31 protein-coding genes are annotated in these 40,817 nt (G+C 66.2%); 9 read left to right on the top strand and 22 right to left on the bottom strand.

The window, feature by feature from the left end:
- Window positions 1–306: 306 nt before the first annotated feature.
- The gene (aceE, locus tag VM621_RS06735) at window positions 307–3,000 is read right to left on the bottom strand and encodes a pyruvate dehydrogenase (acetyl-transferring), homodimeric type (RefSeq protein ID WP_325468202.1); all 2,694 of its coding nucleotides are present in this window, start codon (window positions 2,998–3,000) and stop codon (window positions 307–309) included.
- Between the two features lie 267 nt (window positions 3,001–3,267).
- Window positions 3,268–5,568: an NADP-dependent malic enzyme gene (locus VM621_RS06730; protein ID WP_325468201.1), complete on the bottom strand. Its 2,301-nt coding sequence runs from the start codon at window positions 5,566–5,568 to the stop codon at window positions 3,268–3,270.
- Between the two features lie 223 nt (window positions 5,569–5,791).
- Here VM621_RS06730 and VM621_RS06725 point away from each other — a divergent pair, with 223 nt between their 5' ends.
- Window positions 5,792–7,642 carry a reprolysin-like metallopeptidase gene (locus VM621_RS06725; RefSeq protein ID WP_325468200.1) on the top strand — a complete coding sequence of 617 codons (1,851 nt, stop codon included), beginning with the start codon at window positions 5,792–5,794 and terminating at the stop codon, window positions 7,640–7,642.
- A gap of 11 nt (window positions 7,643–7,653) precedes the next feature.
- Here VM621_RS06725 and VM621_RS06720 read toward each other — a convergent pair whose 3' ends face one another.
- Window positions 7,654–8,934, bottom strand: a complete 1,281-nt coding sequence (locus VM621_RS06720; RefSeq protein ID WP_325468199.1) for a flavohemoglobin expression-modulating QEGLA motif protein — start codon at window positions 8,932–8,934, stop codon at window positions 7,654–7,656.
- Between the two features lie 29 nt (window positions 8,935–8,963).
- A complete protein-coding gene (locus VM621_RS06715; RefSeq protein ID WP_325468198.1) occupies window positions 8,964–9,710 on the bottom strand; it encodes an FAD-binding oxidoreductase in 747 nt (248 codons plus the stop codon).
- A gap of 82 nt (window positions 9,711–9,792) precedes the next feature.
- Here VM621_RS06715 and VM621_RS06710 point away from each other — a divergent pair, with 82 nt between their 5' ends.
- The 8 genes from VM621_RS06710 to dbpA all read left to right on the top strand — a co-directional run bounded on the left by VM621_RS06710 (window position 9,793) and on the right by dbpA (window position 18,107).
- A complete protein-coding gene (locus VM621_RS06710) occupies window positions 9,793–10,725 on the top strand; it encodes an ABC transporter ATP-binding protein (RefSeq protein ID WP_325468197.1) in 933 nt (310 codons plus the stop codon).
- Window positions 10,722–11,495 carry an ABC transporter permease gene (locus VM621_RS06705; RefSeq protein WP_325468196.1) on the top strand — a complete coding sequence of 258 codons (774 nt, stop codon included), beginning with the start codon at window positions 10,722–10,724 and terminating at the stop codon, window positions 11,493–11,495. Before VM621_RS06710 ends, VM621_RS06705 begins: the two co-directional genes overlap by 4 nt.
- A 4-nt stretch (window positions 11,496–11,499) precedes the next feature.
- Window positions 11,500–12,219 carry a pseudouridine synthase gene (locus VM621_RS06700; protein WP_325468195.1) on the top strand — a complete coding sequence of 240 codons (720 nt, stop codon included), beginning with the start codon at window positions 11,500–11,502 and terminating at the stop codon, window positions 12,217–12,219.
- Window positions 12,220–12,396: 177 nt separating this feature from the next.
- Window positions 12,397–13,533 (top strand): hypothetical protein, encoded by a 1,137-nt coding sequence (locus VM621_RS06695; RefSeq protein WP_325468194.1) that lies wholly within the window; start codon window positions 12,397–12,399, stop codon window positions 13,531–13,533.
- Window positions 13,530–14,495: a hypothetical protein gene (locus tag VM621_RS06690; RefSeq protein WP_325468193.1), complete on the top strand. Its 966-nt coding sequence runs from the start codon at window positions 13,530–13,532 to the stop codon at window positions 14,493–14,495. The genes VM621_RS06695 and VM621_RS06690 overlap by 4 nt, the downstream gene beginning before the upstream one ends.
- 34 nt (window positions 14,496–14,529) lie before the next feature.
- Window positions 14,530–15,612: a hypothetical protein gene (locus VM621_RS06685; protein ID WP_325468192.1), complete on the top strand. Its 1,083-nt coding sequence runs from the start codon at window positions 14,530–14,532 to the stop codon at window positions 15,610–15,612.
- Window positions 15,613–15,617: 5 nt separating this feature from the next.
- Entirely contained in the window at window positions 15,618–16,685 is a 1,068-nt protein-coding gene (locus tag VM621_RS06680; RefSeq protein ID WP_325468191.1) for a hypothetical protein, read from the top strand.
- Between the two features lie 45 nt (window positions 16,686–16,730).
- Entirely contained in the window at window positions 16,731–18,107 is a 1,377-nt protein-coding gene (gene dbpA / locus VM621_RS06675) for an ATP-dependent RNA helicase DbpA (RefSeq protein ID WP_325468190.1), read from the top strand.
- A gap of 14 nt (window positions 18,108–18,121) precedes the next feature.
- Here the strand turns inward: dbpA and VM621_RS06670 are convergent, their stop codons facing one another.
- From VM621_RS06670 to VM621_RS06585, 18 genes are all read right to left on the bottom strand, one after another.
- Window positions 18,122–18,874: a hypothetical protein gene (locus tag VM621_RS06670; protein WP_325468189.1), complete on the bottom strand. Its 753-nt coding sequence runs from the start codon at window positions 18,872–18,874 to the stop codon at window positions 18,122–18,124.
- Window positions 18,875–18,957: 83 nt separating this feature from the next.
- Window positions 18,958–20,184: a hypothetical protein gene (locus tag VM621_RS06665; RefSeq protein ID WP_325468188.1), complete on the bottom strand. Its 1,227-nt coding sequence runs from the start codon at window positions 20,182–20,184 to the stop codon at window positions 18,958–18,960.
- Window positions 20,185–20,241: 57 nt separating this feature from the next.
- Window positions 20,242–21,090 carry a hypothetical protein gene (locus VM621_RS06660; RefSeq protein WP_325468187.1) on the bottom strand — a complete coding sequence of 283 codons (849 nt, stop codon included), beginning with the start codon at window positions 21,088–21,090 and terminating at the stop codon, window positions 20,242–20,244.
- Between the two features lie 2 nt (window positions 21,091–21,092).
- Window positions 21,093–23,045 carry a hypothetical protein gene (locus tag VM621_RS06655; RefSeq protein ID WP_325468186.1) on the bottom strand — a complete coding sequence of 651 codons (1,953 nt, stop codon included), beginning with the start codon at window positions 23,043–23,045 and terminating at the stop codon, window positions 21,093–21,095.
- A complete protein-coding gene (locus VM621_RS06650) occupies window positions 23,042–24,112 on the bottom strand; it encodes a hypothetical protein (RefSeq protein WP_325468185.1) in 1,071 nt (356 codons plus the stop codon). The genes VM621_RS06655 and VM621_RS06650 overlap by 4 nt, the downstream gene beginning before the upstream one ends.
- Before the next feature lie 333 nt (window positions 24,113–24,445).
- Window positions 24,446–26,956 carry an ATP-dependent helicase HrpB gene (gene hrpB / locus VM621_RS06645; protein ID WP_325468184.1) on the bottom strand — a complete coding sequence of 837 codons (2,511 nt, stop codon included), beginning with the start codon at window positions 26,954–26,956 and terminating at the stop codon, window positions 24,446–24,448.
- Window positions 26,957–26,996: 40 nt separating this feature from the next.
- On the bottom strand, window positions 26,997–29,186 hold the full coding sequence (gene gspD, locus VM621_RS06640) for a type II secretion system secretin GspD (protein WP_325468183.1): 2,190 nt from the start codon (window positions 29,184–29,186) through the stop codon (window positions 26,997–26,999).
- A gap of 38 nt (window positions 29,187–29,224) precedes the next feature.
- Window positions 29,225–30,001, bottom strand: a complete 777-nt coding sequence (locus tag VM621_RS06635; RefSeq protein WP_325468182.1) for a hypothetical protein — start codon at window positions 29,999–30,001, stop codon at window positions 29,225–29,227.
- Complete coding sequence (gspM, locus tag VM621_RS06630; protein ID WP_325468181.1) at window positions 29,998–30,600, bottom strand: type II secretion system protein GspM; 603 nt, start codon at window positions 30,598–30,600, stop codon at window positions 29,998–30,000. The genes VM621_RS06635 and gspM overlap by 4 nt, the downstream gene beginning before the upstream one ends.
- Window positions 30,581–31,813 (bottom strand): PilN domain-containing protein, encoded by a 1,233-nt coding sequence (locus VM621_RS06625; protein ID WP_325468180.1) that lies wholly within the window; start codon window positions 31,811–31,813, stop codon window positions 30,581–30,583. The genes gspM and VM621_RS06625 overlap by 20 nt, the downstream gene beginning before the upstream one ends.
- Window positions 31,810–32,664: a type II secretion system protein GspK gene (locus VM621_RS06620; protein ID WP_325468179.1), complete on the bottom strand. Its 855-nt coding sequence runs from the start codon at window positions 32,662–32,664 to the stop codon at window positions 31,810–31,812. The genes VM621_RS06625 and VM621_RS06620 overlap by 4 nt, the downstream gene beginning before the upstream one ends.
- The gene (locus VM621_RS06615) at window positions 32,661–33,326 is read right to left on the bottom strand and encodes a prepilin-type N-terminal cleavage/methylation domain-containing protein (RefSeq protein ID WP_325468178.1); all 666 of its coding nucleotides are present in this window, start codon (window positions 33,324–33,326) and stop codon (window positions 32,661–32,663) included. Before VM621_RS06615 ends, VM621_RS06620 begins: the two co-directional genes overlap by 4 nt.
- Window positions 33,323–33,742, bottom strand: coding sequence for a prepilin-type N-terminal cleavage/methylation domain-containing protein (locus tag VM621_RS06610; RefSeq protein WP_325468177.1), 420 nt, complete (start codon window positions 33,740–33,742; stop codon window positions 33,323–33,325). Before VM621_RS06610 ends, VM621_RS06615 begins: the two co-directional genes overlap by 4 nt.
- Entirely contained in the window at window positions 33,739–34,179 is a 441-nt protein-coding gene (locus VM621_RS06605) for a GspH/FimT family protein (protein ID WP_325468176.1), read from the bottom strand. The genes VM621_RS06610 and VM621_RS06605 overlap by 4 nt, the downstream gene beginning before the upstream one ends.
- Window positions 34,180–34,194: 15 nt before the next feature.
- Complete coding sequence (gspG, locus tag VM621_RS06600) at window positions 34,195–34,620, bottom strand: type II secretion system major pseudopilin GspG (RefSeq protein WP_325468175.1); 426 nt, start codon at window positions 34,618–34,620, stop codon at window positions 34,195–34,197.
- A gap of 27 nt (window positions 34,621–34,647) precedes the next feature.
- Entirely contained in the window at window positions 34,648–35,865 is a 1,218-nt protein-coding gene (gspF, locus tag VM621_RS06595; RefSeq protein WP_325468174.1) for a type II secretion system inner membrane protein GspF, read from the bottom strand.
- A gap of 8 nt (window positions 35,866–35,873) precedes the next feature.
- Entirely contained in the window at window positions 35,874–37,589 is a 1,716-nt protein-coding gene (gene gspE, locus VM621_RS06590; protein ID WP_325468173.1) for a type II secretion system ATPase GspE, read from the bottom strand.
- A 203-nt stretch (window positions 37,590–37,792) separates the two neighbouring features.
- Window positions 37,793–40,817 (bottom strand): YadA-like family protein (locus tag VM621_RS06585; RefSeq protein ID WP_325468172.1); only part of this gene is annotated, 3,025 nt, incomplete at its 5' end.

Below are 40,817 nucleotides of genomic sequence, written 5' to 3'. Positions count from 1 at the left end.
TTCCGCACAAGTGAGCGGCCGTAGGCCATATAGATACATCGGCCGCGCAGCGGCCTTCCGCACCGAACGCGGAGGACCTGTCTGAGCAGCGAGGGTGGGCGCCAAGGTCTCCCCGCGAAACGCCCAAGTGTACAAAGCGATGGCGAAGCCGAGCCCCGCGAGGCCGAAGGCGAGCCATGGGCAAGATGCGAAACACGAAAAAATGCCCGGTATGCCGAGCGCCCCCCGCTAATCCACGATGAACCAAAAAAGGGCCGGATTGCTCCGGCCCTTTTTGTGTCCTTAGCTATCAGGCGACAGCGGCGATCAGGCGTACAGCGGGTTCGGCTTGTCGACGTCCAGCTTGTATTCCTTGATGGCGCGGCTCACGTCCTTCGCGTTGACCTTGCCGTCCTTCGCCAAGGCAGCCAGCGCGGCGTGGGCGATCCAGTAGCGATCGACCTCGAAGTGGCTGCGCAGGTTGGCACGCGTGTCGCTGCGGCCGAAGCCATCCGTACCCAGCACCGTGTAACGCATGCCATCCGGCATGAAGGCGCGCACCTGATCGGCGAACTCGCGAACGTAGTCCGTCGCGGCGATCGCCGGACCCTGACGCTCGCCGAGCAGGCCGGTGATGTACGGCACGCGCTGCGTGGCTTCCGGATGCAGGCGGTTCCAGCGCTCGGCGTCGAAGCCTTCGCGGCGGACTTCCGAGAAGCTCGGTACCGACCAGATATCCGACGTCACGCCGAAGTCCTTCTCCAGCAGCTCGGCCGCGGCGATGACTTCGCGCAGGATCGTGCCCGAGCCGAGCAGCTGCACGCGCGGCTCGTTCTTCTTCGCCTTGCCGCCGTCCTTGAACAGGTACATGCCCTTGACGATGCCTTCCTCGCTGCCCTTGGGCAGATCGGGGTGGGCATAGTTCTCGTTCATCACGGTGATGTAGTAGTAGACATCTTCCTGCTCCTGCATCATCCGGCGCGTGCCGTCCTGCAGGATCACCGCCAGTTCGTAGGAGAAGGTCGGGTCGTAGGAGATGACGTTCGGGATCGCGCCGGAGAGCAGGTGCGAATGACCGTCCTCGTGCTGCAGGCCTTCGCCGTTGAGCGTGGTGCGGCCCGAGGTGCCGCCGATGAGGAAGCCGCGCGCACGCATGTCGCCGGCCGCCCAGCAGAGGTCGCCGATACGCTGGAAACCGAACATCGAGTAGTAGATGAAGAACGGCAGCATCGCCACGTTGCTGATGCTGTAGCTTGTCGCCGCGGCCAGCCAGGCGCTCATGCCGCCGGCTTCGCTGATACCTTCCTGGAGGACCTGGCCCTTCTGGTCTTCGCGGTAGTACAGCAACTGGTCGGCATCCTGCGGACGATACTTCTGGCCGAACGGCGCGTAGATGCCGATCTGGCGGAACATGCCTTCCATACCGAAGGTACGGGCTTCGTCGGCAACGATCGGCACCAGGCGCGGGCCGAGTTCCTTGTCACGCAGCATGAGGTTCATGCCGCGAACCAGGGCCATCGTGGTCGAGATCTCGCGATCGCCCGTGCCCTTGGTGATCTGCTCGAAGGCTTCGAGCGTGGGCGCGGTGAACGACTTGTCCGATTTGCGACGACGCTGCGGCAGGAAACCGCCCAGCGCGCGACGGCGCTCGAGCATGTACTGCACTTCTTCCGAGTCCTTGCCCGGGTGGTAGTACGGCACGTCCTCGAGCTTGTCGTCGGGAATGGGGATATTGAAGCGGTCGCGGAAGGCGCGGATCGCGTCGGTGTCCATCTTCTTCTGGTTGTGCGCCGGGTTCTGCGATTCGCCCGCCGCGCCCATGCCATAACCCTTCACCGTCTTGGCGAGGACCACGGTGGGCATGCCCTTGGTGTTCACCGCCGCGTGGTAGGCCGCGTAGACCTTGTGCGGATCGTGACCGCCACGGTTGAGGCGCCAGATGTCGTCGTCGGACATGTTGGCGACGAGGGCTGCGGTTTCCGGGTACTTGCCGAAGAACTTCTCGCGCGTGTACGCGCCGCCGAAGGCCTTGCAGGCCTGGTATTCGCCGTCGACGGTTTCCATCATCAGCTGGCGCAGCTTGCCCGTGGTGTCGCGGGCAAGGAGCGGATCCCAGTAGCTGCCCCAGGCCACCTTGATGGCATTCCAGCCAGCGCCGCGGAACACGCCTTCCAGCTCCTGGATGATCTTGCCGTTGCCGCGCACCGGGCCGTCGAGGCGCTGCAGGTTGCAGTTGATGACGAAGATGAGGTTATCCAGGCCTTCGCGGCCGGCCAGGGAGATCGCACCCAGCGACTCCGGCTCGTCCGACTCGCCGTCGCCCATGAAGCACCAGATCTTGCGATCGGACTTCGGGATGAGGCCGCGGTGCTCGAGGTACTTCCAGAACTGGGCCTGGTAGATCGCCTGGATCGGGCCAAGGCCCATGGACACGGTCGGTACCTGCCAGTAGTCCGGCATCAGGTAAGGATGCGGATACGAGGATAGACCCTTGCCCTTGCCTTCCACTTCCATGCGGAAGAGATCGAGCTGTTCTTCGCTGATACGGCCTTCGAGGAAGGAGCGCGCGTACACGCCGGGCGCCGAATGGCCCTGGTGGAACACCAGGTCGCCCGGGTGGTCGGCGCTCGGGGCGCGCCAGAAATGGTTGAAGCCGACGTCGTACAAGGTCGCCGAGGAGGCGAAGCTGGAGATATGACCGCCGAGGTCGCCCGGCTTGCGGTTGGCGCGCACGACGGTGGCCAGCGCGTTCCAGCGGATCAGCGAGCGGATGCGCCATTCGATGGCGGCATTGCCGGGGCTGCGCGCTTCCATATGCGGCGGGATGGTGTTCACGTACTCGGTGGTCGGGTCGAACGGCAGGTAGCCGCCGGAGCGACGCGTGGAGTCGACCATGCGCTCCAGCAGGAAGTGCGCGCGCTCGGTGCCATCGTGATTGATGACGGCGTTGAGCGACTCGACCCACTCTCGGGTTTCGGTGGGGTCGAGGTCCTGGTTCAGGATATCGTCGATCTGGTCCATGGATGCTCCGCTCGCGCGTGGCGCGCGCTTCATGAGGTCTGTAGAGCCCGCTGGGGTGGCGGGAAAACCTTTCCATGATACCGCGAAGTTTTCACATACGCGGCGGTATGGGGGTTTGTCTCGTGATAAAACGTTCTGTAGCAGGGGTTTTCGCGGCCTGGCCCGGCTGGCGCCGGGATCGCCGCTGAAGCGGCTCCCACACAAGACCCGCGCAGGTCTTGTGTGGGAGCCGATTTATCGGCGATTGCGACACAAAACACCGATCAATCAATCATTTACAACAGTCCGGGGCTTGCCCGCCCGAATCTGCGCTTCGACACCGGCCACCGCGGTCATGTTGACCACCCGACGGACCGTCGCCTGCGGGGTAAGGATGTGGGCCGGCTTGGCCACGCCCATGAGGATCGGGCCGATGACCACGCCGTCGCAGAGCACGCGAACCATGTTGTAGGCCGTGTTGGCGGCGTCCAGGTTCGGGAAGACGAAGACGTTGGCCTTACCTTCCAGGCGCGAGTTCGGGAATATCCTCTCGCGTAGTTCGGGGGTCAGGGCGACATCGGCCTGCATCTCGCCTTCGACCTCGAGGCGCGGAGCTTTCTCGCGGATCAGGCGCAGCGCGTCGCGCATCTTCTTCGAACTGCGGGTCTCGCGGCCGCCGAAGTTGGAGTTGGAAAGCAGCGCGATCTTGGGCTGGATACCGAACAGCTTCAGGCGAAGCGATGCCTGCAGGGTGGCCTCGGCGATCTGCTCGGCCGTGGGGTCGTCCTGCACATAGGTATCGAGGAAGAAGAAGGTGCCCTTCTCCGTCGACACCGCCGCCATGGCGGATGCCTCGGCAATACCCTCGTCCAGACCGATGATGTCGGTGATGTAGTCGAGCTTGCTGTGATAGGTGCCGACCAGGCCACAGATCATCGCGTCGGCCTCGCCCCGCTCCACCATGAGCGCCGCGATCACCGTCGGACGCGAGCGAACCACGGCTTTGGCCGAGGCCGGCGTGACGCCGCGGCGCTCCATGATCGAGTGATACAGGCGCCAGTAGTCCTCGAAGCGCGGATCCGAGTGGATGTTGCACATCTCGAAATCCACGCCTGGCTTCAGGCGCAGTCCGGCACGCGCGATACGGCGCTCGATCACGTCGGGGCGGCCGACAAGGATCGGCCGGGCCAGGCCTTCGTCGACCACCGTCTGCACGGCGCGCAGCGTGGTTTCTTCCTCGCCTTCGGCATAGACCACGCGCTTCGGATCGGCCTTGGCACGATCGAACACCGGCTTCATGAGCAGGCCGGTGCGGAAGACGAAGCTGGTGAGCTGGTCGATATATGCCGGGAAATCCTGGATGGGGCGTTCGGCCACGCCGGAATCCATCGCCGCCTGGGCGATCGCCGGCGGCAGCTGGATCAGCAGCCGCGGATCGAACGGCTGCGGAATCAGGTACTCGGGACCGAAACTCGGCGGCTTGCCGCCATACGCGCGTGCGCTGACGTCGGACGCCTCGCGTCGCGCCAGCTCCGCGATGGCCTTCACGCAGGCAACCTTCATCTGCTCGTTGATCACCGATGCGCCGACATCGAGCGCACCGCGGAACAGATAGGGAAAGCAAAGCGCGTTATTGACCTGGTTCGGGTAGTCCGAACGACCCGTGGCCATGATGCAGTCCGGACGGACAGCCTTGGCATCTTCCGGAAGGATCTCGGGATTCGGGTTGGCCAGCGCGAAGATGATCGGGCGCTCGGCCATGGTCGCGACCATCTCCGGCTTGAGGATGCCGCCGGCGGAGAGACCCAGGAAGATGTCCGCGCCGACGACGATCTCGGCGAGCGTGCGCTTGTCCGTGTCGCGGGCGTAGCGCTGCTTGTCCGGGTCCAGGTCGGTGCGGCCGGTGTGCAGCACGCCGTCGCGATCGAAGGCGAGGATGTTCTCGCGCTTCAGGCCGAGCGTCACCAGCATGTCGACGCAGGAGATGCCTGCGGCGCCCATGCCCGTGGTGGCGAGCTTCACGTCTTCGATTTTCTTGCCGGTGACCAGCAGCGCATTGATGACCGCCGCACCGACGATGATCGCCGTACCGTGCTGGTCGTCGTGGAACACGGGAATCTTCATCCGCTCGCGCAGGTTGCGCTCGACGATGAAACATTCCGGTGCCTTGATGTCTTCGAGGTTGATGCCGCCGAACGTGGGCTCGAGGCTGGCAATGATCTCGACCAGCTTGTCCGGATCGTTCTCGTTGATCTCGATGTCGAACACATCGATACCGGCGAACTTCTGGAACAGGACGCCCTTGCCTTCCATCACCGGCTTGCTGGCCAGGGCACCGATGTTGCCCAGGCCGAGCACCGCGGTGCCGTTGGTGATCACGGCGACAAGGTTGGAGCGCGCCGTGAGTTCGGCGGCCTCGCGGGGGTCGGCGACGATCGCGTCGCACGCCGCCGCGACGCCGGGCGAATAAGCCAGGGAAAGATCGCGCTGGGTCAGCAGCGAGGTGGTCGGGGTGACCTTGATCTTGCCCGGACGGGGAAGGCGGTGGTACTCGAGCGCGGCTTGCCGCAGTTCCTCGGAGATGGCCATGGGGTCCTGTGGGGAGCTTGATGGAAGGAACGAACAGCGGGCCGGAGGCCTCGCCGTGAAGCGTCGATGTTAGCACCGCCTTGGCAAATCGCCGGACCCGGGGTGTGTTGCATTGCGACATCCAGTGATATGAAAAGGCGACATATCAGCCATGCGATAGCCGACAGATTGCGCCTGTCGCGACAGCTAAGGTCGACAGCCCTTCGTGCTTAACGAGACTGTCATGTCGCGCTTGTTTCTTGTTACGGCCCTTGGTTGCGGCCTTTTGCCTGGGGTCTGCCCGGCAACCGCCGCCACGGTCGATGAGCCGTCGCTCCGCCGCATCCTGCTTCGACTGCCCGACGATGCCAGCCGCACGAGCGACGTCAGCCTTCCCATCGATGCCACCCGGTCCTCGCTGTTCCACCTCCGTGATTCGGGCACGCTCCCAAGAGCGCTCGCGGCGAAATTCCCTGGCTTGCGGAGTTTCCGCGGCGCCGACGACCACGGCCGGACGGTACGGCTCGATGTGTCGAAGGCGGGCGTAAGAAGCAGTGTCCGCGATGGCGATGCAGAGTGGATTCTTCGCCCGGGCGACCTCGCTGCGCGAGCGCGCGGCGATTCCTCGCTTCCGCACGCCGGTGCCGCTACCAGGGCATCCGCCCTCCCCGAGGGCATGGCCATGCCGCGTGGCGGCAGCAGCGTGCGCTACGACTTCCGGCTGGCCGTGGCCGCGGACAGCCATTATGTCGCCCGCTTTGGCGGGACGGTCGAGGGCGCGCTCGGCGAGATCGTCCACGCGGTGAATCGCGCGAATGAGGTCTTCGAAACCGATGTCGGCGTGCACTTCACCCTGGTCGACGACAACGAGAAAATCATCCGTGCCGATCCCGGACGCGATCCCTTCCGCGGTAGCGATCCAGGCCCCGCCGCCGTACGGCTGATCGACCGCGAGATCGGCCGGCGAAACTACGATATCGGCCACGCCGTCACCACGTACGTCGGCGGCGAAAGCCATATCGGCAACACGTGCAGCGACGATCGTCGTGCCGATTTCTTCGCCACCCATAAAGCGGCGGCCTGGAGTGGCCATGCCCGGCCGGACACCGAGCCCTATGCCGTCGGCTTCATGATTCACGTACTCGGTCGCCAACTGGGTGCCTGGCCGACCGCTGCCGGTTGCGGCCGGATGACCCTCCCCGATCGGGCGGTGGAACCCGGCGGCGGCAGCACGGCCATGGGCTTCGCACCGTCTGCCTGTGGCGGCAGCGCGCAGTGGCTGCAACCCCGCTCGGACCTGTATTTCCACGCCGCGAACATCGACCAGATGCGTGCCTGGCTGGGTTCGCGGGGCGGACGCTGTGCCCGGAAGCGCATCAATGCGGTGCCCGCCCCGTGGATCGATCCCCTGCCCCTGGCCGAGGAGAAGATCGTTCCGGCGCGCACGCCCTTCGTTCTCGAAGCCTCGGCCGAGCCGGCAACGCACGGTGACCGCCTGACCTACACGTGGGAGCAAATGGATGCCGGCGACGAGCAGCGCGGTGTGCTGGCGGACAACGGCCACGGCCCACTGTTTCGTTCGTTCGCACCGGCGAAGACAGGCATCCGGCACTTTCCCAGGATGGCCGTGGTCCTCGGCCACGAAACCGCCGGCCCCGGCGAGACCCTGCCGACGACCTCACGCCTGCTCAACTTTCGGCTGACCGTGAGGGACAACGGTGGCGAGCAGGCGACCATCGCCAGCGCCGACACCCGCGTACGTGTCGTCGACACCGGACGACCGTTCGCCGTGTTGCTGCCGGATGCCGCCACGCGCGGCGTGGGTGGCGGGAACGTACGCGTGCGATGGGATGTCGCCGGGACCACCGCCGCACCGATCGATTGTCACTTCGTCGACATCGACCTCTCGCTCGACGGCGGCGCTTCGTGGCTCGACACGCCGCTGGCGACGGATGTGCGGAACGACGGCGACACGGAGGTGGCCCTGCCGTCCCTCGGCGCCCCGTCCGGGCATGCAAGGTTACGTGTGCGCTGCGACTGGCGACCCTTCTTCGCGGTGTCGCCCGCCGATTTCACGGTGCTGCCGGGACCGTGACTTGCGAAGGCTCACAGGCCGAGGGAAATTTCCTCGGCCTCGACGCCCGCCATGTGGATGTGGTTGACGAACAACGAAAACGCCAGCTTCCCGGCCAGACCATGCACGTGCTGCATCCACGGCGGCAGATAACGCGGCGCGACGATATCCCCGCTAGCGAAGTGGGCCTCGAGGCTCATCACGTCGTGCAGGGCGAGCTTGCCGGCGAACAGGTTGCGCAACAGGTCGAGGCGACGCTGGCGCAGTGCCCAGCGGAAGAACGTATGCACCGCCAGGAGACCGGAAAGGTAGACGTTGTCCTTCGCGAAGGCCGAGCCGCCGGTCAGCGGTACGCCACGAAACACACGCTGCGCGGAGTGGAAGCTGTCCGCCACGTTCTGCCCGCATTCGCGGAAATAACGGAACACGTCGACGAAGTCCGCACCGCTCAGCGCCATATCGATCGCAAGGATGCGCAGGCTGATGCGCTTGAGCCGCGAAATGTCGATCGCACCCGACATCAGCTCGGCGAACACGGCCAGGCCCTCCTGCGTGGCGGTGACGCGAGGCGACGTACGCGCCAGCGAGGCGAGCACGGGTTGCTCGCGACCGTTGAGCGCGGTGAGCGAATGGACGAATGCCTCGTGCGCCAGCAACTGGTGTCGGTCGTATTCGGTGAAGTGAATGCCGCCACGCAGGCGGATGCGGGTCGCACCCGCCGCGGCCTTCGCGGTGAGTTCGGGATCCACCTCGACCGAGATGGTGCCCGGCGAGAAGAAGGCGTCGAGCATGTCGGACATGTCGCGGCGCAGTTCTTCGGCCGGAATGGTGCCTGTCGCGTCCTCGGTCTGCAGATCGGCACCCAGCTCGTCGGCGAGGTCGACGAAATAGCGGGCGGCGTCGAGGTTGCTGCGATTGCTCCCGGGGATGGCGTCGCCGGGCTTGCCGTAGAGCGCCACGGAGGCCACCGTCACGCCATCGGTGCCTGCGGCATCGAGCATTTCGGTGGCCACGCGCCAGGATTCCGCCGTGCGCCGCAGGTACTCGGCGATCGGATGGTCCTCGCAGACCTCCCGCTCGATCGCTTCCAGCTCGGCCCGGGTGCCACCCAGGTCGGGCGGCCGATAGCGGATATCCGGCAGGGAAAGCCGGCCGGCACCGAACTCCGCGATCAAGTGCTCTTCGACCGAGGCCGGCCACGACACCGTCGGCAGGATGCGGATGGCTCGGACGGCGGCCAGCAGTCGCTGGTCCAGCGTCGCGTAGCGCCGCATTTCCGGGGTGAGATGAGGCGGGAGGACGTGGGCGTGCATGGGGCGGAAGTATAGGCCGGGGGGCCGTTTCAGCGCGAAGAGATGTATTTCTCGCGACGAATGTGCTGGACCGGGAGCCCATGCTCCTTCAGCGCCGCGAAGGCGGCGTCGACCATGTTCGGATTGCCGCAGAGGTAGGCAATGTCCTGCTCGCCACTGGGCTCCAGCTCCGCCAGCATGTCCTGGACATAGCCCAGGCGGTCGTGGGGACGCGGGTTCGGCCGCGCGCCGCGGCTGAGGCAGGGGTGGAAATCGAAGCCTTCATGGGTGCGCGCGAAAGCCTCGAACTCCTCGCCGTAGAGCAGCTCTCCCTCGTTCCGGGCGCCGTAAAGGAGCACGAAGCGGCAACCGCGGCTGGCGATCAGGCTGGCGATCTGCGGCAGCATGGCGCGGTAGGGGGTCACGCCGGTGCCCGTGGCGATCAGGATGTAGCGCGCGTTCCGGTCGCCGTCCATCAGGCAGAAACGGCCGTACGGGCCGCTTGCGTCGATCGTCTCACCGGCTTGCAGACCGCCCAGCAGCCGGGTCGCCGCCCCACCCTCCACGTAGCTCACGGCGATCTCGATCCGCTCGACCGGCCCGGTCCCGTCGCCGATCGTGCCCACCGAATAGCTGCGCTTGGTCGGTTTGCCGTCGTCGTACTGGAAGTGGACCTGGAGGAACTGCCCTGGCACGAAGGCCAGCGGCTGGCCGTCGGCACGCTCGAACGACAGGTGCCGCACCGAGGGGGCGAGCATGAAGCTGTCGGCGAGTCGGAGCTGGAATTGTTCGGCCATGGAAAGTCTCTGTTGACGTGCGGGAACAAGGTGGACAGACAAAGCCCGGTATAATAGGCGGCTTGTCATCCCGGCGCAGCCCATGACCACTCCTGCTTTAAACGTCAATAATTTACGGAAGACCTACGGCAACGGCGTGGAGGCCCTCAAGGGCATCTCCCTGACCGTCGAGCAGGGCGATTTCTTCGCCCTGCTGGGGCCTAACGGCGCCGGCAAGTCGACCCTCATCGGCATCCTTTCCTCCCTGGTCAACTCGACCTCGGGCGACGCGGAGGTGTTCGGGGTCTCGATCCACAAGCACCGCAGCGAAGCCATGCGGCTGATCGGCCTGGTGCCCCAGGAGCTCAACTTCAACCAGTTCGAGAAGCCCTTCGACATCTGCGTCAACCAGGCCGGGTTCTACGGCATCGGTCGCGCCGAGGCATCCGAGCGCGCCGAGAAGTACCTGAAGGAGCTGCGTCTGTGGGACAAGGCGCACCTGCAGGCACGGACCCTTTCGGGCGGCATGAAGCGCCGCCTGATGATCGCCCGCGCCATGATGAACGAGCCGAAGCTGCTGATCCTCGACGAACCCACCGCGGGCGTCGATATCGAAATCCGCCGTTCCATGTGGCAGTTCGTCAGCGGGATCAATGCCGCCGGCACCACGGTGATCCTCACCACGCACTACCTCGAGGAAGCCGAGCAACTCTGCCGCAACATCGCGATCATCGACCAGGGCCGCATCGTGCAGAACACCGCGATGAAGAGCCTGCTGGCCACGCTGGACGTGGAAACCTTCGTCCTGGACGTTCCCCGCGCGCCCGGCATCCTTCCCGCCCTGCCCGGTGTCGTCCTGCGCACGCTGGACGATCACACCATCGAAGCCGAGATGTCCCGCTCCCACGACCTGAACTCGCTGTTCGCCGCGCTTTCCGAACACGGCGTCACCGTGACCTCGATGCGCAACAAGTCCAATCGCCTCGAAGAGCTCTTCGTCCGACTGGTCGAGCACGGCAGGGAGAACGCCGCATGAGCGCCGCTACCAACCTCGTCGCGCTGAACACCATCGTTCGCCGCGAGATCGCTCGCATCCTGCGCATCTGGACGCAGACGCTGATCCCGCCGGCGATCACGATGACGCTGTACTTCGTCATCTTCGGCAAGCTCATCGGCAGCCGCATCGGCCTGATGCATGGCTTCACGTACATGCAGTACATCGTGCCGGGCCTGGTCATGATGAGCATCATCACGAACAGCTACGGCAATATCTCCTCGTCGTTCTTCGGCGCGAAGTTCGGCCGTTTCGTCGAGGAAATGCTTGTCTCGCCGATGCCCAACTGGGTGATCCTGCTCGGCTACGTGACCGGCGCGGTCACCCGCGGCGTGATCGTGGGCGCGCTGGTGCTGGTGATCGCGCTGTTCTTCACCGACCTGCATGTGGCCCATCCGATCATCACCTTCGTCTCGGTGGTGCTCGGCGCCACCGTGTTCTCGCTAGCCGGCTTCGTCAACGCCGTGTTCGCCAAGAAGTTCGACGACATCGCCCTGGTACCGACCTTCGTACTGACCCCGCTCACCTACCTGGGTGGCGTGTTCTATTCGGTCGACCTGCTCGGCGAGCCGTGGCACACCATCTCGCTGGCCAATCCGATCCTCTACATGGTCAACGCCTTCCGCTTCGGCGTCCTCGGCGTGAGCGACGTGCCGATCGTCACCGCGTTCGTGGTGATGCTGGTCTTCGTGGCCGGCCTGAGCTTCGTCGCCTTGCGCCTCCTGTCGCGCGGCGTGGGTCTGCGCTCGTAACGCCATGCGGGTCAACAAGTACATCAGCGAAGCCGGCTTGTGCTCACGCCGCGAAGCGGACGAGCTGCTCGTCGCCGGCCGCGTCACGATCAACGACGACGTGGTCGGCATGGGTGCCAAGGCGCTCGAAGGTGACGTCGTGCGCGTCGACGGCGAGATCGTCGTCGCGCGCACGATGGCGCCGGAGTCCGCGAAATCCCGCGGCGTCTACATCGCACTGAACAAGCCCGTCGGCATCACCTGCACCACGGACCAGACAGTCGACGGCAATATCGTCGACTTCGTCGACCATCCGCAGCGCATCTTTCCCATCGGGCGCCTCGACAAGGATTCCGAGGGCCTGATCCTGCTGACCAGCAACGGCGACATCGTCAACGAGATCCTGCGCTCGGAAAATCGTCACGAGAAGGAATACCTCGTGGCGGTGAACAAGGCGGTGACCGACGAGTTCATCCGCGGCATGGCCAAGGGCGTGCGCGTGCACAACCAGATGACCGATCCTTGCCGCGTGCGCAAGATCGCGAAATTCGGCTTCTCCATCGTGCTCACGCAGGGCCTCAACCGGCAGATCCGCCTGATGGCGGCTGCGTTCGGTTATCGCGTCACGCAGCTGCGCCGCGTGCGCATCATCAATGTGAAGCTCGGGCACCTCAAGCCGGGTCAGTGGCGCAACCTGACCGAGGCCGAGCTCAAGGGCTTGTTGCCGGAGCGCACGCGCTGGTAGCGCCGCGGCGGAGTCCGTCGCGCGCCCTACGGCGGCCGGGAATCCGCTGACATAGCAACGGGAAGCATGACCGCAACCGTCTGGGGCACCCCCGACGGCGGCTCCTCATGCGTTCTCCGACACTACGTGGGCCGACATGAAGACGGCCCCGGACCCGAACAAGGATGTTCCACCGACATGAAATGCGTACTACGGCTGGCATGCGTCGCCGCCCTGCTCCCCTGTCCCGCACTCGCCGCCAAGCCGACCGCGGTCGACATTCATCACCAGCTCATTCGCTACCGCGTCGCGGAGGAGGGCGTGGGCCGTGCGCTCGATTACAGCACACGCGAGTTCGTTGCCAACTTCCTCGAAGATCCAGACTCTCCCTACAGTGCGCTGCGCGGCGCACCCCCGATCGCCAATGAAATCTGGTGGTCCGATTTCGTCGACAGCCTGCCCTTCAACGCCGCCGACAAGCCGGCGGTCGCCCTCGACATGCTGCAGTGGCAGAGCGGGTTCACCAAGGCGAGGCCGGGCATCGAGGTTGCCGTGGATGCCGCCGCGGCGCGTCGATATCGCGGTCGCGAGGTCGCCGCCAATGCGATCAAGGCGGGCGTCGATGCCGATATCTTCTGGAAGGCCTCGGACATGAACGGTGCCATGTCCACGGTCGCCGCCGGCCACGCCGTGGCGCTACAGCTGCTTCGCGAACTGAGCCGGATGAAGGCGACCACGGATGACGATCAGGCGCATGGAATCAAGCCCGACGTCCTTGCGCGCTACCTCGCGCAGCGCAATCCGCAGAACATCGACGAGAACGACCAACGCTACCTCGCCGATCTGCTGCGCTACGCGATATCGAAGGGCGATTTCACCGTCGACACCGACGGGCACAGGCAACTTCCCGCCGCCTACCGCGTCGCCCGCGTCGCAGCAGCGTATCGCGATGCGAAGGGTTACATCAACGCCAATGGTTACTGCCTTGGCAACGAGCCTCACCCAAGGGAGCCGAGCGGTTCCGATGCCACCGAGTACAACCGCCCGCTCTGTTTCGTCGCAGCCACCGACCGGGCGGTGCAGTCCTGGTTCCGCCGGCAGATGCGCGAGGAAGCGTCCAGCGTACGCCTCGCCCACCAGGCAACGGACACCGCGTCCGCACGTCTTTCCTTCTGGCTCAACACGGTGCTCGTCCTGACCGACCTCGCCCCGTTCGTCGAGATCGGCGAGGCCGCCGTCGTCGACGAGATGGTCGGCGCGGGGGCCCTCGCCGAAGACGGAGCGGCGTTTGCCGAAGACCGTGCCAACCAGCTGACCTGCAGGATCCGCAAATGACGAACCGCACCACCTTGAACGTTCTGCGCCTGGGCGCATTGGCATGGAGCCTGTCGGCCTCGATGGCCCATGCCGGAAAGATCGCCATTGCGCCAGCCGCCGGCGAAGGGATCGTCGCCATGCTCAACGGCGAGTCGACGCTCTTTGCCAACGCCTATCGGACCATGCTCGCGAAGGAAGGCATCGCTACCACCGGTAACTCCACCGCCTGGAACCGGGTCAGGTTCGCCACACATTCGCCCACGGTGGCGCGCATGGAATATACGTTCGTGAGGAACGGCCGCCAGTTCACGCGTATCTATCATGCGCGAAGCGGCCCCGCCATGGAGGTCGTTCTCAGCCGGATCGATTTCACTGCCCCCGGTAACGGCTCGCGAAGCGGATCGAGCGGCACCGAATCGGAAGGCTCCAGGCCTTACAAGATCACCGAAGAGGATATCGCGAAGGACTTCGCCGAACGCAAGTACTACCCCATCGACACGGAATTCAATGTCCGCGCCCCCAATCTTCCGCCGCAGGATTCCGTGCTCGAGTCCCTCGCCACGAACAACGGCGGCGACGCGGAGTTGAAGATCTTTCGGCAGATCGAGAACGATATCGCCACGAAGACGGTGTCCCGCGGCGGAAGACTCGTCGGCTATGTAAGCAAGGCGGTTTGCCAGTCCTGCAGTGCGGCGTCGGTGGCGCTGGCGGAATCGTTTGGCATCGAGGGCCATATCTACCAACTGGTCGAAGCGGCAACCGGCGTGCCCCTCCCGCGCGATCCGAAGCTGCTCGCAAGCGGCGAATCGTCCGCCGAACTGAAAAGCCTGCGCAAGGCCTACGCGGCGAGCCATTTCAAGCGCGACACCGTGACCGACCCTGGCGAGACGTCGTGGGCGGGTACCGAGGCCCTCGAACACATCGATCGCATCGAGGCAGAAGAAGCCCGGACCGCGCTCGCGGCGCCGTGTGGTGACTGACATGAGAAAGCACGGGCGAGCAGTGGCTGTCTGCGTGGCTCTGCTGGGAAGCGCTGGCACGCATGCCACCAGCACCTCGGGTATCGACGTACTGTCGCACCTCCAGCGCGAGCGGGTCGCCCGTCTGGGCGTCGCCGAGGCGTTCGCCGGTTCGGAGAGCACGTTGCTGAGCCAACTGCTCAGCGAACCGACATCGCCTTACTCGGCAACCGTCGAGAAGCCCGATTTCACCAACGACATCGACTGGCCCGAGATACTTGCGGGCTTGCCTGGCGAGGTGTCGACGGCGTCGGCTGTGGCGGTTCTCGACTGGGATCTGGGCTTGACGCGCGCCCGACCCGGGCGCGACGTAGAAACACGCGCCGGCTACAAGGACACCTTCGTCGCCGCCAGCGCCACGAAGGCGGATGTCGATGCGGACATCTTCTGGCACATGGTCGATCTCACCGGCTTTCGCCACTCGACGCGGGCGGCGACCTACGCCGTGGCCATGCAGCTGTTGCGCGAACAGGTACGCCATACGGCGCCCGCGCGCCGGGCCGTACTCGGGATCGACGAGGGGGTATTCGAGCGCGTCATGGCGGCGGCCTATCTCGACCAGATCTCCCACCATGACATGCAGTACCTGTCCACCCTCGTGCAACACCGACTGATCCACTGGCAGCCGGGCGGGCGGGCCACGAGCGGTCTCAGGCAACTTCCCATCGCCTTTCGCATTGCCCGCGTCGCCGCGGCGTATCGCGACTCGCAAGGCTACGTCGGCAGTTTTCCGTGCCGGCCCGACGCCACCCCATGGGAGGGCAGGGCGGGAACGGGAACGGACGGCGACCCGCGTCCGCTCTGCTTCGCCGCCGCGACCGATCGCGCGGTCCATCGTTGGTACGTCGAGGAATCCGGCAGACAAGCGGCATGGGTCCCGCCGCATAAGCAAAGCGGCATGCAACGGCTGGCGGGCTTCGCCGCAGCCGTGCTGGTACTACTCGACCTCGCGGCCCTGGTCGAAGTCGTCGAGGCCGTCGTGGCCGACGATCTGGTGACCGCGGAATCACTGACGCCGGCCGAGGCCGACGTGGCCGCCGAACGAGCCGACCTTCTTTTCTGCCCCCTCCCGGAATGAACGCCATGCGCTTTTCCCGTCTTGCCGTCTTCTCGGCCGGCCTCCTTGCCTTTGCCAACTCGCCAACGACGACGGCCGGTGTCGTCGAACTGGAGCGCGTCACGCTCGACGAAGGCAATGTCACCGCGTTGCTCGAAGTCACCAGCCAGTTTTACGTCGACGCCATGCGCGCGCTGATCGATGAGCGCTACCGCGACGACTACCGTGCGATCCGCTGGGAAGCGCTGGAAGATGCCATGCGCGACGCACCCGTCGCCCGTTTCGAGTATCGATTCACTATCGACGGTGTGCCTGGCGTAAGGGTTTACCACGCCATGGGCGGCCTGCCACTGAGCTCCGTGGCGAAGTCGGTGTTCGAAGGCCCTACGCGGCCGGGTACGCCGGAGACGCCCTCCAGCCCCACGGAGTCGGAGGACGAGCAATGGCAAGCGGGTCGCCGCGCCTCCTCGGTCGACGAGGTCGCCGTGGACCTGACCGACGAGCGCTTCTATACCCATTTCGACGACGTCAACGTACGCGCGCCGGTGCTGGCCGACGATGAATCCGTTCTCGACGCCTTCGTCGTGGAAGGCAGGTGGCGCGCGTTCGACCCGGAGTTCAAGGCGCTGCGAGCCATCGAGAAGGACCTGAAAAGCGGCACGATTCCTCGTGGCGGGAGCGTCTACGGCACCGTGAGCGATATAGCGTGCACGTCCTGCGAGTACGCGATGACGCGTTTTGGAGAAATCTATGAGGTCGACTTCCGGGTGGCGCAGGTCTTTCCCTCCCTGCCTCGCGTGGCGCAGAGCGAACTCATCGCCTCGGGCAGCGCCCGCCTGAAAGGCAACCAGCTGGTGGATGCGATCAGCGAGCGCCCCCTGCTGGCGGCCGACCTCCTGCGTGGCGCCCGCGAGGGTCAGTTTCGCAGGTCGCTGAGTCCGCGCGCCATGGGACGAAGCTTCAAGGGCACGCCATGGGCACGCCGCTCGTTCCAGCTCAACCCCGCCCGGCTTCCACGTCTTTCGGAAAGCTCGTCGGAGGACTCTCCGCCGTCCAGGCCTCGCGTCTTGAGGGCTTCGACACCCGACTGCTGAGGACGCGAAAGGGCGTCCGCGGGCCCGGCATGCGATCATGGGCGTATGAATGCCTTCGCCCAGACCGCCCTGTCCCCCGCCCTCCTCGCCGCCGTGGAATCGCTCGGCTACACGGAGATGACACCGATCCAGCGGGAAAGCCTGCCATCGATCCTCGACGGCCGCGACGTGATCGCCCAGGCCAAGACCGGCAGCGGAAAGACGGCAGCGTTCGGCCTGGGCCTGCTCCAGCAACTCGACCTGACGCAGATCCGCCTGCAGGCCCTGGTGCTGTGCCCCACCCGTGAACTCGCCGACCAGGTGAGCAAGGCCATCCGCCGCCTGGCGGTGAACCTGCCCAATGTGAAGCTGCTGACCCTGTGCGGCGGCATGCCGCTGGGTCCGCAGCTCGCCTCGCTCGAGCACGATCCACACATCGTCGTCGGGACGCCAGGGCGCGTGCAGGAACACCTCAAGCGCGAGAGCCTGCATGGCGGCGGGATCAAGGTACTGGTGCTCGACGAAGCCGACCGCATGCTCGACATGGGCTTCGAGGAAGCGATCGACGATATCGTCAAGCGTATTTCGAAGCATCACCAGACACTGCTTTTCTCCGCGACGTACCCCGACGCGATCCGCGCCGTCAGTGGTCGCGTGCAGCGCGACCCGGTCACGGTCACCGTGGAGGAGACGCACGATGAGAACACCATCGAGCAGCGCATGATCGAGGTGGAGCCGGCGAACAAGCCCGATGTGCTGTCACGCATCCTGACTCACGAGAAGCCGGAAGCGACCCTGGTCTTCTGCAATATGCGCAAGGACACCGAGGCGCTCGCCGCGGAACTCGATCGCCGTGGATTCTCGCCGCTGGCATTGCACGGCGATCTCGAGCAGCGCGACCGCGACGAAGTGCTCGTCCGTTTCGCCAACCGCAGCTGCAACATACTCGTCGCCACGGATGTCGCGGCGCGTGGTCTGGACATCATCGATCTACCCCTCGTGATCAGCTACGACGTCGCGCACGACGCCGACACCCATACCCACCGGGTCGGCCGGACCGGACGCGCCGGTGCGAAGGGCCTGGCGATCACGCTGGTCGGCTCGCGCGAGCAACCGAAGATCCGCGCTATCGAGGAACGCCTGGGCGGCCCGATGCTGCGCTACCCGGCCAAACCCGTCGGTGACGGCCGCAAGGTACTCAACCTCGCGGCGATGAAAACCCTCGTGATCGACGCCGGCCGTCAGGACAAGCTGCGCCCGGGCGATATCCTGGGCGCCCTTACCGGGGACGCCGGCCTAGAGGCCAAGGACATCGGCAAGATCGACGTCTTCGCCACCCGCGCCTACGTCGCGATCCGCAGGGACCTGGCCAACAAGGCTCTTGAACGCCTGCGTGCCGGCAAGATCAAGGGCCGCAACTTTCGTGTTCGTCCGCTGGCCTGATCGTCGCGCCTGCGTCAGTAAGATCGCGGCGCCGCACAGTACGCCGAGACGCCGCCCGCGGGCGGCGGCGTTGGTGGACCGGGACCGGGACCGGGACCGGAGGTCGTCGACGATGCGAGCGCCGACGTGAAGAAGGCGACGCGCTTCCGCATGAAGCGTTGGGACGCCCATGCGCTGTCGCTCGACAAGACATTCACGTGCACATCGATGTCGTACTGGAGGGCGAACATGCGGACCGCCATGTCGCAGGACAGGCACATCGGTTGACTGACGAACGCCGTGACTTCGCCGCCCAGCGGTACACGCCGGTTGATGATATCGCGCTCGATGCTACGCACGGCCTTCAACTCCGCGTCATTGCGGCGCGCGTCGGAGCCCCTGCCGTCATCCAGCGCGGTCCAGGTAATCGCCGACCTGTCCGAAGGCAGAAGCATGGCATGCACTTCGGCAGGCTGCGTCTGCACGTAGCTGCTGAAAGGCGCCGGGGTGGGCCCACGCACATCCAACCTCGGCGGTTCCTCACCGGATCGCGCGTAGTACGTCCGGGTGTGCTCCTTGCCCTTGGAGACGTAGGTGTACTGAAAAGTCGCGAAGGTGGAAGAGAAGAACTGACGCGCGAACGCCCGAAACGCGTGGCGGTTGCCCCGCATGTGCGAGGTCGCGCTGACGAACCATTCCACCGATGGAATCGCGTGGTGAAGGAAGCTCAGACGCAATTGCCACAGAACGACGTCATCGTAGTCGTAGGTCCATTCATAGGTTTTCACCTCACCCGCCGAGACCGTGGTTCCCACCGCTGCAAGCAGAAGCGCCAGGGTTGCCCTCGCGATTCGACATCCTCGTTCGCGGATCACCGGCGACTGCCGAAACACAGATGAGCGGCGAGGTGACTATCGAGTACTTCCGCTGCTTCTTCGTCGGAGAATCCCCCACGCATGTGGTCCTCGATGAGCAGGCGGTCGGCGGTTTCGGTATGCCCCGCATGCCGGGCAATGCGTTCGCCATGCGGCGTGGTTTCCCGCACGGACCGCGCGTGGGCGAGCGAAGCCAGCGCCGGTCCAAGCTCGACGGGCCATAAGCCGTGGTGCGATTCGTCCTGGGTCATCTGCAGGTCGAGCACCCGCCGAAACCAGGCGTGCAGCGCACGATCGCTGGCATGGGACGCGCAGAGCTCACGCCTCGGATCGTATGGGCTCAATGCCGCGACCTTGCGGTTCGCCAGGCCCTTCGCGGTGCAGGGTGGATCTCCCACATAAGGCAGCGACTGGCGATACGCCGCCGCCACCCGCGCGATGCGGAACGGCAGGGGAATCTCTCGATGGCCGTAGATCGTCGTTCGCCCCGCGTGCCATCCCGATCTTTCCGATTCGACGATGTTCGCCAGATACGACCAATCCGAGCCGACGATTTCCGCTATCCGGTCGGCCATCATGAAGCGAAAAACCACCATCTCGCGAATGCCCGACACCCGGCGTCTCGCCTCCGGGAGCACGTGAACGCGGTCACGTGCGAGCTGGGCGGCAACCGCGTAGTAAGCGGCAACCGCGTAATGGCCTTCGCCGAACAGGCGAAGGGACTGCAAGAAGATATCCACCGACACTCCCGCCTTGATGAGATTGGCCTGGACCAACGCATCTCCGGCGAGGGAGACGGGCTGGTCGCCCGCGGATAGTCCTGGCAGCGCATGGGTGAAGCCCAGATCCCATGCCACCGTGCGTATCGCATCGAGGTCCGTCATCGGTGTATCGAGTTCCTCCGCCATGCGCCGAAGTGCCCGTTGCCACGGCATACCGCCGAGCTTCCATTGCCGCGGGTCGGCGGCCGCGCTGTAGACCGACGACGGCTCGGCGAGCAACCCCGACGCAAAGCGGTCATCGTCGCGCATCGCCGCGGCAAGACCGTCAGCCTTGATGCGCTCTTCCATCCAGACCGCCGTGAAATCGCCCACCGGCGGTGAACGATGAGCCTGGTCGTTCGATGGAGCGGCAAGACCTCGGCCGGAAGTGAGCCCCAGGGCGCATCCGAGCAAGGAAGCGGCGAGGCGCGGGCGCAGGCGCCTCGAAGGGTTGTCGAACATGGGTAATGTCCCTCGTGGTCGAGACCGATGACAGGCGGTGGCCCGCAGCGAATGCCGTCAGCTGGCGCGGAAGAAGTAACTCACCAGCAACGCGGCGGCGACTTCCCGCACCTGGCGAAGCGCCCGGAACAGGGGCGTCCTGCGGCCATCGAGGTTCGCGCCATCCACGTAGTTGATTCGAACCGTCGCGCCAGTTTCACTGGCGAAACGGCGCAAGGCGGGACTGCACGACACGCACGGCCTTTGACTGACGAATCCGACGAGCTCGCCACGGGCCATCTCGGGATTCAGGCGAATGTCGCTCTTCAGCGTCTGCAGTATCTTGATCTCGGCATCGTTGGCTCGATTGGCCTGGGGATCGTGACTCGGCAGCACGGTCGAGCCCGGCACCGCGACGGCCGTCCTCGCAAACCGAAAAACGCCGACATCGGGTAGGTAGTGTGCCTCGGTCGTTCCGGGTTCGGACAGGTCGCTCGCTCCTGCCGGAATGTATCGTGCGAAGTCGTGGTTCGAACGCGATACGTAGATGCGTGTGTGGCGAACGCCGCCTGCATGCCAGCTGTACTCGAAGAACGCGAACGTCCCCCTCAGCAACTGGTCGCGGAATTTGCGCAGCGAGGACTCGCTTACCCCGCCGTGAAGGTCGCGCGCGGCGTCGGTGATGTAGCCATGCATGCCCTGCGCATAGACGTTAATCAGAAAGCCGAGACGATGCATGATCGTACCCTCGACATCCTCCGTGTAACCGGCTTCGATCACCCAGCCGGGCGAGGGATCGGGAAGTTCCACCGGTGATGGCTTTGGCTTGGGCGCATCGGCCCTGCCTTGCGCTGACGCGACCGCGCCGCCGAAGCAGAGCAAGGCGACGAGGCCCAGGCGTGCCGTCAGAATGAAGAATCGACGCATGCTCAGTGCTTCTCCGGGTTCAATAGATTCACGGCACGACGGATGACCGGTAGCGACGCTTCGTAGGAGAGATCGCCATCGGCCACCAGCCGATTGACGATCTTCATCTCCACGACTTCCTTGCGTATGACGGCATCCAGCGAGCCATCGGCGAGCGCATGCTCACCGAACTGTGTGTAGCGGAACGGCCGGGTGATGTTCTGCCAGTGGGGATCGCCGGTCTCGCTGCGGCGCTTTTCCGTCATTTCGCGCCGCAGTTGCCGCACGAACCAGGCGTACACCGCGCGGTCCGTCGCATCGTTGAAGCACAGCGGGCGAGAATCGTCGCCGCCCTTACCCGCCGTGAACGGATTTCGCTGCCGGGGTGTGAGGCATGGTTGAACATCGAAGGGCTGCTGATCGCGATATGCCGCCGCCATACGCGCGACGCGTAGCGGCACGGACAAGCGCGGAAGCAGAGGATTGCGGGGCGCGTCGATATCCCAATCGCGTACCGCGCCATCGAGCAGAATGGCGAGGTACTGTCGATCGAACTCGGACGGTCGCCATTGACGCGGGGTGGACGACATACCGTTGAGGACGTCCGGTCGCAGTCCGATCCGTTTCTGCTCGGCCACCGGCGTGTTGCTCAGCTTATCCCGCAGCAGCTGCGCGGCAACGGCGTACATCGCACCGATCGCCGGATAGTCGTTGCCGACCATGTCCCGCACGGCAATCACGATGTCCGCGTCGATGTCCGCCTTGGTATGGCTGGGTACGCCGGGATAGCTGTTGATGGGAAAGCCATAGAAGTCGGCGACATCGGTCCATGGGCGGCTTTTGGTGAAGCCGAGTTCCCGCTGCTTTCGCTGACTGATCTCGCGCTGACTGGGCACATGCCCGGCGACGGTCAGCATCTTTGCAGCCAGGCGCACCGCGTCGTTGAGCGCCTGAAGATCGCGCTCGGCCTGGGACGAGTACGGTGACGACGGCTCGGCCAGCACCCACGCCGCGTAGCTCTCGTCGGTGCCGGAGAGGACATAGGAGGCGTTGCCATCCAACTGGGCATAGGCGCGAATGAGCGTGACCAGCGCGCTGTGGGTCGGTCGCCGGATCGCCAGGGGAAACGCGATGACAGGACGACCCGCGACGCACATGGCGGGGGCCCTGCCTCGTATCGGGGGCGCCTGCGCGGGACGAAATCGTTCGCGACCGATGAGTGAACTGCGGACCGTCGTCAGATACGCCGCCCGCCGGGCACGGAAGAGATGGTTGGTCTGTGAACCCGTCGCCAGGTTTTCATTCGCCACCAGGCTCAACTCATAGGCATTGGCGAAGTTGCTCAGCGCCTGGCTGCAGGCCAGGCAGATCGGACGACTGACGAAGACGGTGGCAAACCCACCCTTATCCACCACGTGGTCGTTCAAGTCCTTTTCCAGCGTCCGTACTGCTTTTATCTCTGCGTCTTGCAGATCCCACGTCGCTTCGGGCCGGGGCGCCGGCATATGCCAGGGCACCCGTGTGTTGCCGTCGTCCTGAATCGTCGCCATGACCTCGCCTGGCCATGGCTCGAGCCAATCCGGCAAGTCGGACGTCAACAACGACTCCGGCCCGCTGTCGACGCTCCCGCGGCTGCCGGACATGGCGTAATAGGTTCGCGAACGGGACACGCCGTCCGCGCCCCGGTACGTGTAGAACAGCGTGACGAAGGTCGAATCGGTCATGCGCTGCTCGAAGGCCTGCCAGTTCTGTTCGGTCGCCGGTCTGATGCCCTGATTGGCCTGATCGATATAGCGCGCCGAAAGGCCGTCGGCGTAGAAGCGGAAGCCGTTCATCAGCGCGTTGACCGCGGTTCCGTTCGGGTCATCGTCGAGTACGCGGCTGCCGACCACCACCGCGCCGACCGACAGGCTGGCCACGGCGCCACAGGCCATGAGGCCCCCGCGAACCAGGCGACGAAGGACCACGCGATTCATAGCGCGCTCCCCCGGCATAGTCGGTCGGCGGCGAGTTCCTCCAGCGCGTCCAGTGTCGCGGCTCTGACCCGGCCCTGCCATACCAGTTCGCGTGTGGTCGTGGCCGACACCACCTCGGTGTCCAGGGAGGCATCGGGCGCATCCCCCACGAACGCACCCAACCACGCCGGGTGCAGCCGGTCGACGGCTTTGATAAGGGGAGCCGCCGCGGATGCCATCGTGTCCGGATCCTCCCGCTTCTCAGCCAGATCGTCACGTAAGGCGGCGCCATACCAGGCGAGCACACGACGGTCGATCATGTCCGCGAAGCAGAAAGGTCGCGTCGCATCGGCCAGGCTGGCCGCCGCCACAGCTGTGACGACGACGCCATCGTTCGCGCAGGGGAAGGGTGCCTTGTAGGTCTTCGACTGGTACGCCGCCGCGGCGCGCGCCACGCGAACCGCCGTGGGCACCTGGCGATATCCGTAGGCGGAAGGCGGCACTTCACGCCGCGACGAGAGCTCGTTCTCGAGCAGTCGCATCAGGTAGGAGGTTTCCACATCGGTCAGCGCGAAGGCCCTGCGCGCTGCCATCATGTGTTCCAGGGGACCGGACCATAGACCGCTGTACGTTTCGCCCGAGGCGCGTGCCGCGGCGAGCTTCTCCCGCAGCAATTGAGCGGCCACGGCGAGATTCGCGGCGAGCAGCGCATTTCCCGGCCCAGCGAGCAACTGCGCCTGCGTGAAGAGGTCGCGGTCGATACCGGCCTTGACGATGTTCGCTGCGACCCAGGGCTTTCCGAGTTCGGGAAAGCTGTGCAGGAGCGGCATTTCGACGCCGGGGCGCGCACGGGTCAGTCCGAGGTCCCAACGAAAACTGGTTTGGGTCTGCAGCAGCGACATGTGGAACCCCTGAAGACCCAGCAACGACCAGGCGGAACGCCATGTCGCATCCACGCCCGTTACGCTGAGGGGAGCGAGTTCGGTGTAAAGGTTTGCCGGGTCGACCAGCGCCAGCCGTTCCACCTCGGAATCGTCGCCAAGAGGCGATGCGAATGGCGTGATCTGCCATGTCCGTTCGGTGATCAACTCGCTGATGAAGTCCCCAGGAAGCGGACGGGGGTAGATAGAAAAAGGCGTGGACTGCTGAGCCGACGACGCCCCGCACCAAAGGCATGCGAGCCCTGCCAGACGACGCAGACGAGAAATGGCTGTCGGCCACATACCGGGAACTCCGTAATCACTCAGTACGAGGGAGCGACGTAGTTCAACGCGAATGCAGAGGCCGGCGTAGCGGCGGCGACCGCGTACGGCGGCTTGCGACAGCGATTATCGGCGCAGGCGCCCCGCCGTACGGGGTAGGCTTGAGCTGACTCACGTAACCGCGAGACGGACGTATGCGGCGCGCCGGCCGCGAGTGGATCAGGTACCGCGCGGCTTCGCGCGATGAGTCGCTGCGGCGGTCCATGGATCGTCCGGCCAAGGGTGGCGCGGGTAGCGTCCCTTGAGTTCCTTCTTCACTTCCGGATAGGTACGGTTCCAGAATCCGGCCAGGTCCTGGGTGACCTGTATCGGACGGCCCGCGGGCGATAACAGGTGCAGCATCACCGGCACGCGACCGTCGCCCACACGTGGCGTATCCGCAAGCCCGAACAATTCCTGCAGCTTCACGGCGAGAATCGGCGGCGCCCCGGCATCGTCGTCGCGCGTGCCGTATTCCAGCCGGCGTGTCATGCCGCTGGGTACTTTCAGTTCTTCCGGCGCGTGGGCGTCGAGCGCGCGACGCTGCTCGTAGTCGAGCATGGCCGAAAGTGCTTCGGACAACTCCGACGCCTGCAAGGCTTCGAGACGTCGTTTACCCGAGAGGTAGGGAGAAAGCCACGACTCCAACGAGCGGAGCAAGGTCGCATCGGCGACGTCCGGGAGATTCAGCTCGGGACGCCACGCATGCAGGGCGCCGATGCGCGCGCGAAGGCGTCGGGCGTTATCGCTCCACGGCAAGCTGGCGATGCCACGCGCGCGAATGGCGGCGAGCAGCGCTGGCATGGCATCGTCGCCACTGATGGGAATCGCCTTTCGCGAGATCAACAACGCATCGAAACGTCGTTCTTCGAAGGCTTCGGCGATTTGTCGCTCGTCGTCCCATCGCAGCACGCGCTCAGTGACGAATCGATCCGCATGGTCGCGCTCGAGGACATCCGGATCGAATGGCGTGGCAGCGAAGACCAGGCTGTCGCGCGCCTCCAGGCGCAGGTCGAGGATCACCAGCCACGGCTCTCCGTGAAGTGCGCTCGTTTCGTGCAGTCGCGCCCCCCGTCCGTTTGCCAGCTGGTAACGCATCGGCTGGCTATCGTCGCGACGCGCGACGCGGTCGGGAAACGCGTGGACGAGAAGATCGCCCACCGCGTGCGAATCGGGTACGCCACTGGCGGCGGAACGGACGTCGAGCCGGCGACGCCAGCCCGACGACACCTTCTCGATAGCCGCCAGTGCGCCCATGTCGGCGGACCCGGCGCGAGCGCCGCGGGCGCCTGCGTCGCGCCAAAGATGCAGTGCGGCCACGCGCTGACGAAAATCGTCGGTCCGCCCCTGCTCCCCTCGCAGCGGCGAGCGGGCTTCGGCCAGGGCGAGAAGATCGGCGACGAGCGCGCGACGCTCCGACGGTGCGCGCAGCGCCGCGGCGGCGAGGCGCGGCGCTGCGCCCAGGGCCAGCATGTCGCGACCCAGAGCCGTGATTGCGGAGGCGGCGTCGAGGGCGCCAAGGCGTCGCAGCAGGTCTCGCGCCTGACTCATCGCGCCCGCTGGAGGCGCGTCCAACCAGGGCAGGTCGTCGCTCCCCCAGCCAGCCAGCTCGAGCGCGAGGCCGGAAAGTTCGGCCTGCTCGATCTCCGCCGTACGTGAAGGCTCGAGGCGGCGACTTTGCGGCCACAGGCGATACGCCCTGCCTTCGGCGACGCGACCCGCGCGACCCGCGCGCTGATCGGCCGAGGCCTGCGAAATGTTCACCGTCTCCAGACGCGTAAAACCGGACTGCGGATCGAACCGCGGCTCGCGCGCGAGGCCGGCATCGACGACGGCGCGGATGCCCGGCAGTGTCACGCTCGATTCGGCGACGTTGGTGGCGAGCACGACGCGGCGCACGCCCGGTTCCGCCGGTGCCAGCGCGACTTGCTGTTCGGCCAGCGACAGCTCGCCATGCAGCGCGACGACTTCGACCTCGTCGCCTTGCTTCTCCAGCATGCCGCGTGTGCGCTCGATTTCCCGCCGGCCAGGCAAGAACGCGAGCACGTCGCCCGGGTTCTCACGCAGGGCCTGAAGCACGGTGCGTGCGAGATGCTGTTCGGTGGTCTCCTGCGGTCGCGCGGGAGCGTGCACGACAGATACCGGGAAGCTTCGCCCGGGGCTGCTGAGACGTGGTGCGTCCAACCAGCGGGCGATGCGCTCGCCGTCCAGCGTGGCCGACATCAGTAGAAGGCGAAGGTCGGGGCGCACGCCGGCCTGAACATCGAGGGCGAGCGCGACACCCAGATCGCCGGCAAGATGCCGCTCGTGGAATTCGTCGAACACGATCGCGCCGATGCCATCCAGGATCGGATCGTCCTGGATCAGGCGACTGAGGATGCCTTCGGTCACGACCTCGATACGGGTCCGGGGGCCCACGCGCGATTCGAAGCGAATGCGGTATCCGACCGTTTCGCCGACCTGCTCGCCGATCTGCGCCGCCATGAACGCCGCCGCCGCGCGCGCCGCGATCCGCCGCGGCTCGAGGACAACGATGCGAGCACCTGCCAGCCACGTCGCGTCCAGTAGCGCGAGTGGCACCTGCGTCGTCTTGCCGGCGCCGGGAGGAGCCTCCAGCACGAGGCGCGGACTCCTGGCCAGGGAGGCGACGATCTCGGGGAGTAACGGAGTGATCGGAAAGACAGGAGTCATGCGCCGGCTATGTTACCAAGCCGGCGCGGAATCGCCTGCCTTACCCCGCCTTGTCGGCAGCGATGGGTGCGGCCCCCTCGGTGACAGCCTCGAGCGGCTGCAGCGAGCGGAAGCGCTTGCGGTACTCGTCGACGACACGCTTGGCGTCGTCGCCGCTGGCGATGACCTTGGGCGTTATCAGCACCACGAGCTCCGTCCGCATGAGGTCTTCGCTACGGCTGCGGAACAGGGCACCGAGCAGCGGTATCCGTGACAGGTAGGGCACGCCGGCGTGGCCACGACTGTCGCGCTGCCGGATCAATCCGCCCAGCAGTACCGTCTGCCCGCTGCGCACCGCCACCTGGGTGTCCAGTTTGCGCTTGGCGATGGAGACGTTCTGTCCCGGCGTCACGGGATCGTCGGCCCGACTCACTTCCTGGGTCACGTCAAGGTAAACCAGACCACCGGGATTCACCCGCGGGCGCACCTCGAGGATCACGCCCGTGTCCTTGTAGGTCACCTGCCCTACTTCCTTGTCGCTGCCCAGGCCGGGGTTGACGAAGGTCTGGGTAACGGGAATCTGGTCACCGACCTGGATGCGTGCCTTGCGGTTGTTGACCACGACGAGCGACGGCGCGGACAGCGTTGTCGTGTTGCCATTCGTCTCCATGGCGCGCAGGGCAACCTGCACATTCTTGTTCACGAAGGAATAGAACAGGGTATCGGCGCCCGATGGCTTGCCCCCTCCACTACCGAGTGCCCACTGTTGCTTGTTGCCGGGCTGGCTGACTGCGCCGTTGCCACCGGCAAGCCCCTCGAGATACCACTGCACGCCAAAGCGAAAATTATCGCGAAGCACGACTTCCAGGATGCGGGTTTCGATTTGTACCTGCAGTGGAACGGCGTCGAGGCGGTCGATCGCCTGGCGGATATCGGCCCACTGCGAGGGACGCGCGTGGATCATCAGCTGGTTGTTCGCGTCGACCGCCGTGATTCGAATGGTGGCCTTTCCGTCGCCTGACGATGGCGTGGATGGCGTGGACGGCGGCTGGAAGAACGACGTATCGCCATCTGCCGTACCGCCCTCGGCAAGGCCGCCGCCGTCGCCCGCAGGCATGCCAAGGGAGAAGCCGGTGAGTCCGGGCACCACGGGCGACTGCGGCGAGTCGCCACTGACGGCACCGCCGAAGATGTTGCCCACGTAGCGCGCGACATCCGAGGCGAGCAGGTTGCGGACATCGTAGACGAAGAGGCGCGGTTCGTTGCCGCCGCCGCGATCGATGCGCTCGATCCATTCGCCCACCTGCTCGACGTGTTCGGCCTGTGTGGAGATGACGACGATCGCATTGGTACGCTCGATCGGGATGAAACGGATCAGGCCCGCCACGGGCGCACCACTCTTCTGCCCGAACACCGAATCCAGGGCCGGCATCAGTTCGGTGACGCCGGCGTTGCGCAGGCCGAATACGCCGACCGACATACCGCTCACCCAGTCGACGTCGAAGGTGTCGATGGTCTCCGCGATGGTGTCCAGCTCGTCGCGCGTGCCCGCGATGACCAGTACGTTCCGTGCGGGATCGGACAGCAGGATGGAGTCGGTCTCCGCGAACGGCGTGAGCAGCTTGACCATTTCCGGCGCAGCGACGAAGCGCAACGGAAACAGCCGCGCGCTGAGACCGTCGCGTGGTGCGTGCGCACCGAGACTGGGTGCGAGCCGTCCGGCGACGGCACGCGATATCGGCACGACGGTGTAGCGGCCACGCTCGTGGATAAGCGCGTTTCCTGTCCAGGACAGCAGGTTTTCGAGAATCGGCAGGGCTTCTTCCCGCCTGACCGGCTTGGACGTCGAGAACGACACCGTGCCGCGCACGCCAGGTGCCACCGAATAGTTCGCGTCCAGCAGATCGCCAAGAATGGCCTTGACCACCGCCTCGATAGGCTGGTCCTCGAAGTTCAACGTGATCGTTCCGTCCCCGGCAGCGACCTCTCGCGGCGAACTCAGCGCCTTGGGATGAATGAAGCGACCACTCCCCCGACTGATTTCGCGCTGCGTTCGAAGACTGTCGCTGGGCGAAGGCCGTTCGGCCAACTCGCCTTCCGGTGCCAGCGGCAGCGCCGCGGGCACCGGGTCGTCGACGCCGGCAAGTGCCTCACGTGTGATGTCGCCATAAGCCGGCCTCGCCGCATGCGGGGCGCACCCCGCCGCAAGCAGGCTCGCTGCGACGGCCATGCCAAGATTGAGTCGCTTCATGATGTGCTTCCTTCCGTGGTGGGCGCTTCATGCGCCCGCTACTGCGAATCCTGCGTCTGCTGCCGCTGTTGTTGTTGCTCCATGCGGCGCTTCTGTACGGCTTGTTTCAGTGCTTCGATCCTGGCTTGTTGGAGCGCGTTGTCGTCCTGTCGCGGGGGGGCGTCGCGCGCGGGCGTCGAAGACGGCCGAGGCAGGCTGGGGCCGGTCATACCGGTTGCCTGTTGCTCCACGTGCACGCCGTTGCCCGCTGGCGTCGGCGTGTTGCGCGGCGGCTGCGGGGGTTGGCCTGGGATCGACGCGGCACCCGGCCGTGCAGGGTCTTTCGTCAACGCCTCGGGCGCGGCGACTTTCAAGGTCAATTCGCGGCGCTCGCCGCCGTTATCGAAAACGGCACTGCGAGGGGTCAACGATGCGAGCGTCCAGTGCCCATCGGCCAACGCGGAGCCTTCCTTGACACGCACGGTCATGTCCTTGCCGCGATCGCGCAGCAGGGCCATGCGAAGTCCCGAGGTCATGATGATGCCCGTCAGTTCGAGATCGCCGATGTTGCTGGACGAATCGTCCGTGTCCGCCGCGGCGACGGGCTTGCGGTCGGCCATGAAGAGCGGTCGTTGCCAGACCTCCGCGTAGCGATTCAAAGGCGACGTGGCTGGCATCGCCGCGGCACGCAGCGGCGGCAACGCCTCCGGAGGCGCGGGGTCGTCCCAGCGCACGCCCTGCCCGACACCCATGGCGAAGGCGGCAACCGTGCCGCCTAGCGCCAGCGCTATGGCCGCCAGCACCGGCGTGAGTCGACGTTGGCCGGCTGCGTTCATGTGGCCGCCTTCGCCGCGCGGGCGGCATGGATGTATCCGGACACGGTGAACTGCACTTCCATGGGGGCTGCGCCACCGGAACGGGCGGCGACGGGATTGCGGTAGATGCTGAAGTCCTCGATGAAGAGGTAGGGCGATTCTTCCTCGATATCGTGAAGCACGGCGGTCATCGGTTGCACCTGGCAGCGCAGACTGATGTTGACGGTGACCTTGCGGTAAGGGTCGCCGGCTTTTTCCTGGCTGGGCACGGGCATTTTCTGCACGACATCGCACGCGCCGTCTTCCTTATGCGCGGCGGCGACATCGACGATGCGCTGCATGAGTCCCGCGGCAGCGGCATTGGTGTCGTCGCCGGGCAGGAAGGCATCGCTCCGCGTCTGGCCCTGTTCGAGCGTCGCCAGGCGCTTCTCCAACTGCGGACGCTCGGCGATGGCGGCGGCATAGCGACGTTGTGTATCGCGCAGGTCGTCCATGTCACTGGCGATCGCCAGTTGGGGTGCGACGAACCACCAGTGGATCAAGACGAAATAGCCGATCGCCAGAGCGACGACCAGGAGCACGATCGCCGCAGCGCGAGACTCAGCGGGCTTCATTCGCATGAGCGTCCCCCTTGATCGCGGTGGCGGCCTTCGCGCCGGTCGATGCGGACGCCGGCGCGGCGACGGATGTCGCCTTGGCGGGCGCGGTTGCGCCGGGCTTTGGCATCAATGCCTTTGCCTGCATATAGAAGCGTTCCTTGCCGGACGTGGGATCGGTCTGGATGGTGCCCTGGAAGCTCGGCTCGCCGATGCTACGCGCGCCCTTCAGGGCGTCGATGAGGCGTGCCGCCTGCGGGCTCTGGCCCTGGAAACCGATCTGGCCCGTCGCATTGAGGGTGAAGCGCTCGAGCCAGGTGTCGTCGGGCAGGCGATGCGTGAGCTCGTCGAGCACGGGAAGGATGGAAGGTGATTCGCTCTTGCGACGCACGAGGAAACCGGAGGCACCCGCGCTGTCCATGAGCCGTTGGCGCAGGGCCTTCACCCGTTGTGCGTCGGATTGCATGGCCTCGACATCCGCGCGCATGGTTTCCAGGGCGACGTTTCGGTTATGCAGCCACGCAGCCATGGCACCGAGAAGGAGCAGGACGATCGCCGCGACCAGGGCGAGGTTCAACCGGCGGCGACGGTCGACGCGCCGTGGCGCCCGCGCGGGCGGTAGCAGATCCACCCCGGCCAACCCATAGCCGAGGGGCACGTCGACGCGGTCGGGTGCCACCTGCAGCGCGGCGAGTTCGTCGAGCAGGGGGTCAAGCGAAGCGCGCGGCGTGGCGGCCAGCTCGGCGACGAAGCGCCCCTCGGGACCGCCCTCGCCAAGCTCGCGCACACCGAAGTGGATGTCCTCGGCCCGGAACGGTGTTTGCCGGTCGATGTCGTAGCCGACGACCTGGCGGAGGTTGTCGCGCGCGGCGACGGGCAGCACCAGCCGGCGCCGAAGGACCTGGGCCGCTGGCATGAGCAAGGCGATACGGCGATCGGCGGGGTCGCATTCGTCCAGGGCCCGTGCCAGCAGGGCGCTGCGATGATCGAGGGTATCGGCATCCTGGGCGTCGGCGATGGACAGGCTCTCGCCGGCGCGGCGCAACTGCCACGCACCGGCGCCGCGTTCGAGGACGTACCAGCGCTCGCCACCGGCGAACGCCTGGCGCCAGCGTACCGGGAGGAGCGCGGACAACTCGCCGCCCCACCAGCGCAGAAAGCCCGGCAGCGCACTACCGCGCCACGCGCGGCGAAGGCGGTCGAGCTGGAGCTGGGAGGCGTCCTGCAAAGCGGTCATTCAACATCTCCTTCGCGCCAACGCAGTATCGCGTAGGGCTGGTTACCGGATCTTATCCCACGCAATCGGACGGTCGATGTAAGGGAACTTCGGGTTCCGTCGTCAAGGATCGCCTCTGCACGTATCGTGTGCGTGACACCGTTTCCTCCGGCGACCGAGGCACCACTTGCCTGCCCGCGACCGGACAGGATGGCCTGGGCGCCGGCTTCGCCGAGTCCGGGGATCGCCGCCAGCGCCAACGGCTGCGCGTGCTCCGTATTCGGCCGCTCGCGACCCGACCAGATCGTCAGCACGGGAGCGACAACCGTCCAGATGGCGGGATCCATGCCGAGGACCATGCGTGCTTCCTCGACCGTGGCAAAGGGCCCGTTGCGTGGGCCGTAGCCAAGGCCTGCCGCGTCGTACTGCGGCTTCTTCGCGCCGTTGGGCGAGGCGGCATCGCCCGGGCGCCGCCAGTCCTGGATCGCGGCGGACAGGCTCTTCGCCTTGTCGTCGTTGGCGCCAGCCGCCTTGAACAGACCGGTCAATACCTGATCGGAAGCGGCGTTGAGATCGACCTTGCCGTCTTCATCGACGACGGTGATGTTGACCTTGGCGTCATCGAACTCGAACACGTACGGCCGCCCGTCCGCGATCCAGCGAGCGTCGGGGTCGGTCGTCTGCAGGCCCTCGATGGCGCGGACCACGCCGGCCTCCGCGGCGTAATGGGCGCGCGTCTGGGCGAACTGGTAGCGCGCTTGCAGGCCTTCGGTTCGCGCCAGCGCGGCGAAGCCGCCCAACATGATCGCCAACAACGTGCAGCCCCACAGGACGATAAGCAGCGCGACGCCCCTGCTCCGTTGACGGTTCATCGGATCACCGGTCCGCGCGTCCCGCGCGTCGACGACAAACCGTTCCTCGATGCCGAGGGATCGATTCGGATGGGCGCGACCAGGGTCGGAAAGACCACGTTGCCGTCAACGTCCAGGTCGATACGGACCAGCGACGGAGTGCGTCGCCCGTCGTCCCAGCTCTCCTGCCAGTCGCCAGGTCGATTCTGGTCATCCATGCCACGGTACGAGATCGATCCCTTGCGGATACCGCGAAGAAGGACCTCGGGCTGGCCGATCGGCTGCGGTGCGCCGCCGTCCGGCGGCAACATCGCGAGCGTCACTTCGAGTCGATAACCCTGGCGGCCATCGTCGACCAGCGAAACGGTCTGCAACTGCGGACCGAGTTTCGACAGGTAGCCCGGCATCGGGGCCACATAACGCAAAGTGCGGGACGTGCCGGAGAAGACGATGGGGTCGCCGTCGTCCGTCTCGTCGAACGGAATGGCCAGGGCCTGCGCGAGTTCGCTGCGCAGAAAACCCTGTGCGGAGCGAATCTCGTCCATGCGTTCGATCGCCTGGTCGCCGCTGCGGACGATACGCGAGGCGGTGCTGATGCCCGAGTACACCCCGAGCAGCACGATGGTGAGCAGCGCCAGTGCGGCGAGCACCTCCATCAGGCTGAAGCCCCGGGTGCGCTTCATGGCGAGCCGTCCGTATTGGCGCCGGCCATGCGCAGGGTGGAAAACCGCGCATGCCGCTCGTTGTCTGCGATACCCCATGTCACGTCCAGGTCCAACCGGTATACCCGGCTGGCGGGGGCGCCGTCCGCCGGCGGCTTCGCGTCCGGCGTGACGTAGCGGGACACATTCATGTGCCACCGGTAGATGTCGTCGAAGCGTCCCTCGCTGTCGCCCTCGCGCAACGGCTCCATGACGAACGCGCCGTCGAGGAGCGTGCGTGCACGTAACGCCGCCTGCGTCCGTTCGTTGGCGCGCGCCGTGAGGCTCATCGAACTTCCCGCGACCTGCATCAGCGCGGCGAAGGCGATCGCCAGGATGGCGATGGCGGCGATGATTTCGAGCAGGCTGAAACCGCGCTGGCGAACGGCGAGTTTCACTTCGAATCCACCACGCTGACGGCGCCGGTGAGCCAGGCCACGTTGACGTGCCATTCCCGCCCGCCGCGCGACAGCGTCACGCGGCCGCCGGTCGAGCTACCGTCGGGAAAGAAACGAATACGCCCGGTGGTCGCATTGGCCTGGTCCTCGCGCGCGCTGGTGATGGAGACACGCATGTCTTTGGGCAACCTGACAAGCGACTTACCCGGTGGCTGATACGTCGATGCCGAGGTATCCACCTCCAGCGCAAGGCTTTCGCCCTTCACGATCGACTGCGCGCGTGTCCAGCGCAGCGCGGCCGCCAGTTCGCCGCTCGCCGCGTTGACCCGCGCGCTGGCGAGCCCCTGGGTGATGGGAATGGAAACCGCCGCCGCGGCGATCGCGATCAGCAGGATCACGGCCAGCATTTCGAACAGCGTGAATCCGCGCGTATGCATGGCCGTGCAGGTCGCTTACTGCCAGTTGCCGTAGTCGGCGGAATAGCCATCGCCGCCGGCCTTGCCATCCTGGCCGTAGAAGACGAGGTCGAAGCTGCCGTGTTCACCCGGGTAGCGATAGCCGAACGGATGACCCCAGGGATCCTTCAGGTCGGATTCCTTCGCGTAGGGCCCCTGCCAGTTCTGCGCATCGGCCGGCTTGGCGACGAGGTCGCCCAGGTCGTGGGGCGGCGCACCGTTGTCGAGCGCGTAGTTCTCGATCTTCTGCCCGAGGGTGACCACCTGCGCCTTGCCCGCGCCGTACTTGCCCTTGTCGACGTTCTTGCCGACCTGGGTCACGACGATGGCGCCGATGATGCCGATCAGGACGATGACGGCGAGCATTTCGAGCAGCGTGAAGCCACGGGACTGGCGGGGTCGGAACGTACGTGTCGCGCGCATGGCAGAACTCCTTTGGAACGAATGCGGTCAGTTGATATTGCTGGTGAGGCTGAGCAGGGGCAGCAGGATCGCCGCCATGATGAAGGCGACCATGACGGTCATGACAATGGTCAGGGCCGGCACCAGCGCCGCCAGCAGGCGATCGATGGCGCGTTTGGCTTCGATGTCGAACGTGTCGGCGACCTTGAGCAGCATGGTATCCAGCGCGCCCGCTTCCTCGCCGACCTGGATCATCTGCAATGCCAGCCTTGGAAAGCGTTCGGTCTGGGCGAGCGAGCTGCCGAGTCCGGCGCCACCCTTCACGCGTTCGGCGGCCTGCTCCAGCGCGAGGTCGAGCGCGCGGTTGCCGGTGACCTGGCGGGCGATGGCCAGCGAGGAAAGCAGCGGCACGCCGTTCTTGAGCAAGGTGCCCAGGGTGCGCGCGATACGCGCTGTTTCCACCTTGAGCAGCAGGGGGCCGGAGACTCGCATGGTGAGCAGTCGTGCGTGGAAGGCCAGCTTCGCATCGGGATCGCGCAGGCGCAGACGAACGAAGGCCCCGAGCACGAACAAGGCCAGCGCGAGCGCCCACCACCAGTCACTGATCACCGTACCGAGGGCTAGCACCAGCTTGGTGATGAGAGGAATCGGAACCTGCATATCGGCGAAGATCGGCACGAACTGCGGAACCACGTAAGCGAGCAAGAGCACCAGCGAACCGAGCACGCCGACCATGAGGAAGGCGGGATAGATCAACGCGTTGATGATGCTCCCGCGCAGCGCCTGCGCGCGCTCCAGGTAGTCGGCCAGGCGGCGCAGCGTTTCGTCGAGCGAGCCGCCCGCTTCGCCGGCGCGCACCAGGCTGACATAGAGGCGCGGAAAGACGCCGTTCTCTTCGTCGAGGGCGGTGGAGAGGGTCGTACCCCCACGCACGCGGTCGCGGACGCGCTCGACGAGATTCTTCGCACGTTCGCCCTCGGGGAGGTCGAGCAGGATGCCGAGCGCACGATCCAGCGGCTGGCCCGCGCTGAGCAGCGTAGCCAGCTGGTGTGTGAACTGGGCGAGCTGATCGCCGGTGAACACCCCTTTGCGGAACAGCGCGGCGAAACCACCGCCGCTCGCCGCACCGTCGGCGGGCGCGGCTTCCAGCGGCGTGTGGCCCTGGTCCTGCAGGCGTGCGACCACGTCCTCGACCGACGTGGCTTCCATCCTGCCGGTGAGCGCTTCGCCTGCGGCGCTGATAGCTCGGTAACGGAACTGGCTCATGGCAGGGCCTAGGATTCCTGAGTGACGCGAAGGACTTCTTCGATCGTGGTGACGCCGGCCACCGCCTTGGCCAGGCCGTCTTCGTACATCGTGCGCATGCCCTCGGCGCGCGCCTGGCGCTCGATCTCGCCAGCGTCGGCCCGCTGCATGACCAGCCGACGCAGGGGATCGCTCATCACCAGGAACTCCATGATCGCGCGACGGCCGCGGTACCCGGTCGGGTTGGTCGCGCTGGTTCCCGGCTTCCACAGGCGGATCGGCCGCTCGTCGGTGTATTTATGCAGTTCGAACTGCTCGATCACCTCGGGCAGGGCCTCGTATGGCACCGCCGTTTCCGGATCCAGCCGGCGCACGAGTCGCTGGGCGAGGATGCCGTTCACGGTCGAGCCCAGCAGGTAGTCCTCGACACCCATGTCGAGCAGGCGCGTGATGCCGCCGGACGCGCTGTTGGTATGCAGCGTGGACAGCACCAGATGGCCCGTCAACGCCGACTGGATCGCGATGCGGCAGGTCTCGAGATCGCGCATTTCGCCGATCATGATGACGTCCGGGTCCTGACGCACGATGGAGCGAAGCGCGCCGGCGAAATCCAGGCCGATCTGTGGCTTGACCTGGATCTGGTTGATGCCTTCGATCTGGTATTCGACCGGATCTTCCACCGTGATGATCTTCACGTCGGGCGTGTTGATCTGCGACAGGGCGGTGTACAGCGTCGTGGTCTTGCCCGAGCCGGTCGGGCCGGTCACCAGCAGGATACCGTGCGGGCGATCCAGCACCTCGACGAAGCGATCGCGGAAGTGGTCGGTGAAACCCAGCGAGGCGAAGTCGAAGATGATGGATTCGCGATCGAGGATACGCATGACCACGGACTCGCCGAAACTGGTCGGCACGGTGGAAACGCGCAGGTCCAGTTCCTTGCCTTGTACACGCAGCTGGATGCGGCCGTCCTGCGGCAGCCGCCGCTCGGCGATATTGAGTCGCGCCATGATCTTTACGCGCGAGATCACCGCGGCGGTGGAGCTCGACGGCGGCGCTTCCACTTCATGTAGCACGCCATCGATGCGGTAGCGCACCTTGAGCCGGTTCTCAAACGGCTCGATGTGGACGTCCGACGCGCGTTGTTCCACGGCACGTTGGAGAATGAGGTTGACCAGGCGGATCACCGGTGCTTCGGAAGCGAGATCGCGCAGATGCTCGACGTCGTCTTCTTCGGTCGCGTTGCCGTCCAGGCTTTCGACGATGCTGCCCATGGCGGAACGGCCCTGGCCGTAGTAACGCTCGATGAGGCCGTCGATTTCCGAACGCAACCCCACACGCAGGGGCAGGTCGCGGCCGGTGGCAAGCCGGACGGCCTGCAAGGGATAGGGGTCGGCGGGATCGGCGACGAGAAGCGCCAGACCGTCCTCGCCTTCGCGCACAGGCGTGACGTGGTACTGCTTGAGGAAGCGAACCGACAGTTCGATGTCGGCTGGCGGGAGGTCGGGAGCATCCTTGGCGGCCAGCAAGGTCAGGCCGAGCAGTTCGGCCCAGGCGTCGGCCAGGTCACGCTCGGACACCAGGCCCAGGCGAGCCATCAACGAGGTCAGGGTACCCTCCGGCGTCTCGTCATGCAGGCGTCGCGCCCGCGCGAGGTCGGTGTCCTTAAGGCGGCCATGCGCCACCAGGTGCGCGCAGACCTGAGCTTCGCCCGGTTCCCCGGTCAGCATATCCTTATGCTCAGTCATCGCAGACATGCCTTCCTCACGGTCGTTGAAGCGGTCTATCCGCACGATCGATCCGGACCGCGCGGGCCGCTATTGGTAGCACATACCGTGCGTCGACGGCGACCGTGAATGCCGTTTCCGCGACGTGGCGCAACAAGCGAAAGCCGGCGTCGCCGCCGGCTTTCGGGCCCTCCGGGCTTATCCGTAGGATTTCACTGCCTTGTTTACCAGCCGATGCCGACGCCGACGCCTCCTGAAGTCTCACCGCCGCTGATCGCGGCGCCGAAGGTGAGCGCCGCCTTCGGGCTGAGACTACGCGAGAAACCGACCGACATCGCGCCCTGCCCCTTGTAGCCGCCGACGCCCACGCCGAGCCGGTTGTCGCCATTGACGCTCTGGGTGCTGAACGCCATCTGCGACATCGCCGCACCCATGGCGCCCACCTTGTTCAGGCGGTCGTTGAGGTTGCTGAAGCGATGATCGACCTCGCGCTTGTACTGGTCGAAAGCCCCGCCGCTGACGACGTCCCCGAACTTCTGGTCGGTGTACTGTTTGGCGCTGTTCAGCGTCGCTGCGTCGCCCTGGTCGGCGTAGGTCTTCGCGGTGGCGACAGCCTGGTCCACCTGGCTGACATTGGCGCCGTCGGTCGCCGCGGTACCCGCGGCCACGTTCGTGATGCGCCGTTCGGCGCCCGCGGCACCGACCGATACCGTGTTGGCCTGGTCCGCCACCGAACCGGCGCCCAGGGCGACGCTGTTGGTCGCCGCCGCCGTCACGGTCGCGCCGTTGCCGACCGCCGTGCCGTTGTCGGCCCCCACGCTGGCGTTGTTACCGACGGCGATGTCGGTGGGGTCCTTCGCATAGCTGCCGGTCCCGATCGCTATCCCGTTGCCGGTGCCCGGCACGACCGCCTGCGCCGTCACCGCGGGCGCGGCCGCCGCGACCGGCGCGGCCGCCGCCGATGTGACAGCCGGTGTGACAGTTGCCGCCATCGCGCCCTGGGTGATCGACGCAGGTGTCGCGGCGACGGCATTGCGGCGAATCGGCGTCGTCCCCGTTCCGGTGCCGCCTGTCGATTTCGACTCGAGGGTACCCACGCGGCTGTTGAGCGAGGTAAGTGCGCCATCCAGTGCCCCGACCGCGTCACCCACCGTGCCGTACGAGCCGCCTTGCACCCGATAGACCGGGCCGACAAAACCACTCGCACCCATGCTCGCTCCACCGCCCAGAGCCATCGCCACCGCGTTTCCGGCCGCGCTCGAGGTACCCGCGAAGGCGCCGGAAAGTGCGGTATTCAACTGCCCGAGGTTCACCGCATCGTTGGTCTGGGTACCGGCGGCCACGTTGGTGATCTGGCGATTGTTGCCGGCGCTGCCGACGGACACCGTGTTGGCCCGGGTCGCCAGGGACCCGTTACCGAGCGCCACGGAATTCGCCGCCAATGCCCTGGCACTGTCGCCGATCGCCGTGGCGCCGACGGCCCCCGCGTTGGCCGACGCGCCGATGGCCGTCGACGACTCCTTGCTTGCCGTGGCGAAGGCACCGTTGGCCGTGGACACGTCACCGCTGGCGCTGCTCCCTGCACCGGTCGCGACGGCCAGCGCGCCGGTGGCACTCGCATCGTCCGAACCATCGGCCGCCCCGGTGGCGGAAACGTAGTGCCTTGCGCTGCTCACGCTATCGGAGAGGTCGTTCAACTGCTGGACATTGGTCGCGTCGGTACCTTGCACACCCGCCGCGACATTCGTGATCTGACGCTCGCTGCCACGGTCGCCGACCGACACCGTGTTGGCGCGCGTGGCGAGCGAATTCGAACCCAGCGCGACGCTGTTCGTGGCGTCGTGCTGCACCGTGCTATTCGCACCGACGGCAACGCCGCCCGCGCCGATAGCCGTGGAGAAGTCGCCCACCGCCACGCTGCTGGCACCGGAGGCCCAGCTGTTGATGCCCAAGGCCGTGGCGTTCCCGCCCTGCGCATAGGCGAAATAGCCCAGCGCCGTGCTGCCTACGCCTTCGGCGGCGGCGACACCGCCCAGTGCCGTGGCGTAGTCGGCCGTGGCCTGCGCGCCCGCACCGAATGCCGCGGCGCTATCGCCCGTCGCACCGGTATAGACGAGACCCACGCCCGGGAGGTTGCTCGGACCGCCTACCGCCACCGAACCGGCACCTGACGCCGTGGTCGAGGTACCCACCGCGGTCGCGTAGTCACCGGTGGCGTTGGCGACCGCGCCGAGCGCCGTCGATTGCGCGCCACTGGCATAAGCGCCCACACCGACCGAGGTTGCCGCGAAGCCACCCGCTTGCGCACTCGCGCCGATGGCCGTGGCACCGACCGCCGCACTCGTCGCACCGGTATCGACCGGGTTGCCGTTTCCATCGGAGATCAAGGCGTTGCCTTTCTCGTCGACCGCATTGCCGCCGACGGCGACGCTACCGGCACCGATCGCCTGCGCGCCGGCACCGAAAGCGGCGCTGTTGTTGCCGCTGGCCGTGCTGCCGAATCCGTTCGCCGTGGCGAACCGATTCACCGCCGTCGCACCCGCGCCCGTCGCTGTCGCGCCGGTACCGGATGCGAAAGCACCCGAACCTGCGGCCGTGGCGTAGTCGCCCACCGCCTGCGCGTCGTCACTGCCGTCGTTCAGACCGGTCGCCTTGAAATAGTGGCTGGCGTCGCTGACGCCGCCGGCCACCGCGTCGAGCTGACCCTTGTTCACCGCGTCGGTCGCTTGCGTGCCGGCGGCGACATTCGTGACCTGCCGTTCGCTGCCCACGGCACCGACCGAGACCGTGTTCGCGCGGTTGGTGTACGAGCTCGCACCGAGGGCGACCGAGTTCGCAGCGTCGGCCCACGACGATTCGCCGATGGCCGTGCTGCTTGCTCCGTTGGCCCAGCTGCCCCAGCCCACGGCGGTGGCGTAGTCGCTTGTCGCCCATGCGCCTGCGCCGAAGGCGGATGCACCCAGGCCGGTCGCCTGCGCCGGAACGAAGCCGAAGAACGTGCTGCCACCGACCGCGACACTTTCGTCGCCGGTAGCCTGCGCGCTCTCGCCGACCGACACACTGCTTGCGCCTGTCGCCGCGCTCTGCGTGCCGACGGCCGTCGACAGGGCGCCCGTGGCGTTCGCGACCGCACCGACCGCTGTCGCTTGCGCACCGCTCGCATAGGCACCGACACCGAAGGACGAGGCGGCAAAGCCGCCCGCCTGCGCGCTGGCACCGACCGCTGTGCCACCGACACCCGCGCTGGTC

Origin of the sequence: Luteibacter sp., from assembly GCF_035539195.1 — a bacterium.
Lineage (GTDB): Bacteria > Pseudomonadota > Gammaproteobacteria > Xanthomonadales > Rhodanobacteraceae > Luteibacter.
This window is presented reverse-complemented; position numbering and strand designations above follow the sequence as displayed.

Excerpts from the sequence above, each read along its gene's own strand:
- aceE (WP_325468202.1), bottom strand. The coding sequence starts at position 3,000 with ATGGACCAGATCGACGATATCCTGAACCAGGACCTCGACCCCACCGAA.
- VM621_RS06730 (WP_325468201.1), bottom strand. The coding sequence starts at position 5,568 with ATGGCCATCTCCGAGGAACTGCGGCAAGCCGCGCTCGAGTACCACCGC.
- VM621_RS06725 (WP_325468200.1), top strand. The coding sequence starts at position 5,792 with ATGTCGCGCTTGTTTCTTGTTACGGCCCTTGGTTGCGGCCTTTTGCCT.
- VM621_RS06720 (WP_325468199.1), bottom strand. The coding sequence starts at position 8,934 with ATGCACGCCCACGTCCTCCCGCCTCATCTCACCCCGGAAATGCGGCGC.
- VM621_RS06715 (WP_325468198.1), bottom strand. The coding sequence starts at position 9,710 with ATGGCCGAACAATTCCAGCTCCGACTCGCCGACAGCTTCATGCTCGCC.
- VM621_RS06710 (WP_325468197.1), top strand. The coding sequence starts at position 9,793 with ATGACCACTCCTGCTTTAAACGTCAATAATTTACGGAAGACCTACGGC.
- VM621_RS06705 (WP_325468196.1), top strand. The coding sequence starts at position 10,722 with ATGAGCGCCGCTACCAACCTCGTCGCGCTGAACACCATCGTTCGCCGC.
- VM621_RS06700 (WP_325468195.1), top strand. The coding sequence starts at position 11,500 with ATGCGGGTCAACAAGTACATCAGCGAAGCCGGCTTGTGCTCACGCCGC.
- VM621_RS06695 (WP_325468194.1), top strand. The coding sequence starts at position 12,397 with ATGAAATGCGTACTACGGCTGGCATGCGTCGCCGCCCTGCTCCCCTGT.
- VM621_RS06690 (WP_325468193.1), top strand. The coding sequence starts at position 13,530 with ATGACGAACCGCACCACCTTGAACGTTCTGCGCCTGGGCGCATTGGCA.
- VM621_RS06680 (WP_325468191.1), top strand. The coding sequence starts at position 15,618 with ATGCGCTTTTCCCGTCTTGCCGTCTTCTCGGCCGGCCTCCTTGCCTTT.
- dbpA (WP_325468190.1), top strand. The coding sequence starts at position 16,731 with ATGAATGCCTTCGCCCAGACCGCCCTGTCCCCCGCCCTCCTCGCCGCC.
- VM621_RS06665 (WP_325468188.1), bottom strand. The coding sequence starts at position 20,184 with ATGTTCGACAACCCTTCGAGGCGCCTGCGCCCGCGCCTCGCCGCTTCC.
- VM621_RS06660 (WP_325468187.1), bottom strand. The coding sequence starts at position 21,090 with ATGCGTCGATTCTTCATTCTGACGGCACGCCTGGGCCTCGTCGCCTTG.
- VM621_RS06655 (WP_325468186.1), bottom strand. The coding sequence starts at position 23,045 with ATGAATCGCGTGGTCCTTCGTCGCCTGGTTCGCGGGGGCCTCATGGCC.
- hrpB (WP_325468184.1), bottom strand. The coding sequence starts at position 26,956 with ATGACTCCTGTCTTTCCGATCACTCCGTTACTCCCCGAGATCGTCGCC.
- gspD (WP_325468183.1), bottom strand. The coding sequence starts at position 29,186 with ATGAAGCGACTCAATCTTGGCATGGCCGTCGCAGCGAGCCTGCTTGCG.
- VM621_RS06635 (WP_325468182.1), bottom strand. The coding sequence starts at position 30,001 with ATGAACGCAGCCGGCCAACGTCGACTCACGCCGGTGCTGGCGGCCATA.
- gspM (WP_325468181.1), bottom strand. The coding sequence starts at position 30,600 with ATGCGAATGAAGCCCGCTGAGTCTCGCGCTGCGGCGATCGTGCTCCTG.
- VM621_RS06625 (WP_325468180.1), bottom strand. The coding sequence starts at position 31,813 with ATGACCGCTTTGCAGGACGCCTCCCAGCTCCAGCTCGACCGCCTTCGC.
- VM621_RS06620 (WP_325468179.1), bottom strand. The coding sequence starts at position 32,664 with ATGAACCGTCAACGGAGCAGGGGCGTCGCGCTGCTTATCGTCCTGTGG.
- VM621_RS06615 (WP_325468178.1), bottom strand. The coding sequence starts at position 33,326 with ATGAAGCGCACCCGGGGCTTCAGCCTGATGGAGGTGCTCGCCGCACTG.
- VM621_RS06605 (WP_325468176.1), bottom strand. The coding sequence starts at position 34,179 with ATGCATACGCGCGGATTCACGCTGTTCGAAATGCTGGCCGTGATCCTG.
- gspG (WP_325468175.1), bottom strand. The coding sequence starts at position 34,620 with ATGCGCGCGACACGTACGTTCCGACCCCGCCAGTCCCGTGGCTTCACG.
- gspF (WP_325468174.1), bottom strand. The coding sequence starts at position 35,865 with ATGAGCCAGTTCCGTTACCGAGCTATCAGCGCCGCAGGCGAAGCGCTC.
- gspE (WP_325468173.1), bottom strand. The coding sequence starts at position 37,589 with ATGACTGAGCATAAGGATATGCTGACCGGGGAACCGGGCGAAGCTCAG.